The following is a 57671-nucleotide window of genomic DNA, read 5'->3' on the forward strand; positions in this document are numbered from 1 at the left end:
CGACGCGGTGCCCTACCCGGAGAACGCGTCCTCGCAGGTCGCCGCCCAGGTGCCCGGCATCGACGCGATCCTGGTCGGCCACACCCACGTCGAGCGCCCGCAGACGCTGGTCGTCAACGAGCAGACCGGCAGGACCGTGGTGCTCTCCGAGCCGCTGTACTGGGGCATGCGGCTGTCGGTCTTCGACATCGACCTGGCCTTCGAGCACGGCCGCTGGCAGGTCTCCTCGGTCAGGGCCGAGGTGCGCAACGCCAACACCGTCGCCGAGGACCCGCAGGTCGCCCAGCTGGTGCGGGACGAGCACCAGAAGGTCGTGGACTACGTCAACCAGGTCATCGGCACCTGCACGGCGGCGATGTCGGCGGCGCAGTCCACGTACAAGGACACGCCGATCATCGACTTCCTCAACCTGGTGCAGTCCGACACGGTGAAGGCGGCGCTGGCCGGCACCTCGTACGCGTCGCTCCCGGTGCTGTCCGAGGCGTCGCCCTTCTCACGGACCGCCGCGATCCCCGCCGGGCAGGTCTCGCTGCGCGACGTGGCCGGGCTCTACGTCTACGAGAACACCCTGCAGGCCAAGGTCCTCACCGGCGCCCAGGTCAAGGACTACCTGGAGTGGTCGGCGGCCTACTTCGTGCAGACCGCCCCGGACGCCCCGGTCGACGTCACGAAGCTCACCAACGCCAAAAACACCCCCGACTACAGCTACGACGTGCTCAGTGGCGTCTCGTACGACATCGACATCTCCCAGCCGGTCGGCTCGCGGATCGTCGACCTCACCGCGGGCGGCGCCCCGATCGACCCGGCCGCGCAGTTCGTGCTCGCGGTGAACAACTACCGCGCCGGCGGCGGCAGCAACTACCCGCACGTGGCCGCCGCCCCGCAGGTGTGGTCCAGCTCCGACGAGATCCGCAACACGATCATCGCCTGGGTGCAGGCCCACGGCACGATCGACCCGACGACCTTCGGCGGCGACCAGTGGCGGCTCACCCGCGCCGGAGTGCCGCTGTTCTCGTAGGCACGTCGCAGGCGCCCACGCCGTCGAGTCCGAAGGTGGTGAAGGCTGTTCTGGCCGGCAGCGGATAGTGCTCCGCGCCGGTCAGCAGCCCGGTCAGGTCGTTGAGGATCACCGCGGACCGCCAGGCGGCAAGGCCCAGGTCCGGGGCGCCGACGCCATGGGTGTGGCGTTCGGCGTTCTGGACGTAGATCCGGCCGGTGATCCGCCGGTCGAGTTCGAGCCGGTGCCGTGCGCCGATCCGCGGGCGGCCCGCGGAGTCCCGCAGCACGTACGGGTGCAGCGGCCCGAGCAGCTGGTCGAGGGGGCGCTCACGGTAACCGGTGGCGAGCACCACCGCGCTGGTCACCAGCCGGGTGCGGGTGCCCTGGTCGGCGTGCTCCAGGTGCAGCTCGATGCCGGTGATGCCGATCCGGCCGGCGGTGCGCACGCTCACCCCGGGGGTCAGCACCGCGTCCGGCCAGCCGCCGTCCAGGGTGCGGCGGTAGAGCTCGTCGTGGATCGCGGTGATGGTCTCGGTGTCGATGCCCTTGTGCAGCTGCCACTGCTGCGGCACCAGCCGGTCCCTCACCTGCTCGGGCAGGCCGTGGAAGTAGCGGGTGTAGTCGGGCGTGAAGTGCTCCAGGCCGAGCCGGCTGTACTCCATCGGCGCGAAGGCCGGGGTGCGCGCCAGCCAGGTGACTGCCTCCCGGCCCGCGGGACGGGACCGCAGCAGGTCGAGGAAGACCTCGGCTCCGGACTGCCCGGAGCCGACCACCGTGATGTGCTCGGCGGCCAGCAGCCGCTCCCGCTGCGGCAGGTAGTCCGCGGAATGCACCACGGGTACGGTGGGCGCCTCGGCGAGCGGCCGCAGCGGCTCCGGTACGTAGGGAGCCGTGCCGACGCCCAGCACCAGGTGCCTGGCGTACGTACGGCCCAGGGCCTCGGCCTCGCCGTGCGCGTCGAGCTGGGTGTGGTCCACCTCGAAGTGGCCGGCCGCCGCGTCCCAGCGGACGGTGTCGACCTGCTGCCCGAAGTGCGTGGACGGCAGCGCGTCCGCGACCCAGCGGCAGTAGGCGTCGTACTCGGCCCGGTGCACGTGGAAGCGCTCGGCGAAGTAGAACGGGAAGAGCCGCTCGCGGGTCTTGAGGAAGTTCAGGAACGACCAGCGGCTCGCCGGGTCGGCGAGGGTCACCAGGTCGGCGAGGAAGGGCACCTGCAAGGTGGCGCCGTCGATCAGCAGCCCGGGGTGCCAGTGGAAGTCCTGCCGCTGGTCGTAGAAGGCCGCGGTCAGCCCGGGTACGGCGTCGGCGAGCGCGGCCAGCGACAGGTTGAAGGGGCCGACGCCGACGCCCAGCAGGTCGAACGGCTCCTGCTGCTGCGGCCTCTCGGCCGCCGGGTCCGGTTCCTGTTCCTGCGCCTGCTCCGGTGCGGTCGGGGCGTTCATCGGTGCTTGGCCTCCCTTGTCGGTCACGGCGCCGCCCGGGTCTGCCTGGCCTGCGCGTCGGTCACCAGCCTGAGCAGGGCGTCGAGGTCCTGCGGGCGGATGTGCGGGTTGAGCAGCGTCGCCTTGAGCCACAGCCGGCCGTCCGCCGACGCGCGCCCGAGCACCGCCCGCCCCTCGAACATCAGGTCCCGCCGCAGCGCCGCCACCTGCTCGTCGTCGGCGCCGGCGGGGCGGAACAGCACGGTGCTGATCTTCGGCGGCGCGTGCAGGACGAGCGCCGGGTTCCGGTCGACCGCGGCGGCCAGCTGGTGCGCGTGGCCGCACACCGTGTCCACCAGCGCGCCCAGGCCCTCGCGGCCCAGCGCCCGCAGGGTGACGGCGATCTTCAGCACGTCGGGCCTGCGGGTGGTGCGCAGCGAGCGGCCCAGCAGGTCGGGCAGCCCGGCCTCGGTGTCGTCGGTGGCGTTGAGGTAGTCCGCCTGGTGCCCCAGCGGGCGCAGCGCGGCGCCGTCGGGTACGGCCAGCAGGCCGGCCGCGACCGGCTGCCAGCCGAGCTTGTGCAGGTCGAGGGTGACGGACACGGCCGACTGCACGCCGTCGAGCTTGCCTGCCTCGTGCCGGCTGAACAGCAGCGGGCCGCCGTAGGCCGCGTCCACGTGCAGTTCGGCGCCGTGCCGGGCGGCGGCCTGCGCCAGCTGCGGCAGCGGGTCGATCGCCCCGGTGTCCGTGGTACCCGCGGTCGCCACGAGCAGGGCGCGGCCGGGGAGTTCGTCCAGGGCGGCGTCCGCGCGGGCCGGGTCGAGCACGCCGGCGGGGGTGTCCACGACGACCGGGCGCGGCAGGCCGAGCAGCCACGCGGCGCGCTGCACGCTGTGGTGCGCGTTCGCCCCGCACACCACCTGCACGCGCGGCCCGCCGGCCGCTCTCTCCCTGGCCAGCAGCAGGGCGAGCTGGTTGGACTCCGTCCCGCCGGTCGTCATCAGCGCGTCGGGGGCCGGCAGGTCCGGGTAGACCACCGCGGCCAGCGCGGCGGCGACCCGCACCTCGATCTCGGTGGCGGCGGGTGCCTGGTCCCAGGAGTCCAGCGACGGGTTGAGCGAGGCCGCGGCCAGTTCCGCCGCCGCGGCCAGGGCCAGCGGCGGGCAGTGCAGATGGGCCGCGCAGTACGGGTCCGCCGGGTCCGCGGCGCCCCGCGCCAGCTCCCGCACGAGGGTGTGCAGCGCCTCGTGGCCGCCGGTCCCCTGGCTCGGCAGCGGCCTGCCCAGCGCCCCTGCGACGCGCCGGGCGGTCTCCTTGGGCCCGCCCGCCGGCAACGGCCCCCCGCGGGCGACGGCGCCCTCCTCCAGGGCGCTCAGCACCGTCTCGACCAGGGGCCGCAGTTCCGCCGGCCCTTGCCGGCCGCCCGCCAGGCCGGGCATCTCCTTCAACCGTCCTCCACGTTTCCGTTGCTCCCCCCAGCACAACGACCCACTCCGCGTAGCGGTACGCCCTTTTCCCCCGGGGCGGGGGACGCCTGCCGGGACAGCCTCACCGGGCTGCCCCGGGGGCAGGGTCAGGCGGAGCGGATGCGCAGGTGGCGGGAGAGGTCGTCGAGGCGGTCGGCCAGGCCGCGTCCCAGCGCGGGGGTCACCGTCGGGCCGGCAAGGCACTCGCGGCCCAGGTGGAGGGTCTCCGGGGCGACGGCCGTGGAGGGGAAGGCCGTGCGTCCGGCGACTTCGGCGATCGCGGTGCCGCGGCGGGCGGCGAGCTGCACCACGTCGGAGAAGTACCGGGGCACGTAGGGCGCGGTGAGCGCCGCGTGCTCCGGGTGCCAGAAGCCCTGCGCGTTGGCCGTGAAGAGGTAGTTCGACTGCGAGTCGTCGTGGAACATCGCCTCCCACGCGGCCGCCTTGGCCGCGGCGTCGGGCAGCGAGGCCCGGCACCTGGCCGCGCCCTCCCGCCCGACGGCGCTCGGGTCGCGCTCCAGCTCCGCGTCGATGTCGGCGGCGGTGGCGGCCCCGAGCACCGCCAGCCGCAGCAGCGTCCGCCAGCGCAGGTCGGCGTCCAGGGGCGCGCCGCCGGGGATCTCCCCCCGGTCGTACCAGCCGCGCAGCGCCGCCGTGTCGGAGGCGGAGAGCGCCGCCTCGACCAGCGCGCGGGTGGCGCTGAGCCGGGTGGAGTCGAGACCGGCGGCGAGCAGCGCGCGTGCGGTGTCGGCGAGGGTGCCCAGCGCGCCCGGACGCAGCGCCGGGGCGAGGAAGTGGTCGGCGAGCTGGCCGCGCCAGAAGGTCAGGACGGCATCGACGATACCGGGCTCGGTCTCCCCCGGCAGGTGCGCGGCGGCCAGCTCCAGGTATTCGGCGGGCGCGATGCCGCCGTCGCGTACGAGGTCGCGTGCCGCGTTCCAGACGACCGCACGGCCGAGCGGGTCCGGCAGCCCGCCGAGGGCCTCGCGCAGGGTCGCCCAGGACTGCGGGTCGAAGTGGACCTTGGCGAAGGTCAGGTCGCCGTCGTTGAGCAGGATCACGTCGGGCCGCGGGCCGCCCAGCTCGTACTGTTCGGTGACCGAGCCCGCGGCGATGTCGACGGTGAGCCGGTCGCGCGGCACCAGCGCGCCGGGGGCGGCGACGGCCCGGTCGTAGAGGCCGACCTCGATCCGGTGCGGGCGGTTGCCGCGGTGGCCGATCTCCAGCCGCCAGCCGCCCTCGGCGCCGCCGGGCGCCACCGCGGGGGTGAGGGTGTCGGGTCCCGAGGTGCGCAGCCAGGCCGCCGCCCAGGCGTGGACGTCGCGGTCGGTGGCGGTGCCCAGGGAGTCCAGGAAGTCGGCGAGCGCCGCATTGCCGAAGCGGTGCCGGGCGAAGTGCGTGTTGAGGCCGGCGGTGAAGGCCTTGGGACCGAGCCAGGCGACGAGCTGGCGCAGCGCGGAGGCGCCCTTGGCGTAGGAGATCCCGTCGAAGTTGTTCATCGCGGACGCGGTGTCGGGCACCGCCGCCTGGTCGGGGGCGACGGGGTGGGTGGAGGGGCGCTGGTCGGCGTCGTAGCCCCAGGCCTTGCGGGCGACCGCGAAGTCCGTCCACGTACCGGTGAACCCGGTGGCCTCGGACAGCACCTGGAAGCCCATGTACTCGGCGAAGGACTCGTTCAGCCAGATGTCGTCCCACCAGCGCAGCGTGACGAGGTTGCCGAACCACATGTGGGCCATCTCGTGGGCGATGACCACCCCGCGGAACTGCGCCTCACCGGGGGTGACCGCCGACCGGTGGACGAACTCCTCGCGGAAGGTGACCAGTCCGGGGTTCTCCATCGCGCCGGCGTTGAACTCGGGCACGAAGGCCTGGTCGTAGGAGTCGTACGGGTACGGCTCGGCGAACAGCTCGTGGTAGCGGTCGAAGCAGCGCCGGGTGATGTCCAGGATCGCGCCGGCGTCCCGGTCCAGGTGCTCCGCGAGCGAGCGGCGGCAGTGCAGGCCGAACGGCAGCCCGGCGTGCTCGGTGCGCACCGAGTGCCAGGGCCCGGCGGCCACCGCGACGAAGTAGGTGGCCAGCGGCGGGGTGGTGGACAGCTGCCAGCGGCCGGGGGCGGTCCTGGTGGCGATGCCGTTGCCGAGGACGGTCCACCGCGGCGGCGCGCTGACCGTGACGTCGAAGACCGCCTTGAGGTCGGGCTGGTCGAAGGACGCGGCCACGCGCTGCATGTCGTTCATGAACAGCTGGCTGTAGACGTACGCCTCGCCGTCCTCCGGGTCGGTGAAGCGGTGCATGCCCTCGCCGGTGCGCGAGTACGCCATGTCCGCCTCGACCCGCAGCTCGTGGTCGCCCGCGGCCAGGCCGGCCAGCGGGAGCCGGTTGCCGGCGAGCAGGCCGGGGTCGAGGTCGCGGCCGTCGAGGACGACGCGGCGCAGGGTGGCGGGCCGGATCTCGGCGAAGGTGTCGCAGTCGCGCAGGGCCCGGAACCGGATCACGGTGGTCGAGCCGAACTCCTCGTCACCCCCGGTCAGGTCGAGGTCGAGCGCGTAGTGGTGGACGGTCAGGTCGCGGGCACGGGTCTCGGCCTCGGCGTGGGTCAGAACAGCCATGCGCCACATGCTGCCGCAAGCCGTGCCGCCGGGGACAGGCGGACCGCGCGGCGCGTAGGCTCCGCGGGGGGAGGTGGTCATGGCCGAGTACGCGGAGCCGGGGGCGTCGACCGCGGGGGGCGGGGCCATCGTGCACGGCTTCCCGCACCTCGACACCGTACGGGCGGCGCTGACGGCGCTCTACCGGCGGCTCTCCGGGGACGGTGTGCAGCGCTTCCCCAGCAGCGTGCACCCCGCGCTGGTGGACTTCCCCGACGACGAGGACCCGTACCTGGGCGCCCAGCGGGTGGCCCGGGTGATGGTGCAGCACTTCCGGCTGCCGGACGCCCGTATGGTGATCGGTTTCCGCGACATGGTCCACGCGGGGAATGTGGAACTGGCGGCGGGCCCTGAGTACTTCATCGAGCTGCACTCCCGCTTCAGGACCGACCGGCGCGATGTGGGGGCGGCGCTGGCCCACGAGGTCATGCACGTCTACCTGCACCGCCTCGGCCTGGAATTCCCCGGCACCCGCGACAACGAGATCCTCACCGACACGGCGACGACGTATCTGGGCGCGGGCTGGCTGCTGCTCGACGCCTACCGCGAGGAGGCCGCGATCCGCGGCGAGCGGCTGATGATGTCGGCGTACAAGCTGGGTTACCTGACGCCGGAGGAGTTCGGGTACGTCCTCGCCAAGCGCGCGGCCGCCTTCGGCGAGGACGTCGAGCCGTGGTTCCGGTCCGCGCAGGCCCGCGACGCCTACCGCGCGGGCCTGGCCCGCGCGGAGCAGGACCTCCGGCAGGCGCCGCTCGCCGCCGCCGGCTGGGCCGCCCGGCGCCGCTACGCCAAGGACCGCAGGTCCCTGACCGCCGGCCCCGGCTACTCCTTCGAGTCCGCCGGCCCGGCCGTCCGGGTCGCCTTCCCCTGCCCCACCTGCTTCCAGCGCATCCGGCTGCCCTGCAGGGGGCGCCTGCGGGCACGTTGCGCCCTGTGCCACACGGAGTTGGACGCGGAGACCTGAGCCGCTGGGGAAAGGACACAGCGCCCGCCTCCTTGGTCGGGGAGTGGCGGGCGCTGCTGGTGTTACTGCGTTCCGCACGCCATTGTGCGGGACATTCGGGGGACCGTCAGACGGTCAGGGGCCGGTCCGTGGGCCGGATCGGCGCGTGCAGGGCGGACGGCACCCCGGTGAGGTACGCGTCGACGGCCTTGGCCGCCGAGCGGCCCTCGGCGATGGCCCACACGATGAGCGACTGGCCGCGGCCGGCGTCGCCGGCGACGAAGACGCCGTCGACGTTCGTGGCGTAGGAGCCGTCGCGGGCGATGTTACCGCGGGCGTCCAGCTCCAGGCCGAGTTGGTCGACCAGGCCGTTGGACCGGTCGGTGCCGGTGAAGCCCATCGCGAGGGTGACGAGCTGCGCCGGGATGACCCGCTCGGTGCCCTCCTGCGGGACGAAGCGGCCGTCTTCGAAGACGACCTCGACCAGGTGCAGTTCGCTGACGTTGCCGTCCGCGTCGCCGGTGAACTTCATGGTGTTGACGGCGTAGACCCGCTCGCCGCCCTCCTCGTGCGCCGAGGTGACCTTGTAGAGGGCCGGCATCGTCGGCCAGGGCTGGCCGGCGGGGCGCTCGTCGGCGGGGCGCGGCATGATCTCCAGCTGCGTCACCGACAGCGCGCCCTGGCGGTGGGCGGTGCCCACGCAGTCCGCGCCGGTGTCGCCGCCGCCGATGACGACGACGTGCTTGCCCTCCGCGGTGATGGGGGGCGCGACGAAGTCGCCCTCCTGCACCTTGTTGGCCAGCGGCAGGTAGTCCATGGCGACGTGGATGCCCTTGAGCTCCCGGCCGGGGACCGGCAGGTCGCGGGAGATCGTCGCACCGGCCGCGATGACGACGGCGTCGTAGCGCTTGGCGAGCTTCCCGGCGTCCAGGTCGGTGCCGATCTGCACACCGGTACGGAACTTGGTGCCCTCCGCGCGCATCTGCTCGATGCGCCGGTTGATGTGCCGCTTCTCCATCTTGAACTCGGGGATGCCGTAGCGCAGCAGTCCGCCGATCCGGTCGGCCCGCTCGTAGACCGCCACGGTGTGGCCGGCCCGCGTGAGCTGCTGGGCGGCGGCCAGGCCCGCGGGGCCCGAGCCGATCACGGCGACGGTCTTGCCGGACAGCCGCTCGGGCGGCTGCGGGGTCACGTCGCCGGCGTCCCAGGCCTTGTCGATGATGGTGACTTCGACGTTCTTGATGGTGACCGGGAGCTGGTTGATGCCCAGCACGCACGCGGACTCGCAGGGCGCCGGGCACAGCCGCCCGGTGAACTCCGGGAAGTTGTTCGTGGCGTGCAGCCGCTCGGAGGCGGCCTGCCAGTCCTCGCGGTAGGCGTAGTCGTTCCACTCGGGGATCAGGTTCCCCAGCGGACAGCCGTTGTGGCAGAACGGGATGCCGCAGTCCATGCAGCGCCCGGCCTGCTTGCTGATGATCGGCAGCAGCCCGCCGGGGACGTAGACCTCGTTCCAGTCCTGCCTGCGCTCCTCGACCGGGCGCGTCGGGGCGGTCTCGCGGCCGGTGGTGAGGAAGCCCTTGGGGTCAGCCATTTGCCGCCTCCATCATCTTCGCGGTGGTCTCGGACTCGGAGAGTCCGGCCTGCTCGGCGGCGTTCTTGGCGGCGAGCACTGCCTTGTAGTCCCTCGGCATGACCTTGCCGAAGCGGGTGAGGGCGGCGCCCCAGTCGGCGAGCAGCCGCTCGGCGACGGTGGAGCCGGTCTCCTCGGCGTGGCGGCGCACCACATCGTGCAGCCACGTGATGTCGCCGGCGTCCAGCGACTCGATCTCGACCATGCCGGGGTTGACCGCGGCCGGGTCCAGGTCGAGGACGTAGGCGATGCCGCCGGACATGCCGGCCGCGAAGTTGCGGCCGGTGGCGCCGAGGACGACGGCACGGCCGCCGGTCATGTACTCGCAGCCGTGGTCGCCGACGCCTTCGGAGACGACGGTGGCACCGGAGTTGCGGACGCAGAAGCGCTCGCCGGTCCTGCCGCGCAGGAACAGCTCGCCGCCGGTGGCGCCGTAGGCGATGGTGTTGCCCGCGATGGTGCTGTACTCGGCGAGGTGGTCGGCGGCGCGGTCGGGGCGGACCACGACCCGGCCGCCGGACAGGCCCTTGCCGACGTAGTCGTTGGCGTCGCCTTCGAGCCGCAGGGTGATGCCCTTGGGCAGGAAAGCGCCGAAGGACTGGCCCGCGGAGCCGGTGAAGGTGATGTCGATGGTGCCCTCGGGCAGGCCCGCACCGCCGTACTTCTTGGTCACCTCGTGGCCGAGCATGGTGCCGACCGTGCGGTTGACGTTGCGGATCGGCACCTGGGCGCGGACCGGGGCGCCGTTGTCCAGGGCGTCGGCGGCGAGCTTGATCAGCTCGTTGTCCAGCGCCTTGGCCAGGCCGTGGTCCTGCTCGGTGGTGCGGTGCAGCGCGGCGCCCTCGGGCAGCGCGGGCACGTGCAGCAGCGGGGCGAGGTCCAGGCCCTGCGCCTTCCAGTGGGTGACCGCGCGGCCGGCGTCGATCAGCTCGGCGTGGCCGACGGCCTCCTCGATGGTGCGGAAGCCCAGCTCGGCCAGGATCTCCCTGACCTCCTCGGCGATGAACTCGAAGAAGTTCACCACGAACTCGGGCTTGCCGGTGAAGCGGTCGCGCAGCACCGGGTTCTGGGTGGCGACGCCGACCGGGCAGGTGTCCAGGTGGCAGACCCGCATCATGATGCAGCCGGAGACCACCAGCGGAGCGGTGGCGAAGCCGAACTCCTCGGCGCCGAGCAGCGCGGCGATGACCACGTCGCGGCCGGTCTTGAGCTGGCCGTCGGTCTGCACGACGATACGGTCGCGCAGCCCGTTGAGCAGCAGGGTCTGCTGGGTCTCGGCCAGCCCCAGCTCCCAGGGGCCGCCGGCGTGCTTGAGCGAGGTCAGCGGGGAGGCGCCGGTGCCGCCGTCGTGCCCGGAGATCAGGACGACGTCGGCGTGCGCCTTGCTGACGCCCGCGGCGACGGTGCCGACACCGACCTCGGAGACCAGCTTGACGTGGACCCGCGCCTTGGGGTTGGCGTTCTTCAGGTCGTGGATCAGCTGGGCGAGGTCCTCGATGGAGTAGATGTCGTGGTGCGGCGGCGGGGAGATCAGGCCGACGCCCGCGGTGGAGTGCCGGGTGCCGGCGATCCACGGGTAGACCTTGTGGCCGGGCAGCTGGCCGCCCTCGCCGGGCTTGGCGCCCTGGGCCATCTTGATCTGGATGTCGTCCGCGTTGACCAGGTACTCCGAGGTCACGCCGAAGCGTCCCGAGGCGACCTGCTTGATGGCGCTGCGCCGGGCCGGGTCGTACAGCCGCTCCGGGTCCTCGCCGCCCTCGCCGGTGTTGGACTTGCCACCGAGCTGGTTCATGGCGATGGCCAGCGTCTCGTGCGCCTCGCGGGAGATCGAGCCGTACGACATGGCGCCGGTGGAGAACCGCCGGACGATCTCGGAGACCGGCTCGACCTCGTCGACCGGGATCGGCTCGCGGTCGGACTTCAAACCGAACAGGCCGCGCAGCGTCATCAGCCGCTCGGACTGCTCGTTCACCCGCTGGGTGTACTGCTTGAAGATGTCGTAGCGGCGGGTGCGGGTGGCGTGCTGGAGCCGGAAGACGGTGTCCGGGTCGAACAGGTGCGGCTCGCCCTCGCGGCGCCACTGGTACTCGCCGCCGATCTCCAGCCGGCGGTGCGCGGCCGGGATGCCGGAGACCGGGTAGGCCTTGGCGTGCCGGGCGGCGACCTCGGCGGCGATGACGTCGATGCCCGCCCCGCCGATCTTGGTGTCGGTGAGGTGGAAGTAGGTGTCCACGAAGTCGGCGTCGAGGCCGATGGCCTCGAAGACCTGGGCGCCGCGGTAGGAGGCCACGGTGGAGATGCCCATCTTGGACATGACCTTGAGCACGCCCTTGCCGAGTGCCTTGATCAGGTTGCGCAGCGCGGCCTCGGGCTCGATGTCGTCCAGGAAGGTGCCGGCCGCGACCAGGTCCTCGACGGACTCCATGGCCAGGTAGGGGTTGACGGCGGCGGCGCCGTAGCCGATGAGCAGCGCCACGTGGTGGACCTCGCGGACGTCGCCGGCCTCGACCAGCAGCCCGACCTGGGTGCGCTGCTTGGTGCGGATGAGGTGGTGGTGCACGGCGGAGGTGAGCAGCAGCGAGGGGATCGGGGCGTGCTCGGCGTCGGAGTGCCGGTCGGACAGCACGATCAGCCGGGCGCCGTCCTCTATGGCGGCGTCGGCCTCGGCGCAGATCTCGGCGAGCCGGCCGGCCAGTGCCTCGCCGCCGCCGGTGACTCGGTAGAGGCCCGACAGGGTGGCGGCCTTCAGGCCCGGCATGTCGCCGTCGGCGTTGACGTGGATGAGCTTGGCCAGCTCGTCGTTGTCGATCACCGGGAAGGGCAGGGTGAGGTTGCGACAGGACGCGGGGCTGGGCTCCAGCAGGTTGCCCGAGGGGCCGATGGTGGAGATCAGCGAGGTGACCAGCTCTTCGCGGATCGCGTCCAGCGGCGGGTTGGTGACCTGGGCGAACAGCTGGGTGAAGTAGTCGAACAGCAGCCGGGGGCGTTCGGAGAGCGCCGCGATGGGCGAGTCCGTGCCCATCGAGCCGAGCGGCTCGCCGCCGGTCCTGGCCATCGGGGCGAGCAGGACCCGCAGCTCCTCCTCGGTGTAGCCGAAGGTCTGCTGGCGCCGGGTGACCGAGGCGTGGGTGTGCACGATGTGCTCGCGCTCGGGCAGGTCGGCGAGGTCGATCAGGCCCGCTTCGAGCCAGTCGGCGTACGGGTTCTCGGCCGCGATGGCAGCCTTGATCTCGTCGTCCTCGACGATCCGGTGCGAGACGGTGTCGACCAGGAACATCCGGCCGGGCTGCAGGCGGCCCTTGCGGACCACCTTCTGCGGGGCGATGTCCAGCACGCCGGACTCGGAGGCCAGCACGACCAGGCCGTCGTCGGTGACCCAGTAGCGGCCGGGGCGCAGACCGTTGCGGTCCAGGACCGCGCCGACGACCGAGCCGTCGGAGAAGGTGACGCACGCCGGGCCGTCCCAGGGCTCCATCAGCGTGGAGTGGTACTGGTAGAACGCCCGCCGCGCGGGGTCCATCGAGTCGTGGTTCTCCCACGCCTCGGGGATCATCATCAGCACGCTGTGCGGCAGCGAGCGCCCGCCGAGGTGCAGCAGTTCCAGGACCTCGTCGAAGGACGCGGTGTCGGACGCCTCGGGGGTGCAGACCGGGTAGATCCGCTCCAGGTCGCCGGAGAACAGGTCGCTGGCCAGCTGCGACTCGCGGGCCCGCATCCAGTTGCGGTTGCCCTTGACCGTGTTGATCTCGCCGTTGTGCGCGACGAAGCGGTACGGGTGGGCGAGCGGCCAGCTCGGGAAGGTGTTGGTGGAGAAGCGCGAGTGGACCAGCGCGATGGCGGTGGCGAACCGGCGGTCCGACAGGTCGGGGAAGAACGGCTCCAGCTGCCCGGTGGTGAGCATGCCCTTGTAGACCAGGGTGCGGGAGGACAGCGAGGGGAAGTAGACGTCGGCCTCGCGCTCGGCGCGCTTGCGCAGCACGAAGGCGGGCCGGTCCAGCTCGATGCCGGAGAGGAACTCGCCGGCGGCGTCCGCGACGAAGAGCTGGGAGAAGTACGGCATGGTCGAGCGGGCGGTCGCGCCGAGCAGCTCGGGGGCGACCGGGACCTCGCGCCAGCCGAGGACGGTCAGGCCCTCTTCGCCGGCGATGCGCTCGATGGCGTCGACGGCCTTGGCGCGGTCCTCGTTCTCGACGGGCAGGAAGGCCACGCCGACCGCGTACCGCCCGGCGGCGGGCAGCTCGAAGTCGACGGCGTCACGCAGGAAGGCGTCGGGGACCTGGAGCAGCATGCCCGCGCCGTCGCCCGAGTCGGGTTCGGCGCCGGTGGCTCCGCGGTGTTCCAGGTTGCGCAGGACGGTGAGCGCCTGCTCCACGAGAGCATGGCTCGCCTCGCCGGTGAGGGTGGCCACGAAGCCGACACCACAGGCGTCGTGCTCGTTGCGGGGGTCGTACATCCCCTGCGGGGCGGGGCGCCCGTCCATGAACGCGGAACGCGAACGCATGGCTCTCCCGTCGTCGTCATTGGCTTGTATGCATTGCCTGTTTCCAGGCATGCGCAACAGGGACGACGTTGGCCCTCTGCGATTTCGTGCAGGTTACATGATGGCCGAGTGTTCGAGAAGCGGATACTCAATTCCAGCATGTGGACGTTCCACGGGGGTGGAGCAGCCCTATCGGGCCAGCGTCTGACCGGGGTTCGACCGACGAATCCGACGCGTGCCCTGGCGGCTCTGCCGGTGCGTTACCGGGTGATGCCCCGTGTGGTGGCGGCTGAAACGACAGGGAAACACGAGGCTTGTGGCCGACGGCCTCCCGGTGGGCGCCGGCTCAGCCGACGGCGGTGCCGATGAGAGCGCCCAGTACGAAGGTAACTCCGCCGGCCGCGGCACCCAAGGCCAGCTGTCGCAGACCGCCGTACCACCAGGCCCTGGCGGTGACCCGCGCCACAGCGGCGCCGCAGCCGAAGAGCCCGGCCAGGGCGAGCAGCACCGCGGGCCACAGCACGTCGGCGCCCAGCAGGTAGGGCAGCACCGGCAGCAGCGCGCCCAGCGCGAAGGACACGAAGGACGAGCCGGCGGCGAGCAGCGGCGAGGGCAGGTCGTTCGGATCCACGCCCAGCTCCTCGCGGGCGTGGATCTCCAGCGCCTGCTCGGGGTCGACGGACAGCTGCCTGGCCACCTCGTGCGCCAGCGCCGGCTCCACCCCGCGCGCCACGTAGAGGGCGGCCAGCTCGCGCAGCTCGTCCTCGGGGTGCCGGTCCAGCTCGATCCGCTCGACGGCCAGCTCGGCCTCGACCAGCTCGCGCTGGGAGGCCACCGAGGTGTACTCGCCCGCGGCCATGGAGAAGGCGCCGGCCGCCAGGCCCGCGAGGCCGGTGACGACCAGGGTGCGGGAGTTCACCTCACCGCCGGCCACTCCGGTCATCAGTGCGAGGTTGGACACCAGGCCGTCCATCGCCCCGAAGACCGCGGGCCGCAGCCACCCGCCGGTCACGTCCCTGTGCACATGGTGGGGGACGTGGTACGGCGTGGCGGCGGCCTTCTCGACGGCGGCGCTGGTCATACGGTTCACCCTCCCCCGCGCGGCCGTGCGGCCGCGTCCACTGTGAAAACGGATTCGACCGTACCTGCGAACGCGGGGTGTCCGCCAGCAAGGAAAGGCTGACCTGACCTGCGGAAACTACGGGGTGACCGGTCCGCCGGCCCCTCCGGCGGCGGCCTTGGGCTGCTCGTCACCGGCCTGCTCGGCGTCCTGCGACGGCTCCCGCGTGCCACCGGCCGCGTCCACCGCGGGATCGGCGGCGGACTCTTTCACCAGGTCGGTCGCGGTCCCGTCGGCCTCGGCCGCGGTGTCCTCGGTCCCGCCCGCGGCCACGGCCGCGTCCCCGGCGGGGACCGGCTCCACGGTCTCCTCGCGGCCCGGACGCATCCGGGCGGAGAGCACCAGGTAGACGACGGCGCCGGCGAAGACCACGATCGCCGTCCAGTCGTTGAGACGCATGCCCAGGATGTGGTGCGCGTAGTCGACCCGCATGTGCTCGATCCACGCCCGGCCCACCGTGTAGGCGGCGACGTAGAGCGCGAAGGCGCGGCCGTGCCCGAGCTTGAAGCGCCGGTCGGCCCAGATCACCAGCAGCGCGACCCCGACGCACCACAGCGACTCGTACAGGAACGTCGGGTGGTACGTGACCAGGTCCGGCGTGTTGTCGGGCCGGTGCGCGGCGTCGATCTTCAGGCCCCACGGCAGGGTGGTCGGCCCGCCGTACAGCTCCTGGTTGAACCAGTTGCCCCAGCGGCCGATGGCCTGCGCGAAGGCGATGCCCGGCGCGATGGCGTCGGCGTACACCGGCAGCGCGATGCCGCGGCGGCGGCAGCCGATCCAGGCGCCCAGCGCGCCGAAGGCGATGGCACCCCAGATGCCCAGCCCGCCCTGCCACACCTTGAAGGCGTCGACCCAGTCCTTGCCGTCGGTGAAGTACAGCTCGTAGTCGGTGATCACGTGGTAGAGCCGGCCACCGATCAGGCCGAACGGCACCGCCCACACGGCGATGTCGGCGACCGTGCCAGCCGATCCGCCGCGGGCGAGCCAGCGCTTGTTGCCGTACCAGACGGCAACGAAGACGCCGACGATGATGCAGAACGCGTAGCCGCGCAGCGGGATCGGTCCGAGATGGACGACGCCGTGCGCGGGGCTGGGGATGAATGCGAGTTCCATGGCAATGTCCGACGCTACCCTGCCGGACGGGTGGGCGGCATCCCGCCCGGCTACGTCTGGATAACGGCGGGCGCACGGTGCCGTGTCCCGCGGGGCGCGGGAAGCCGGTTCAGGACGGGGTGGCGGTGACCTTCGCCGGCTGCTTTCCCTTGTTCGCGGTGGCCACCATCTGCTTGAGGCTGTCCGGGGTGAGCGCGGAATTCTGCCCGTAGATGCTCTTGCCGTTCAGCAGGATCGTCGGCGTGGCGTCGAAGCCCGAATTGCCGAAGGCCGCGTTGGACTGCTTCACCCACGAATCGTGCGTGCCCTGATGCACGCAGTCGGTGAAGGTGGTGGTCTTCAGCCCGGGGACCTGGTCGGCGAGGTCCAGCAGGGTGCTCGTGTGGCCGAACTTGTCGTCCTGCTCGTCGGGCTGGTTGGCGTAGAGGACGTCGTGGTAGGCGCGGAATTTGCCGGCGTCCTGGGCGCAGGCCGCCGCATTGGCGGCGTTCAGCGAGCCGGTGCCGCCGAGGTTGCCGTCGATCAGGGTGACCAGGTGGTATTCGGTCCTGATCTGCCCGCTGTCCTCCAGGCTGTGGATGGTGGGCGTGAACTGCTTCTCGAACGCGTCGCAGGCCGGGCAGCGGAAGTCCTCGTAGATGGTGAGGGTCGAGGGCGCCTCGGGGGCTCCCACCGGGATCACCAGGCTGTCCGTCCCGGTGGCCCCGGTGGGGGCCGCGGCCGCGGTGCCGGCCCGGGCGGCGGTGTCCGAGTGGCGGTTGGAGGCCACCACCCCGATCACCGCGGCGATGGCGAGGACGGCCACCAACCCGCTCGCCACCACCACGGTCCGCCTGACCTTGGCGCGGGACGCTTCCCTGGCGCGCTGTTCCTGCAGGGCCTCGCGGGCGCTGCGCTTTCCGTCACTGTTGCGTTGGCTCACGCCCAGCGCAACGGTGGGGGGAGGCGCTCAGCGCCTCCCCCCACCGTTTTTCGCTCGCGGGAGTGACAAAACCCGCTCCCACGGGTGATCGTCAGGCCCGCTTGCGCACGCCTTCGGCCAGTTCGGCGGCCAGCGCGCGGACCGCGGCGAGCCCGGCCGCCTCGTCGCCGCCGGCGTCCAGGATGCGCTTGACGAAGGCCGAGCCGACGATCACGCCGTCGGCGAAGGCGGCGACCTCGGCGGCCTGGACGGCGTCGGAGACGCCGAGGCCGACGCAGACCGGCAGATCGGTGGTGGCCCGGGTGCGCCGGACCAGGCCCGCCGCCTGCTCGCCGACGCTCGCGCGGGTGCCGGTGACGCCCATCAGCGAGGCCGCGTAGACGAAACCGGACCCGGCCGCGGTGATCTTGGCCAGCCGCTCGTCCCTGCTGGAGGGCGCGACGACGAAGACCGTGGCCAGGCCGTGCCGCTCGGCGGCCGCGCGCCACCCGGCGGACTCCTCGACCGGCAGGTCGGGCAGGATGCAGCCGGCGCCGCCGGCCTCGGCCAGCTCGGCGGCGAAGCGCTCGACGCCGTAGCGGTCGACCGGGTTCCAGTACGTCATCACCAGCAGCGGCTTGCCGGTGGCTTCGTACGCCTCGCGGACGGTGCGCAGCACGTCGGCGATGCGGACGCCGTTCTTGAGCGCGATGTCGTCGGCGGTCTGGATGACCGGTCCGTCCAGCACCGGGTCGCTGTGCGGCAGCCCGACCTCGACGATGTCGGCGCCGCCGTCGAAGACCGCCTTGACGGCGGCGATGCCGCCGTCAACGGTCGGGAAGCCGGCCGGCAGGTAGGCGATGAGGGCGGCGCGGTTCTCGGCCTTCGCCGTCGCGAGGGCCTCACGGAGCAGTTCGACGGTCCCGCTCACTTGGCGTCCCTCTCGATCTCGGCGATGTCGGCGGCGTCGGCGGCGACCTCCGTGTCGGAGTCGTACAGCCGGAAGTAGCGGGCCGCGGTGTCCATGTCCTTGTCGCCGCGTCCCGAGAGGTTCACCAGCAGCAGCGCGTCGGGGCCCAGCTCGCGGCCCAGGTCCAGGGCGCCGGCCAGCGCGTGGGCGCTCTCGATGGCGGGGATGATGCCCTCGGTGCGGGACAGCAGCCGCAGCGCCTGCATGGCCGCGTCGTCGGTCACGGCGCGGTATTCGGCGCGGCCGCTGTCCTTGAGGTAGGCGTGCTCCGGCCCGACACCCGGGTAGTCCAGGCCCGCGGAGATCGAGTAGGGCTCGGTGATCTGGCCCTCGTCGTCCTGCAGGACGTACGAGCGCGAGCCGTGCAGGATGCCGGGCTCGCCCGCGGTCAGGGTCGCCGCGTGCTCGCCGGTCTCCACGCCGTGGCCGGCCGGCTCGCAGCCGACCAGCCGGACGCCCGCGTCCGGCAGGAAGGCGTGGAAGAGGCCCATGGCGTTGGAGCCGCCGCCGACGCAGGCCACGGCCGCGTCGGGCAGCCGCCCGGTCCGCTCCAGCAGCTGCCGCCGCGCCTCGACGCCGATGACCCGGTGGAAGTCGCGCACCAGCGCCGGGAAGGGGTGCGGCCCCGCGACGGTGCCGAACAGGTAGTGCGTGCGGTCGACGTTCGCGACCCAGTCGCGGAAGGCCTCGTTGATCGCGTCCTTCAGGGTGCGGCTGCCGGAGGTCACCGAGACGACCTCGGCGCCCAGCATGCGCATCCGCGCCACGTTCAGGGCCTGCCGCTTGGTGTCGACCTCGCCCATGTAGATCGTGCACTCCAGGCCGAACAGCGCGCACGCGGTGGCCGTGGCGACCCCGTGCTGGCCCGCGCCGGTCTCGGCGATGACCCGGGTCTTGCCCATCCGCCGGGTCAGCAGCGCCTGGCCCAGCACATTGTTGATCTTGTGCGAGCCGGTGTGGTTCAGGTCCTCCCGCTTCAGGAAGACCCTGGCCCCGCCCGCCTGCTCGGCGAACCGCGGCACCTCGGTCAGGGCGCTGGGCCGCCCGGTGTAGTTGGCCATCAGCTCGTTCAGCTCGGCCGCGAAGGCCGGGTCGGCCTTCGCCTTCTCGTATTCCGCGGCGACCTCGTCCACGGCGGCGACCAGCGCCTCCGGGATGAACTTCCCGCCGAAGGCGCCGAAGTAGCCCTCAGGGCTGGGGCTGAGGCCTTCCGGGTCGGGAAGGAAGAAGTCAGGTTTTTCTGGCATGGGTGTCCCCTGGTCATGGTTTCTGGGGCAGTACGGCACCGCGGGCCGTACCTACGGCTGTACGCGGACTGGTGCGCGGCTCAGCCGCGGCGCCATCGCCTGCCGTTCACCTGGCCGGGCTCGCACCCGATCACGTACCGCACCCGGCGGCCCAGCACGCGGCGCGCGGGGGCGCGGCAGCCGCGGGGGCGGCAGCCGGGGGCGAGGCGCGATTCCAGGGACACGCCACGCACTCTACTGGTCGCGGCCGGGGCGCAGTGCCGGGTGGGCCCCCGCGGCGACCAGATCGGCCACCGCCGTGCGGGGGTCGCGCCCGGTGACCAGCGACTCGCCGACGAGCACCGCGTCGGCGCCGTCGTTCGCGTACGCGATCAGGTCGTGCGGGCCGCGGACACCGGACTCGGCGATCTTCACGATGTGGTCGGGGATCTCGGGGGCGATCCGCGCGAAGTTGCCCCGGTCGACCTCCAGGGTCTTCAGGTCGCGCGCGTTCACACCGATGATGCGCGCGCCCGCGTCCACCGCCCGGCCGGCCTCCTCCTCGTCGTGGACCTCGACGATCGGGGTGAGCCCGATGGACTCGGCCCGCTCGATGAGCGAGACCAGCGCGGGCTGGTCGAGCGCGGAGACGATCAGCAGCGCGAGGTCGGCGCCGTAGGCGCGGGCCTCCCACAGCTGGTAGGCGGTGACGATGAAGTCCTTGCGGAGCACCGGGATGTCGACCTTGGCACGTACGGCTTCGAGGTCGGCCAGCGAGCCGCCGAAGCGGCGCTGCTCGGTGAGGACGCTGATGACGGCGGCGCCGCCCGCCTCGTAGTCGGCGGCCAGGCCCGCGGGGTCGGCGATCGCGGCGAGCGCGCCCTTGGACGGGCTGGACCGCTTGACCTCGCAGATGACCTTGACGGCCTCGCCGCGCAGGGCGGCGACCCCGTCCTTGGCGTCCCGCGCCCTGGCGGCGCGCTCCTTGAGTTCGTCGAGGGAGACCCGTGCCTGCCGTTCGGCGAGGTCTGCGCGGACTCCGTCGATGATCTCGTCGAGCACACTCACGCGAGGCTCCCTTTCCGGCCGGCCGTGCTGCGAAATGTTCGGCCGGTGGCGGAAACCTCCGGCACTGCGATGGTATCGGGCGGCGACCCGCCATCCCTCATCCGGTGATCGGCGGTCCCATCCCCTGGACAATCTTGCCCCGCCCGGTGGACCGGTCAGGGGACGAGCGCGGCACCGAACGGCAGGTTCCTGACCACGGTGAAGGCCAGCAGCAGCCCGCATAGCGCGTAGAGCGCGCCCGGGGACAGTGCCGGGTCGAAGCGCCTGCCGCGCAGGGTGCGGCTGAACCAGAGCGTCCACACGACGGCGAAGACCGCGTATCCGGCGACGGCCGCGGCATTGCAGCCGATCGCGGTGCCGAGGTGGCCGTGGGCCAGCGCGTGGGCGCCGCGCAGGCCGCCGCAGCCGGGGCAGTAGACGCCCGTGTAGTACAGCAGCGGGCAGGCCGGGTAGTGGCCGGGCTGCCCGGGGTCGACGGCGGCGACGTAGCAGAAGCCCGCGGCGACGGCGCCGAGCACGCCGAGCGGTACGGCGACCGCCCGCAGCGTGCCGTGCCGGCCGGTGGTGGCCGCCGCGGCCCGGAGAGTGGTCACGGCGACGATTCTGCCCCCGGACACGCGAAGGCGCAGCGGACCGCTGCGCCAGGTGGCGGGACGGGCGGGGTCAGGCGCCGGCGTGCGCGGCGGCCTGCTCCTGCGGCTGCTCCTCGGTGCGCACGGCCTCGCTGTGCGCGTACGGCTCCACCTTGCGGCCGAGACCCATCATCTTCATGATCCCGCCGACCAGCGGGCCCAGCAGTATCACGCCCATGCTGCCCCAGAAGGGGACCGGCTGTGCGGCGACCATGAACGCCCCGCCGGCGCAGAAGCCGACGAAGGAGATGATCGATCCGGTCCACGCGGCCGGGGTGTGTCCGTGGTCGTAGTGGGCCGCCATGAATACTCCCTGATGCTCCCGGTGGGAGGCGACCGTCGCCTTCCACGTCGTCCCCCATTGTTGCGCGTATCGGCAGCGAACCTCGCACGGGGGTCGGGCGCGCCGTCCGCGCGGGTCCCGCGTGCGCCGACCCGGGCTACGCCTGGGTCGGGTCCTCGCCGCGGTCGAGGGCCTTCCACAGGTCCTCGGCCCGGTCCGGGTCGACGGCGGCCGGGCGGCCCGCCGCGGCGGCGGAGGCGGCGGCCCTGGCGCGGACCGGGCGGCGGGTGCCGGGGCGGTCGTAGCGGCTGGACATCGCGGGCCAGGCCGGTCCGTAGCGCAGCGCGAGCAGGCCGGCCAGCAGCAGCAGGGCGCCGCCGGCGGCGGAGACCAGCGGCCAGGCGGTGGTGGAGGTGTGCTCGGCGGTGGTGCGGGCGATGCCGGCGGCCGTACCGGCGGCGCTGTTGATCGCCGCGTGGTCGCCGCGCCTGGACAGCGCCGTGACGACGACGCCGAGCCCGCTGAGGGCGAGCAGCGCGGCGACGGCGTAGCGGCCGGCCCTGCGGACGGCGAAGACGGCGACCAGCGAGGCCAGCCCGACCAGGGCGAGCGCGCCGGGCAGCGCGGTGGTGTCGGTGCCGGTGGCGTGCACCGGCAGCCGGGTGGCGCCGAGGGCGGCGGCACCGCGCGACCAGGTCTTGCCCGCCGCGACCAGCACCAGGCTCGCCCCGACCGCGCCTGCGGGCAGCGCGACGGCCAGCGTCCGCGTCCCGGCACGCCGGGGCGCGGTGTCCGGCTCGGTGGTGGGCGCGGGGTCCGGGGCTGGGCGGGACTGCTGCGGGACGGAGGTCACCGGTCCACTATCCCCTGCCGGCAGCCGGACGCCTCGACCGGGGTCCGGGGCGGGGCGGTGTGGCGGCCGCCCCCCGCAGGTCAACGGCGGGGCGTCAGTGGTTCATCACGTTGGCCGTCGCGACCGCCCGCAGCACCGCGGCGGCCTTGTTGCGGCATTCGGTGTCCTCGGCGTCCGGGTCGGAGTCCGCGACGATGCCCGCGCCCGCCTGGACGTAGGCCACGCCGTCGCGCAGCACCGCGGTACGGATCGCGATGGCCGTGTCGGAGTCGCCGGCGAAGTCCAGGTAGCCGACGCAGCCGCCGTAGACCCCGCGCCTGGTCGGCTCCAGCTCCTCGATGATCTGCATCGCGCGCGGCTTGGGCGCGCCGGACAGGGTGCCGGCCGGGAAGCACGCGGTGAGCACGTCGAAGGCGGTCTTCCCCGGGGCGACCCGCCCGGTGACGGTCGAGACGATGTGCATCACGTGCGAGTACCGCTCGACCGACATGAAGTCGACCACCTCGACGCTGCCCGGCTCGCACACCCGGCCCAGGTCGTTGCGCCCGAGGTCGACCAGCATCAGGTGCTCGGCCCGCTCCTTGGGGTCGGCGAGCAGCTCCTCGGCGAGCGCCGCGTCGGCCTGCGGGGTCGCCCCGCGCGGCCTGGTGCCCGCGATCGGGTGCACCATCGCCCGGCCGTCCGCGACCTTCACCAGCGCCTCGGGGCTGGAGCCGACCACGTCGAAGCCGTCGAAGCGCAGCAGGTACATGTACGGCGACGGGTTGGTCGTCCGCAGCACCCGGTAGACGTCCAGGGCACTGGCGGTGCACTCGGTCGTCATCTCCTGCGACAGGACGACCTGGAAGGCCTCGCCGGCGTGGATGCGCTCCTTGATGTCCTTGACCGCGTCCGTGTAGCGCGGGCCGCCGAAGCTCCAGCCGACGCCGAACTCGATCGACGCGGGAAGCGCCGTCGGCCGCTGCGGCACGGCGCGGCCCAGGTCCGCCTCCATCGCGTCGAGGCGGGCGACGGCGTCGGCGTAGGCCTCGTCGACGCCGGTGTCCTGGTCGTTGTGGTTGATCGCGTTGGCGATCAGCAGCACCGTGCCGTCCCAGTGGTCGAGCACCGCGAGATCGGAGGTCAGCAGCATCGTCAGTTCCGGCAGCCGCAGCGAGTCGTGCGTGCTGTCGCCGATGCGCTCCAGGCGGCGCACGATGTCGTAGCCGAGATAGCCGACCATGCCGCCGGTGAAGGGCGGCATGCCCGCGGTCAGGTCGCGCGGGGTGTGCAGCGCCTCGACGGTGGCGCGCAGCGCGGCCAGCGGGTCGCCGTCGACCGGGACGCCGACCGGCGGGGTGCCCAGCCAGCGCGCCTGCCCGTCGACGGCGGTCAGCGCCGCGGCGGAGCGCACGCCCACGAAGGAGTAGCGCGACCAGGAACCGCCGCCCGCGCCGCTGGTGTCGGCCGACTCCAGCAGGAAGGTGCCGACGCGCTCCGCCGCGAGCTTGCGGTACAGCCCGACCGGCGTGTCGCCGTCCGCGAGGAGCCGCCGGCTGACCGGGATGACGCGGCGGTCCACCGCCAGCTTGCGGAACGTATCGAGGTCCATGGCCGCAGACCTTACTAGGGCCTGTGACGGCCTGACGGACGGGACTTGTCAGCCCGCGCCGAGGCCCGGCGCGGGCAGCAGCACGCCCGAGTCGAAGCATGTGCGGTCCCCCGTGTGGCAGGCCGGGCCGACCTGGTCGACCTTCACCAGCACGGTGTCGCCGTCGCAGTCCAGCGCGACCGACTTCACGTGCTGCACGTGCCCCGAGGTGTCGCCCTTGACCCAGTACTCGCCGCGGCTGCGGCTCCAGTACGTGCAGCGGCCGGTGGTCAGCGTGCGGTGCAGCGCCTCGTCGTCCATCCAGCCCAGCATCAGCACCTCACCGGTGTCGTACTGCTGGGCGACGGCGGGCACCAGACCGTCGGAGGTGCGCTTGAGGCGGGCGGCGATGGCGGGATCGAGCGAGGTCGCGGACATGCCCCCATGATGCCGCCGGACGCGCCCGCGGCCGAAACCGCGTCCGGCCGGCGGTCCCGCGGCACGGCCCGCCGCCTCCCCTCCCGGCCGAGCCCGATGCGCCGTCCGGCTGAGAAAGATGTCGACAACCGGCAAAAAGGGTAAGCACATTGAGCCGTCACCCACCTGTCGCGGGGTTGTTACCCGCCGACGTCACCCGTATGGGGCATCCTTCCACCATGGGTTTTCCACCGCCGCCGCACAATGGACCGCCGCCGCCTCCCGAGCAGGGCGGTGGGTTCGGCCCGCCGCCGCAGGGTTTCGGCCCGCCGCCGCCCGCCGACGGCTACGGCCCGCCGCCCGCCGACGGCTACGGCTACCCGCCGCAGGGCGGTGGCTACGGGCCGCCCGGACCGCCCGGACCGCCGGTCCCGCCCGCCGGTTACGGCTATCCCGGCGGCGGTTACCCCGGCGGCTACCCGCCGCCGCAGCCGCCGCGCAAGCACACCAAGCGCAACGTGTGGATCGCGGTCGGCGCGGTCGCCGTGGTCGGCGCGGTCGTCGGCGGCATCGCCGCGTCCGGCGGCGGCAGCGACAAGCCCAGCGCCAAGGACACCCCCAAGGCGTCCACGCTCACCACGCTGCCGACGATTCCGACCGTGCCGATGCCCACCTTCACGCTGCCCTCGGACTTCCCGAGCCTGGACCTGCCGACCGACTTCCCGTCGAGCAGCGACGAGCCCCGGCCGTCGGCGACCAGCGGGGAGGAGATGCCGTACGTGGTGGTCGACCCCGGCAAGTGCTTCGACGCGCCCTCGATGACGCCCGGCATCTCCACCGTCCGGACGGTGTCCTGCTCCTCGGCGCACGACGCGCAGGCCATCGCCAACAAGACGCTGTCCGGCACCTTCGCGACCGAGGACGCCATCGAGAAGAAGGCGTTCGCGCTGTGCGAGGCCGACGCCACCAAGCACGCGCCGGCCGGCGGCGACTACTACTCCTACGTGCTGTTCCCGCAGCTGATCACCTATCAGCTGCAGGGCCGCAACACCGTCACCTGCTCCCTCACCCTCAACGACGGGACCAACGGCAAGAAGCTGCACAGCAAGCTGAGCTGACCGGCGGTGGCGCGGGAAGCGGGCGCCGGCGCCCGCCGGTCGTTAACCTGGCGGCATGACGACCCATGCGCAGCGTGAACGTCTGCTTCTCGCCGACCTGCTGGAGAGCGCGGGGCCCGAAGCGCCGACCCTCTGCGAGGGTTGGACCGCCCGGGACCTCGCCGCGCACGTCGTGGTGCGCGAGCGCCGCGGGGACGCCGCCGCCGGGCTCATCGTCCCGCAGCTCGCGGCCCGGCTCGAACGCGTGCGCGGCGAGTATGCGCGGCGGCCGTACGAGGAGCTGATCCAGCTGATCAGGACCGGGCCGCCGCGGCTGTCGCCGTTCGCGCTCAAGCAGCTCGACGAGGCGTCCAACACGGTGGAGTTCTACGTCCACGCCGAGGACGTGCGTCGGGCGCAACCCGACTGGGCGCCGCGCGAGATCGACCCGGTCTTCGCCGACGCGCTGTGGTCCCGGCTCGAACGCGTCGCGCGCGTCACGGGCCGGCGCTCGCCTGTCGGCCTCGTGCTGCGCCGGCCCGACGGCCAGACGGTGGTGGCCCACCGCGGCTCCCCCGTCGTGACGGTCACCGGCTCCCCCGCCGAGCTCACCCTCTTCGCCTTCGGCCGCCAGGACGCCGCCGACGTCGTCGCCGAAGGCGACAAGGCGGCCGTGGGCGCAGCCCACGCCGCCAAGCTCGGGCTGTAAGCCGCCCGTTCCCCCTTCCCGCCTGCCGCGGGGGCCCGTTCTGTTGCGTGCACAGTGCCGGTGCGGTGTGGCTGGGGCGCAGTTCTCCCCCAGAGCAACGCCTGGGGGTACCCCCACGCGCCCCTGAGGTGGCAGCCCCGGTCTGTCGCCGGCACAGTGCCGGTCCGTCGTGGCTAAGGGCTGTCCCGTAATCCGCGGCGGGCGCGCGACGACAGCTACGGCACCTCGCTGCGTTGTCGGGCTCGTCCGAATACGACCCGGTATGAGGGCGACCCTTCGCCTTGCGATGCACCGCATCTGACGCCGCGCGCTGGTCCACCGCGGATTACGGGACAGCCCTTAGGAGGGGAGTTCCGCGGAGCGGAGGTGGGGGAGGAAGGCGGTGAAGGTGCCGCCCAGGGCGGCGAGGGTGGCGCTGGTGAGGAAGACGTGGGGGGCGCCGAAGGTGCCGGTCGCGGCGGCGAAGAGGGGGTAGGCCAGGGGGGCCAGGCCGAAGCTGGTGAGGCTCATGACGGAGGTGACGCGGCCGAGGTACGCGGCGTCCGTGGCCGTCTGGATGAGGGCCGCGGCCAGCCCGCCGCAGATGCCGCAGACCAGGCCGGCCACGAAGGCGACGGCGACCGCGGCGGTCAGGACGGGGGCGACGCCGATGGTGCCGACGGCCGCGGCCCCCACGAAGACCGCGGCTATCTGCACGGCGCCGGCCCGGCGCACCCGGCCGCGTACGGCGAGCAGCAGCGCGCTGGCCGCGGCCCCGGCGCCGAACGCCGCGATGATCCAGCCATATCCCGCGGCGCCCCATCCGCGTTCCTGCGCGAGGAGCACCATGCCGACGTTGAGCGGCCCGACGAGGCCGAGTTCGCAGAGCGCGCCGGACAGGACCAGGGGGCCGACCACCCGGTGGCGGCGGATGTAGCGCAGCCCGTCGCGCAGCTCCCGGGCGGCCGGCGCCCGGGTGCCCGGCGCGGTGGTGGGCAGCGGGGTGATGCGGGTGCCGAGCAGCAGCGGGACGGACGTGGCGAAGAGCAGGCCGGCGACCGCGAAGGCGGCGGACGCCCCGCCGAGGCCCATCGCGAGGCCGCCGACCGGGGGCCCCACGACCGTGCCGAGCCGTACGGTCAGCGCGCGCAGGCCCTGCAGGCGTGCCAGTTGGTCGGGTGTGGTGATCCGGGGCGGCAGCGCCCCGACCGCGGGCATGAACAGCGCGTCGACGGCGCCGAAGACCAGCGCGACGGCGACCAGCAGCCACAGTCCGGGCGTCGCCAGCGCGAGCGCCGCGGCGGCGGCGACGATCAGGGCGCAGCGGACGGCGTCGCTGCCGATGACGACCAGGCGCGGGCCGAAGCGGTCGGCGATCACTCCTCCGCCGAGCATGAGGACGGCCCTCGGCACCGCGCCCGCGGCCATGACGAGGCCGACCTGCGCGGGCGCCGCGACCTTGGCGGCGGCGAAGCCGAGGGCGACGAAGTAGACGGAGTCGCCGAGGAGGGACGCGGTGTAGGCGGTGAGCCAGCGCAGGACGTTGCCGTCGCGGTACGCGGGCCGTGCGGTGGAGCCGGTGGCGGTTGTCACGGTCGCCGTCATGAGCGGTCCTCAGGTCAGGGGCGGTAGGGGAAGCCGTACATCTGGACGGCCACGTGCTCGCGGCCCTCGGTGTCGCCCGCGTCCTCCGCGTCCCGGCCGCGGTCGGTCCAGCGCTGCATCAGCTCGCCGATCTCTTCGGCCATCTGCTGCAGTTCGGCCGCGGTGAGCAGCGGCATGAACTCGGAGGAGAAGGACGCGTTGGTCCATTCGCGGGGCCAGGCGGACTGCTGGTCCAGGTACTGCTCGTAGCGCTCGGCGCGGGTGGCGAGCAGCTGCCTGGTGACCTGGGCGAGCACGGCCGCGCCTTCCGGCCGGTCGTCGAAGTCGGCGCTGCGGAAGGAGAACCCGCGCTCGGCGGAGACCTTCCACCAGCGCTCGCGGCCGTCCGTGCCGTGCTCGGGGGCCTCGACGATGAAGCCGTGCGCGGCCATCTTCCGCAGGTGGTAGCTGACCAGTGAGACCGCCTCGTCGACCTGGTCGGCGAGGTGGGAGGCGGTCGCGGTGCGGGCCGTGAACAGCGCCCGGTAGAGGCGGATGCGCAGCGGGTGGGTGAAGACCTTGAGGGCGTCGAGGTCGGTGATGCGCTGGGAGCGTTCCTGTTCGGTCACGCCGCCAGGCTAGGTGTGCAAGTAAATTTGCGCAATGGAAGTTGCGCAATATTTCTTTCTCACCTGATCGCGCCCGTCCGCCCCTGCCGCCCCGGCAGGATGACCGCCATGTCTCTCGACGGCACCCGTGCGCATCTCAGCGGCCCCGGTGATCTGCCGCCCCTGGTGGAGCGCGCCGCCCTCACCGCGACCCGGCTGGACTTCCCCTACTCCTGCCGGCCCGAGCAGGGCCGGCTGCTGCGCGCGCTCGCCGCGGGCGCGGAACGCATCGGCGAGACCGGCACCGGCTGCGGGGTCGGCCTGGCCTGGCTGGTCTCCGGCATGCGGGGCGGCGCCTCGGCGGTCAGCGTCGAGCAGGACGCCGCCCGGGCCGGGGCCGCGGCGGACCTCTTCGGCGCCCTCGCGCCCTGGGTCACCGTGCGGCACGCCGACTGGACGGCGATCGCCGAGCACGGCCCCTTCGACCTGCTGGTCCTGGACGGCGGCGGCCAGGGCAAGGGGGACGGCCCGGCGGCCGACCCGGCCGCGCTGCTGCGGCCGGGCGGCGTGCTGGTCATCGACGACTTCACCCCGTCGCGGGGCGGGCCCCCGGTCCACGACGGCCGCCCCGACACCGCCCGCCTGCACTGGCTCGACCACCCGGCACTGCGTACGGTCGAGGTCCCGCTGGCCCCCGACCTGGCGGTGCTGGTCGGGACGCGGCGCTGACCGGCCTCAGCGCACCGGGTGCCCGGCTTCGCGCAGCGCGGACTTGACCTCGGGGATGCGCAGGTCGCCGAAGTGGAAGACGGACGCGGCCAGTACGGCGTCCGCGCCCGCGGCGACGGCCGGCGGGAAGTCGGCCAGCCGTCCCGCGCCGCCGGAGGCGATCACCGGGACGGACACCCGGGAGCGCACCGCCGCGATCATCTCGGTGTCGTAGCCGTCCTTCGTGCCGTCCGCGTCCATCGAGTTGAGCAGGATCTCGCCGGCGCCCAACTCGGCCGCCCGCTCGGCCCATTCGACGGCGTCCATGCCGGTGCCGCGGCGACCGCCGTGCGTGGTGACCTCGAAGCCGGCGCCGGAGGCGGCCCGCCGCGCGTCCACCGACAGCACGAGCACCTGCCGCCCGAAGCGCTCCGCGATCTCCCGGATCAGCTCGGGCCGGGCGATGGCCGCGGTGTTGACGCCGACCTTGTCGGCGCCGGCCCGCAGCAGCTTGTCGACGTCCTCGGCGCTGCGCACCCCGCCGCCGACGGTGAGCGGGATGAAGACCTGCTCCGCGGTGCGGCGCACCACGTCGTAGGTGGTCTGGCGGTCGCCGGAGGACGCGGTGATGTCCAGGAAGGTCAACTCGTCGGCGCCCTGGGCGTCGTAGAGCCTGGCCATCTCGACCGGGTCGCCCGCGTCCCGCAGGTTCTGGAAGTTGACGCCCTTGACGACCCGGCCGCCGTCCACGTCGAGGCAGGGGATGACGCGCACCGCGAGGGTCATTCGGTGTCTCCTCGGAAAGCTTCGATCTCGACTTCCACCAGCACCCGGGAGTCCATGAAGCCGGCCACCAGGACCATCGTGGTGACCGGGCGGACGTCACCGAACAGCTCGCGGTGGGCGCGGCCCGCGTCGTCGGCGTCCCGGGCGTGGCTCAGGTACATCCGGGTGCGGATGACGCTGTCCGGCCCCAGGCCGAACGGTTCCAGTGCCGCCAGCGCGTTGCCGAAGGCCAGCAGCGTCTGCTCGTACGGGCTGCCCTCGCCTCTGACCGCGCCGTCGACGAGCGGCATGGTGCCGGCGACCAGCACCGTGTCCCCCGCGGCGACGGCACGGGCGAAGCCGATCGTCTCCTCCAGCGGACTGTCGGACTGCTCGCGCCGTACTGCGGGGGTTCCGGTCATCGTGACACTGCCTCCAAGGCCTCTTCGAGCGTGAACGCCTTCGCGTAGAGCGCCTTTCCGACGATCGCGCCCTCCACGCCCTGCGGAACAAGAGACGCGATGGCCCGCAGATCGTCAAGGCTGGACACGCCGCCGGACGCGACGACCGGGCGGTCGGTGGCCGCGCACACACCGGTGAGCAGCTCCAGGTTCGGGCCCTGGAGGGTGCCGTCCTTGGCGATGTCGGTGACGACGTAGCGGGCGCAGCCCTCGGAGTCCAGCCGGGCCAGCGTCTCGTAGAGGTCGCCGCCGTCGCGGGTCCAGCCGCGGCCGCGCAGGGTGGTGCCGCGCACGTCCAGGCCGACCGCGATCTTGTCGCCGTGCTCGGCGATGACCTTGGCGACCCACTCCGGGGTCTCCAGCGCGGCGGTGCCCAGGTTGACCCGGGTGCAGCCGGTGGCGAGCGCCGCGGCGAGCGTGTCGTCGTCGCGGATGCCGCCGGACAGCTCGACCTTGATGTCCATGGTGCGGGCCACCTCGGCGATACGCGCCCGGTTGTCGCCGGTGCCGAAGGCCGCGTCGAGGTCCACCAGATGCAGCCACTCCGCGCCCGCGCCCTGCCAGGCGAGCGCCGCGGCGAGCGGGTCGCCGTACGACGTCTCGGAGCCGGACTCGCCGTGCACGAGGCGTACGGCCTGGCCGTCGCGTACGTCGACGGCGGGGAGCAGTTCGAGCTTGGTCATCGGGGTGCGTCCTCGCGGGTGGGGTCGGGTCGGGTCGGTGGGCTAGAGGGTGTCGAGCCAGTTGGCGAGCAGGAGGGCGCCGGCCTCACCGGACTTCTCCGGGTGGAACTGGGTGGCCCACAGCGGGCCGTTCTCCACCGCGGCCACGAAGGGCTCGCCGTGGGTGGTCCAGCTGACCTTCGGGCTGCTGATGCGCTCGCTGCGCGCCTCCAGCTCCCAGCTGCGGACCGCGTAGGAGTGCACGAAGTAGAAGCGGGCGTCGTCGTCGGTGCCCGCGAACAGCCGGGAGCCCTCGGCGGCCTTGACCGTGTTCCAGCCCATGTGCGGGACGACGGGGGCCTGCAGCGGCTCGACGGTGCCGGGCCACTCGTCCAGGCCCTCGGTCTCGACGCCGTGCTCGATACCGCGGGCGAAGAGGATCTGCATGCCGACGCAGATGCCCATCACCGGCCGCCCGCCGGCCAGCCGGCGTCCGACGATCCACTCGCCGCGTACGCCCCTGAGCCCGGCCATGCACGCCTCGAAGGCGCCGACGCCGGGCACCAGCAGGCCGTCGGCCCGCATCGCCTTGTCGAAGTCGGCGGTGATCTCGACGTCGGCGCCGGCGTGCGCGAGGGCGCGCTCGGCCGAGCGGACGTTGCCGAATCCGTAGTCGAGGACGACGACGCTCTTGCTCATCCCTGCCCCCTAGAGCTGTAGCAGGCCGGTGACGAGTGCCGTCACCGAGCCGATGGCGACCAGCGCGATCAGGCTCTTGGACATCTTCTGCTGCCAGAACGAGTACACCCCGCCGGCCAGGAACAGCCCCAGCAGGATGAAGAGGGTCGATCCCTTGTTCACTGTGTTTGTCCGTTCGCTTCTCCGCCCGCGCGGCGACAGCTCGCGCGGCGTCCTGACTGCGGCTGAGTGGCCTTGCGCGCGTCGCTCACAGCGCGCCCTTCGTCGACGGCAGGATCCCGGCGGCGCGCGGGTCGCGCTCGCTGGCGTAACGCAGGGCCCTGGCAAGGGCCTTGAACTGGCACTCCACGATGTGGTGCGCGTTGCGCCCGTAGGGCACGTGCACGTGCAGGGCGATCTGGGCCTGGGCGACGAAGGACTCCAGGATGTGCCGGGTCATCGTGGTGTCGTACGAACCGATCATCGGCGCCATGGTCTCCGGCTCGGTGTGCACCAGGTAGGGGCGGCCCGAGAGGTCCACGGTGACCTGGGCGAGCGACTCGTCCAGCGGGACCGTGCAGTTGCCGAAGCGGTAGATGCCGACCTTGTCGCCGAGGGCCTGCTTGAAGGCGGCGCCGAGCGCGAGCGCGGTGTCCTCGATGGTGTGGTGGGTGTCGATGTGCAGGTCGCCCTCGGTCTTCACCGACAGGTCGAACAGCCCGTGCCTGCCGAGCTGGTCCAGCATGTGGTCGTAGAAGCCGACGCCGGTGGACACGGCGACCTGCCCGGTGCCGTCGAGGTCGATCTCGACGACCACCGACGTCTCCTTGGTGGTGCGCTCGACGCGGCCCACGCGGGTCATACCTGCTCCTCAGTAGTGCGGTGTTCCTTGGTGCTGTGCTCCTTGGTGCTGTGCTCCTTGAAGACGGCTCGCGCCGCGTCCAGGAACGCGTCGTTCTCGGCGGGCGTGCCGACCGAGACCCGCAGCCAGCCGGGCACGCCGTTGTCCCGTACCAGCACGCCGTGGGCGAGCACCGCCTCCCACGCGGTGTGGCTGTCGGCGAACCGGCCGAACTGCACGAAATTCGCGTCGGAGTCGACCACCTCGTAGCCGGTGGCGCGCAACTCGCGGACCACCCGGTCGCGTTCGTCCTTCAGCTGGTTCACGTAGCCGAGCAGCGTGTCGGTGTACTCCAGCGCGGCCAGCGCGGTCGCCTGGGTGACCGCGGACAGGTGGTAGGGCAGCCGGACGATCTGCACCGCATCGACCACGGCGGGGTCGGCGGCCAGGTAGCCCAACCGCAGCCCGGCGGCGCCGAAGGCCTTGGACATGGTGCGGGTCAGCACCAGGTGGGGCCGGCCCTCGATGAGCGGCAGCAGCGACGGCCGGTGCGAGAACTCGCCGTAGGCCTCGTCCACCACGACCAGGCAGGGGCGGGCGGCCTGCGCCGCCTCGTACAGCTCCACCACCGTCTCCGCGGCGACCGCGGTGCCGGTCGGGTTGTTGGGCGAGCAGACGAAGACGACCTCGGGGCGGCGCTCGGCGATCTCCCGCACGGCCGCGGCCACGTCGATGGTGAAGTCGGCCCTGCGCGGCCCGGAGATCCAGCCGGTACCGGTGCCGCGGGAGATCAGCGCGTGCATCGAGTACGACGGCTCGAAGCCGATCGCCCGGCGGCCGGGGCCGCCGAAGGTCTGCAGCAGCTGCTGGATGATCTCGTTGGACCCGTTCGCCGCCCAGACCTGGGCCAGGCCGACCCGGTGGCCGGCGGTCCTGCTGAGATACGCCGCGAGCGCGGTGCGCAGCTCGACCGCGTCCCGGTCCGGGTAGCGGTTCAGGCCGCGCGCGGCCTCCGCGACCCGCTCGGCGATCCTGGCGACCAGGGCCTCGGGCAGCGGGTACGGGTTCTCGTTGGTGTTCAGCCGCACGGCGACATCCAGCTGCGGGGCCCCGTAAGGGGACTGGCCGCGCAGCTCGTCCCGGATGGGCAGGTCCTCGATGCGCGTCACGCGGCGTCCCCTCCGCCGAACCGCACCCGTACCGCCTCGCCGTGCGCGGGTAGGTCCTCGGCGTTCGCGAGCGTCACCACGTGGGCGGCGACCTCGGCCAGCGCGTCGCGCGAGTAGTCCACCACGTGGATGCCGCGCAGGAAGGACTGCACGGACAGGCCCGAGGAGTGGCAGGCGCAACCGCCGGTGGGCAGCACGTGGTTGGACCCGGCGCAGTAGTCGCCGAGCGAGACCGGGGCGTGCGGGCCGACGAAGACCGCGCCGGCGTTGCGCACCCGGGCGGCGGTCGCTGCGGCGTCCCTGGTCTGGATCTCCAGGTGCTCGGCCGCGTAGGCGTCCACCACCGCGAGGCCCTGGTCGAGCGTGTCGACCAGCACGGTCGCGGACTGGCGGCCGGACAGCGCGGCGGTGATCCGCTCGCGGTGCCTGGCCGCGGCGACCTGCACGTCCAGCTGCTTGTCGACCGCGTCGGCCAGCTCGGGCGAGGTGGTGACCAGCACCGCGGCGGCCAGCGGGTCGTGCTCGGCCTGGCTGATCAGGTCGGCGGCGACGAAGGCGGGGTCGGCGGAGTCGTCGGCGAGGACCGCGATCTCGGTGGGCCCGGCCTCGGCGTCGATGCCGACGCGGCCCTTGAGCAGCCGCTTGGCGGCGGCCACGTAGATGTTGCCGGGGCCTGTGACCAGATTCACCGGGCGGCAGTCCTCGGTGCCGTAGGCGAACATCGCGATCGCCTGCGCGCCGCCGGTCGCGTAGACCTCGGTCACACCGAGCAGGGCGCAGGCGGCCAGGATGGTGGGGTGGGGCAGGCCGCCGAAGGCCTTCTGCGGGGGCGAGGCCACCGCGATGCCCTCGACGCCGGCCTCTTGGGCGGGCACCACGTTCATCACCACGGAGGACGGGTAGACCGCCAGGCCGCCGGGCACGTACAGCCCGACCCGCTCGACCGGCACCCACCGCTCGGTGACCGTGCCGCCGGGCACCACCTGGGTGGTGACGTCGGTGCGGCGCTGCTCGCGGTGCACGATCCTGGTCCGCCGCACCGACTCCTCCAGCGCGGCCCTGACGGCCGGGTCGAGGTCGGCCAGCGAGCTCTCCAGCGCCGCCGCGGGCACCCGCAGCGAGGCGGGGCGCACCCCGTCGAAGCGCTCCCCGTGGTCGAGCACCGCCGCCGAGCCCCGACGGCGCACGTCCTCGCAGATCGGCCGCACTGCCTCCAGCGCGGCCTCCACGTCGAAGTCGGCACGGGGCAGCAGGTCGCGGTCGATGCCGCCCTCGGGGAAGGCGGCGCCGCGCAGGTCGATTCGGGAGATCACCCTGCCAAGTGTAGAGACCCAGGTCTGCGGGCCGGTCGCAGGTTCCACTCCGTGATACGCCGCTGTCGCCCCGACCCGCTACGGTGTGCGGCGCGACGACGGGGAGGGGAATCGGATGGCAGGGGCGGCCGGCGGGGCACCGCCGGATGACTGGACGCCGGTGGAACGCCGCATGTGGCAGGCCTTCCGCGAGGGCCGCACCTGCGACCTGCGCACCGGGCGCGCCGCCCCGGACGACCCTCCCCCGTGGCTGGGCCCGGGGGCACCCCAGGACGACCCCGGCTGGGGCGTCGGCCGTACCGTGCGCGCCCAGGCTGTCGCGGAGCTGCTGCTCGACGGGCCGCCCGCGGTGCCGGGGCGGGTGGCGGCGCTGAAACTCGCCGGGATGCGGATCAGCGGGCGGCTGATGCTCTCCGGCGGCACGGTGACGCCGTACGTCCAGCTCGACGACTGCCGCTTCGACGACCCGCTGATGCTCCAGGAGTGCCGGGTCGGCAGCATGCGCATGGTGCGCTGCCGGATGCCCAGGATCGAAGCGGCCAGGATCCAGGTCGGCGGCGACCTGCACCTGCCGCAGTGCCTGGTCACCGGGGGTATCCGGATGGCCGACGCGCAGATAGGCACCGACCTGCTGCTCAACCAGCTCACCGTGCGGCGCGGCCGGGCCGCCCAGGCGTTCGCCGCGGACGGGCTGACCGTCGGCCAGGACGTCGACGCCGAACTCATCGACGTCACCGGGGAGTTCAGCCTGCGCAGCGCCCGCATCGGCGGTCGGCTCAGCCTGCGCGGCGCGACCCTGCGCAATCCCGACGGCCGGCAGGCACTCAACGCCGCCCGTATCGCCGTCGAGCACACGCTGTACCTGTCCGGCGGGTGGAACGCCAGGAGCGCCGGCGGCTCGTCCGCGCCGCCGCCGGAAGGCGTCACCGTGCGGGACTTCACCTGCCACGGCGGGCTCCGCCTCGACGACGGGCGGTTCGGCAACGCGATGATCATCAGCCGGGCGCGCTTCTCGCTGACCGGCGACCAGCAGGTCTCGCTGCGGCGCATCCAGACGCCCGAGCTGTGCTTCACGCTGCCGCGGGCGCCGGAGGGCCCCGTCGTGCTGTCCGGCTCGAAGATCGGCAAGCTCAACGACGCCGTGGGTGCGTGGCCCGCGCCCGGGCGGCTGCGGATGACCGGCTTCAGCTACGACACCCTCACCCCGCTCGCCGAATTCCCGCTCCGCGAACGGCTCGCCTGGCTCCGGGCGGCGACCCCGGAGTTCCGGCCCGAGCCGTACGAGCGGCTGGCCGCGGCGCTGCGGGCCGCGGGCGAGGACGCGGAGGCCCGCGAGGTGCTGCTCGCCCGGCAGCGCCGCCGCCGCGACACGCTGCCGGTCGCCGGCCGCGTCTGGGGCTGGCTCCAGGACATCACCGTCGGCTACGGCTACCGCCCGGGCCGCGCCGCGGTCTGGATGGGGGTGCTCTGGGCGCTGGGCGCGCTCTACTTCGCCCTCCACCACGCTCCCCCGGCGGCGGACGCGGGCGGTTACCGGCCGCACTGGAGTCCGGCCCTCTACGCCCTGGACCTGCTCCTGCCGGTCATCGACCTGGGCCAGGACAACGCGTGGCGCGAGTCCGGGTCCGCGCAATGGGTCGCCTCCCTCCTCACCCTCCTCGGCTGGATGCTCGCCACCACCGCCGCGGCCGGCGCTACCCGCCTCCTGCGCCGGTCCTCCTGATCCCGGGTGCCCCCGCCCCGCCCTCCCCCCGGCCGCCGGGGACGGGGCCGGCCCCCTGGGGGAGAGGGAAAGGGGCGTACTGGCCCGCGGAAGAGGCCGTACGCTGGCTCACTGTGACCGATCGGATTCCGCTCTTCCCCCTGGGTACCGCACTGTTCCCCGGCCTCGTGCTCCCGCTGAACGTCTTCGAGGAGCGCTACCGCGCCCTGGTGGCGGATCTGCTGGCCCTCCCGGAGGACGCCCCGCGGCGATTCGGCGTGGTCGCGATCAAGAACGGCCAGGAGGTGGCCCCCACGGGGCAGGAGGGCAGGGCCGCGGGCCCGGCCGCGGGCCTCGGCGAGGACCCGCTCGCCGCCCTGCACGGCATCGGGTGCATCGCGGACGCGACGGGTATCGCCGAGCGCGACGACGGCGGCTACGAGCTGGTCGCCACCGGCCTGCTCCGCTTCAAGCTGCTCTCGCTGGACGCCAGCGGCCCGTTTCTGACCGCGGAGATCGAGGAGATCCCGGAGGACCCGGGCGGGGGCGCGGGTGCGCTGGCCGCGGAGGTGACGCGGGTGTTCGGCGCGTACCAGAAGCGGCTGGCGGGCGCGCGGGAGCGCACCCTGGCGCCGGGCCAGGACTTCCCCGACGACCCGACCGTGCTGTCGTACCTGGTCGCGGCCGCGCTGATCGCGGAGACGCCGACGAAGCAGGCGCTGCTCGAACAGCCGAGCAGTGCGGCCCGGCTGGCCGCGGAGCTGCGGCTGCTGCGCCGCGAGACCGCGGTCATGGAGAAGCTTCCGTCGCTGCCCGCGGTCGATCTGACCAGCCAGCCGATCAGTGCGAACTGACGTGGGCGGGAAGAGGGGCGGCTCCGCCGGGGGGACTCCCGCGACGGTCGCGCTGGAGAAGGCCGGCGTGGCCTTCACCCTGCACGCCTACGAGCACGACGGCTCGTCCGGACTGTCCTACGGCGACGAGGCCGCAGCCGCCCTCGGGACAAGCCCCGAGCGGGTGTTCAAGACGCTGATCGCGGAGGTCGACGGCGTCCTGACCGTCGCGGTCGTCCCGGTCGCCGGCTCACTCGACCTCAAGGCACTGGCCACGGCGGCCGGCGGCAAGCGGGCCGCGATGGCGGACCCGGCAGTGGCCGAACGCACCACCGGCTACGTCCTGGGCGGCATCTCCCCCCTGGGCCAGCGCAAGCGCCTCCCCACGGTCCTGGACGCCTCGGCCCTCCCCTTCCCGACGATCTTCGTCTCCGCGGGCAAGCGCGGCCGCGAAGTCGAGCTGGCGCCCGCCGACCTCCAAGCCCTGACGTCCGCGACGTCCGCCCCCATCGGCCGCCCCTTAGCCCCTGCGCGTCGGGGGGCCGCCCCCCAGGGGCGCGTGGGGGCCTGCGCGACCAGCCGTCAACCGGCGCACGGGTCGCCACCGACCCGAAGGGGCTGCTCGGTCCGCGTCGGACCACCGCCCGGTGATGGGCTGGGCGCGCAGTTCCCCGCGCCCCTGACGTGGTGGCCGCCCGTCACCACACAACGGCCCCGACCTAGGAGCCCCCTCCGCCCTGGAGGGCAACCCCCCCAGGGGAGCGGGGAACGGCGCGACCAGCCGTCGACCGACTGCACGTCGCCACCGGCCCGAAGGGGCTGCTCGGTCCGTACCGGACCACCGCCCGGTGACGGGCCGGGCGCGCAGTTCCCCGCGCCCCTGAGGCGGTGGCCGCCCGTCGCCGCACAACGGCACCGGCCGGCTGGGCACGCAGATTCGGCACCCCGCAGGGGGTGGGCCCCCGGGCTATTCGTCCTGGGCCGGAGGGGGCGGCGGCGGTGGGGGCCACTGCGGGGTCTGGGAGTCGGCGAAGTCCGTATCGTGCGGCTCACGCGGGCCGAAGGCGGAGGTCAGCGCCAGGTGGACGATCATCGCCGCGACGGACCATGCGACGAGCGCGGACTTGGCCCGCAGTTCGAGGGGCGCGTCGAAGACGACCTTCGGGCCGACCGCCGTGGCGTGAGCCACGATGTCGGTGTCGGGACCGAGCCAGACGCCGAGGCGCCAGCCGACGACGGAGGCCAGGATGCCGCCGGCGGCGAGGCCGAGGACGACGCCGACCCCGCCGCGGCGGTAGCGCCAGAAGACCGCCGCGGCGGTGAGCACGCCGAGCCCGGCGGCGATGAGCGCGAAGGCGCCGTCGCCGCCGATCGCCTCCTCGCCCTCGGTGTCCTTGAGGTAGACCGCCTTGCCGTCGGAGACCAGCGGGACGCGGGGCGACAGCCACAGCCAGAGCAGGCCGAGCGCGATTCCGCACACCGTGACCAGCAGCGCGACGAGCGCGCCTCTGCCGACCTCGGAGAGCACCGCCTTCCTGCGGTCCCCGCCCTTGCCGGGGCCGGACCCGGGGCCCGGATCGGGCGGCAGGTGCGGCGAGTGGTCGTGGGGAGTCAGGGGAGCGGTCACCTGCCCATCGTGCCAGGTACGGATGTGGGACGCCTCATCGGCAGGCGGCCCTGCGGTAGGCCCGGGTGGCGACCGCCAGCGAGGCGACGCCGACGGCGGCGCACACCGACAGGTCGCCGAGTACCGCCGCCCAGTCGGTGCCGGCGCTGCCGCCCAGCGTACGGGCGAACGCCTCGACGCCGTAGGTGGACGGCAGCAGGTCGCGCACCCAGCCGATGGGCGCGGGAAGGTGCGAGGCGGGCAGTACGCCGAGCAGCAGGGCCGCGGACATGCCCAGCTGGCCGAAGAGCGTGGCGATCTCCTGGCGGGGCGCCAGCAGCCCGAGGGCGGCCCCGAGGCCGGACAGGGCGGCGCCGGCCAGCGGGATGACCACGGCGAGCACCCACAAGGTGGTGAGCGTCAGGTGGAAGAGCACGCACCCGACGATCGCGGTGAGCAGCGTGCCGGGCACGGTGAAGGACGCGTAGGCGCCGGCCGCGCCCAGGACGACGGCGGCGGGCGGCACCGGCAGGGTGGCGTAGTGGTCGAGGCCGCCGGAGGCCCGCAGCTGCCCGAAGTACTGCGCCAGCAGGTTGAGGGCGACGAAGGCCACGACGAGGACGCTGGAGCCGGCGACGACGGCCCGTGCGGCCTCGCCGTCGCCCGCGTCGACGACGCCGCGCATCATGACCATGATCCCGACGGACTGGAAGGTGGCCACGAACAACAGCGGGATCCGCGCCACCCGGGCGCGGGAGAGCTGCGCCCGGTAGACGGCCGCGAAGGCGGACCAGAACCGCGCGCGGGGCGCGAGCGGCGCGGCCTCCCCGGCGTTCACGGTGCCGACGGCGGCCCCGCCCCGCCCGGGCCCGGTCTGTGCGATGACGGTCATCTGCGGCCTCCCGGCCTGGGAGCCGGGCCGGCCGGGACCGGTGCGCCCGTGCGGCGGCGAACCGTGTTCACGATTTCACCAGGCCCTTCGAGCGGCCGCCCAGGGCCAGGTAGACGTCTTCCAGGCTGGGGGTGGCCAGCGTGAAGTCGTCCAGGGAGGCGTAGGCGGGGCCGGCGGTGAGCTGGGCGACGGTGGTGCGGGCGTGGTCGTGGGGCAGGCGCAGGGTCCAGCGGCGGCCTGCGATGTCGGCCAGCGGGTGGAGCGCGGCGATCTCCGGGAGGTCGAGCGGCGGGTCGGTGCGCCAGACGAGGTCGAGGCGTACCTCGTCGGCGACCAGGGCGCGCAGGCCCGCGGGGGTGTCGCAGGCGATGACCCGGCCGTGGTCGAGCACGGCGACCCGGTCCAGCACGGTCTCGGCCTCGATGACGTTGTGCGTGACCAGCAGCACGGTGGCGCCGTTCTCCGTCCTGCGGCGGCCGAGCGCGGCCCACACCGCCCGGCGGGCGACCGGGTCCATGCCGGTGGTGGGCTCGTCGAGGACCAGGACGGGCCGCTCCCCCACCAGGGCCGCGGCGAAGCAGGCCAGCCGGCGCTGGCCGCCGGAGAGGCGCTTGATCGGGCGGGACGCGATCGTGCCGAGTTCGAGCTCGTCGAGCACGGCGTCCCTGGCGGCGCGGGCGGCGGCCGCGCCCAGGCCGCGCAGCCGCCCGGTGGTCTCGGCGGCCAGCGACACGGTCAGCTCGTCCAGCGCGATGGACTCCTGGCCGAGGTAGCCGATCAGCCGGGCGGCCCGGTCGGGGTGGCGTACGAGGTCGTGGCCGAGCAGGTCGATGCTGCCCGCGTCCGGCCGCAGCAGGCCGGTGAGCTGGCGTACGAGCGTGGTCTTGCCGGCCCCGTTGGGACCGAGGATGCCGAACAGCTCGCCGCGCCGCACGTCGAGGTCGATGCCGTCGCTGGCCCGTACGAGGGCGGGCTCGGCGGCGGGGCCGCGACGGCGCAGCCCGCGGCGGCGCGCGCCGGAGCCGGCCGGGTACGTCCTGATCAGTCCGCGCACGGTACACACCGTGTCGCGGGCCGCGGCGACCGCCGGGGGCGCCTTGTCCTCCGTGCCCGTGTTCACGAGGATCGAGACTACGCGGCGCGGACGGCTTGTGGGGCAACGGGGGTTGTACGCAGGGACCCGCACCGCGGGTCAGTCGCCGCCCTGGCCGTGCTCGACGCCGGTACGGGTGTCGATCTCGCGCCAGAATCCGGCCCTGATCGCGTACCGGTCGTGCTCGTCGATCTGGTCGTCCTTGTGGGCGAGCAGGCCGAAGCGGGCGGCGTATCGCAGCAGCTCGCCGTCGATGCGGTGTGGGACCCGGGGGTAGTGGGTGGACAGCTGCTGGAGCTGGCCGGTGTCGGTGAGGCGGGCGATCCAGCGGCGGGCGAAGACCTGGCCCACCTCGTAGGGGTCGCCGCTGACAGCGGTGATGTCGGCCTCCCGGTCGGCCCAGCGCTGCTCGGCGGTGGTCAGCTGGGCCAGGGTGGGCAGGCCGCTGGTGTCGGGCAGGTCGGGGCCGCCGGCGCGGTCGGTCCAGCCCTTGTCGGACGACCAGCGCAGGGTGGCGTTGGGGGCGGGGTGCGGGGCGGCCGGCGGGGCGGCGTGCTGCTTGCCGAGGCCGGCCAGGTCCTTGGGGGTGGGTACGCCCCTGCTGCCGGATCCGGCCGGCTCCGCGGGTTCGGCGGTCGGCACGGTGCCGTTGTCCGCGGGATGCGGGTGTGGGTGCGGGTGCGGGTGCGGGTGCGGGGGGTGGGGTGGATGGGCCGGGTGGTCGAGGTGGTCGAGGTGCGGCTCCTGCGGGGGCGCCCCGGCGGACTCGGGCAGCGGCGCGGACAGGATCGCGGCGATCTCCGGGCCGATGTCGGGCCGCGTACCGCCCACCGGGGGGCAGATCCCGTCCCTCGCCCTGATCGCGGCGGTGATCCACTCCCGGTCGAGGACCCGGCGCTCGTCGGCTTCGGCGACCAGGTCCTCCGACTGGTTGTAGTCGCCGTCGGCGGCCTGGACGGCCCACAGGTGGACGGCGACGCCGTGCTCCTTGGCGGACATCATGCCGGGCAGCAGGTCGCCGTCGCCGGTGACCAGGACGATGTCGGAGCAGGCCCGGTTGCGGGCCAGCTCCGACAGCTCGGCGTGCATGGCGGCGTCGACGCCCTTCTGCGCCCACCGGCCGTCCGTCCGGGTGAGTGCGCCGAGCCGTACGGTCACCCGCGGCATCACCCGCAGCCGGCGGTGCTCGGGTTGCGGAACGCGGTCGGGTGCGCCGTCGAACCAGTAGATCCGCAGCAGCGGCTGCCCCGTCTCGCGTTCGGCCCTTTCCCGCAGGCCAGCGACGACGCCGGCATGATCCACGACGATCCGGGAACGGGACGGTTCACCGGCCAGAAGGCTTGCTGCTGCGCCCAGTAGATATCCGGCGTCCACCAGGACGACGCAGCGGTCCATATCGCACCTCTTCCGGTCGCCCCCCTCGGCCCTGAATCCCCCCAGGTCCTCACGAGTCTGCCCGAATGCCGGGGCGTTATGAGCTGGAACACGATCTTCGGCGTGGCGCTCATGCCGTTTCCGCCACATCCGCGTCGCCAACTGCCCGAAATGCGCGCTTCGTACTCCCGTGCAAATCTGATGTCGGCCGCTCGGCCACGAGCCCCACCGGGGCGTAGAGCCCGCTGGGCGTCAAGCCCGCAGTGGGGGCAGGCCGATGGGCCGACATCCCCTCATCAGGAAGGCACGAAAGTGGCTAAGAACCGGAACCAGAACCCGAACCGCCGGCCCGAGCAGCACCAGGACCAGCAGCGCAACTCCGGCATGGAGCCGCAGGAGCAGGAGCGCGGCCACCAGGCCGAGGAGCGCATGATGCCCACCGCCGGCCAGGCGCCGCGCGGCAAGCAGCAGAAGCGGTTCGGCCACAACTGAACGTGCCGCCCCTGCCGTTGGGCATGAGGCAATGAGGCACGCAGCATGAGCGGGGGTGTCCCTTCCGGGGCACCCCCGCGCGCGTCGTGCGGCGGTCAGCCCGCCTGCTGGCCGGCGCCCAGGCAGGCCGGCCCCAGCAGCGCCTTGAGGTCGCCGAACAGCGACGGGTCGGCGGTCACCCGGTGCCGGTCCAGCCGCAGCACGGTGGTGGACCGCGCCCCCTGCAACCGCACCCGCACCTCGGTGTTGCCCTTGTGGCTGGCCAGCACCTCGCCGAGCCTGGCGACCAGCGGCGGGGTGACCTTGACCGTCGGGATGGAGATGCTCACCGGCGCGTTGGTGCCCATGTCGGTCAGGTCGGGGACCATCAGCTCCATGGCGACCAGCCGCGGGATGTCCTCGCGCTTGTCGAGCCGGCCCTTGACGAAGACCACCGAGTCCTCCATCAGTTGGGTGGACACCAGCTGGTAGGTCGCGGGGAAGAACATGCAGTCCACCGAGCCCGCCAGGTCCTCGACGGTGGCGATCGCCCAGGCGTTGCCCTGCTTGGTCATCTTGCGCTGCAGCCCGGAGATGATGCCGCCGATGGTGACGATGGCGCCGTCCTGGTAGTCGCCGGCGAGCGCGGCGATGGCGGCGTCGGTCTTGTCGCCGAGGATGTGCTCGATGCCGAACAGCGGATGGTCGGACACGTACAGGCCGAGCATCTCCCTTTCCTGGGCGAGCAGATAGGCCTTGTCCCATTCGATGTCGGAGAAGACCACGTCCATGCCGAAGGCGGGCCCGTCGTCCGCGTCGCCCTCGCCCATGCCGCCGAAGAGGTCGAACTGCCCCTCGGCCTCCTTGCGCTTGACCTGCACCACGTTGTCGATCATCGACTCGAAGTGCTCGGTCAGGCCGCGCCTGGTGTGCCCCATGGTGTCGAAGGCGCCGGCCTTGATCAGCGACTCGACCGTCCGCTTGTTGCAGACCACGACCTCGACCTTGTCGAGGAAGTCCGGGAAGCTCGCGTAGCGGCCCTTGGACTTGCGGCACCTGACGACCGAATCCACCACGTTCCCCCCGACGTTGCGGACGGCGGTGAGGCCGAAGACGATCGTGTCGTCGCCGCGCGGGGTGAAGTTGGCGTTGGACTCGTTCACATCCGGGGGCAGCACCTTGATGCCCATCCGGCGGCACTCGTTGAGATAGAGCGCCATCTTGTCCTTGTCGTCCTTCACGGACGTCAGCAGGCCCGCCATGTACTCGGCCGGATAGTTCGCCTTGAGATACGCCGTCCAGTACGACACCAGGCCGTACGCGGCGGAGTGCGCCTTGTTGAAGGCGTATCCCGCGAAGGGCACCAGCACGTCCCAGACCGCCTGGATGGCCTGGTCGGAATAGCCGCGCTCGCGCATGCCGGCCTGGAAGGGGATGAACTCCTTGTCCAGGACCTCTTTCTTCTTCTTGCCCATCGCCCGGCGCAGCAGGTCGGCCTGGCCGAGCGTGTAGCCGGCCAGCACCTGGGCGGCCTTCTGCACCTGCTCCTGGTAGACGATCAGGCCGTAGGTGACTTCGAGGACCTCGCGGAGCGGTTCTTCCAGCTCCTTGTGGATCGGGGTGATCTCCTGCTGCTTGTTCTTGCGCAGGGCGTAGTTGATGTGCGAGTTCATGCCCATCGGGCCCGGCCGGTAGAGGGCCGAGACGGCGGAGATGTCCTCGAAGTTGTCGGGCTTCATCATCCGCAGCAGCGCCCTCATAGGCCCGCCGTCGAACTGGAAGACGCCCAGGGTGTCACCGCGGCCCAGCAGGGCGTACGTGTTGGGGTCGTCGAGCGGCAGCGACAGCAGGTCGATGTCGACGCCCTTGTTGGCCTTGATCGACTTGACCGCGTCATCCATGATCGTCAGGTTGCGCAGGCCAAGGAAGTCCATCTTGAGCAGGCCGAGCGACTCGCAGCTCGGGTAGTCCCACTGCGTCACGACGGCGCCGTCGTTCTTCGGCGAGAAGATCGGCACATGGTCGATCAGCGGCTCGGCGGACATGATCACGCCGGCGGCGTGCACGCCCATCTGCCGGACCAGGCCCTCGATGCCCTTCGCCGAGTTGATCACCTTGGTGACGTCCGGCTCGTTCTCGTACATCGCCCGGACCTCGCCCGCCTCGCTGTAGCGGGGGTGGTCCTTGTCGGTGATGCCGGACAGCGGGATGCCCTTGCCGAGCACGTCGGCGGGCATCGCCTTGGTGATCCGGTCGCCCATCGAGAACGGGTAGCCCAGCACCCGGGCCGAGTCCTTGATCGCGGCCTTGGCCTTGATGGTGCCGTAGGTCGCGATCTGGGCGACCTTGTCGGAGCCGTACTTCTCGGTCACGTAGCGGATGACCTCGCCGCGCCTGCGCTCGTCGAAGTCGATGTCGACGTCGGGCATGGAGACGCGCTCGGGGTTCAGGAACCGCTCGAAGATCAGCCCGTGCGGGACCGGGTCGAGGTCGGTGATGCCCATCGCGTAGGCGACGATCGAGCCGGCCGCGGAACCGCGGCCGGGGCCGACCGCGATGCCGTTGTTCTTCGCCCACATGATGAAGTCGGCGACCACCAGGAAGTACCCGGGGAAGCCCATCTGGACGATGGTGTCCATCTCGTAGTCCGCGAGCTTCTGCCGGTCCTCGGGAATGCCGCCGGGGAAGCGCCTGGCCATGCCGCGGGCGACCTCCTCGCGGAACCAGGTGACCTCGGTGTAGCCCTCGGGCACGTCGAACTTGGGCATCAGGTTCCTGAACTGGAACATGCCCTCGGTCTCGACCCGGTCGGCGATCAGCAGCTGGCTGTTGCGGCAGCCCTCCTGCCAGGCGTCGGAGGAGTCGATCGCGTACATCTCGGCGGCGGACTTGAGGTAGTAGCCGGAGCCGTCGAACTTGAAGCGGTCCGGGTCCGACATGTTGGAGCCGGTCTGGATGCACAGCAGGGTGTCGTGCGCGGACGACTCCTCGGCATAGGTGTAGTGCGAGTCGTTGGTGACCACGAACGGCGCCTGGAGCTTCCTGGCGATCTCCTCCAGGCCCTGGCGGGCCCGGCGGTCGATGTCGATGTTGTGGTCCATGATCTCGACGAAGAAATTCTCCTTGCCGAAGATGTCCTGGTACTCGCCGGCGGCCTTGATCGCCTCGTCCATCTGCCCCAGCCGGATCCGGGTGGAGATCTCGCCGGACGGGCAGCCGGTGGTGGCCATCAGGCCCTCGGAATACTGGGCGAGCAGCTCGCGGTCCATCCGGGGCTTGCGGAAGTAGCCCTCGAAGGACGCCCGGGACTGTGCGCGGAAGAGATTGTGCAGCCCGACGCTGTTGCGCGCCCAGATCGTCATGTGGGTGTACGCGCCCGCGCCGGAGACGTCGTCGCCCTTCTGATGCGGTGCGCCCCATTTGACCGGTTTGTTGTACCGCCGCGACTCGGGCGCCAGATACGCCTCGATACCCATCACCGGGGTCACACCGGCGGCCTTGGCCTGGTGGAAGAAGTCGTAGGCCCCGTGCAGATTGCCGTGATCGGTGATGGCCACATGGCTCATCCCCATCTCGTTGCACGCCTTGAACATGTCCTTCAGTCTCGCCGCTCCGTCCAGCAGCGAATACTGGGTGTGGACGTGCAGGTGAGTGAAGGGCTGATCGGTCAAGGCGGCGACACCTCCGGCGAGAACGGGCCATCGGAACGGGTTGTCTGGCGGCGTCGGTGAGTCTACGACCCGGGTACGACAGAGCGGGCCGCAACCCGGCGACGGCGCCCGGCCCGCCGCCGGCGCGGGCTTCAAACGCACAGGCACCCGTGGCACACTCTGTCGCCATGGAGGCGATACGACCGCGGCTGAGGGCACTGCGTGCCGCCCTCTTCGCCGCGCTGTGCCTCACGCTCTCCTCGACCTCGCACGTCCTGATGGCCAAGGCCCCGCTGCCGCTGCCCGCGGTGGCCGTGGCCTTCGCCGCGGTCTTCGCGCTGGTCTACCTGGCCACCGCCCGCCCCGAGTGCGGCTTCTGGACGCTGGCCGGCCTGATGGTGCCGCTCGAACTGGCCGTCGACACCGTGCTGACCACCGGGCAGCAGGCCTGCTACGGCGCTTTCGGCGGCCCGGTGACCGGTCCGTGGCGGTCCTTCAACGAGGCCTTCCTGTGCCACACCGGCCATGTCGGCCCGACCCCTGCCACCCCGCTCGCCGCGGTGCCGGGAGGCGCCCAGGCGGCCGCCCAGATGCAGTCCAGCGCCCTGCCCTGGCTGCTGCTGGCCGTGCACGTCTGCGTGGGCCTGCTGGCCGCCTGGTGGCTGCGGAGGGGCGAGGCGGCCCTGCACCAGACCGTACGGGCCGTCGCGCTGGCCGCCTTCCGCCCGCTGCTGTTCGCCGCTGCCGCCATCCGCAGCGTGCTCACCGCGGTGCCGCACCGGGTGCGACCGGCCGCCCGCACCCGCGGGGCGGGCGGCCCGACCGCCCGCCGGCTGCACCACGCCGTCGTACGCCGTGGTCCGCCCGTCCCGGCCACCGCCTGACCGCGGGACCGGCACGGCACCACCCCCCACTCACCACGCGTACTCACGGAGATCCGTCATGAGCAACCGCAACAGCAAGGCCAGCAAGGAAGCCGCCCGCGAGCGGCTGCGCGCCCAGCGCGAGAAGGAGGCCAAGCAGGCCAAGGTCCGCCGCCAGCTGGCCGTCGGCGGCGGCGTCGTGGCCCTGCTGGCGATAGCCGGCGGCGTCGCCTTCGCCGTCAACGAGATGAACAAGCCGAGCTACTGGTCGGCGGCCGCCAAGAACACCCTGGTCAAGCCGGCCAACACCTCGGGCACCGACGGCACCACGATCGTCATCGGCGACGCGGGCAACAAGAACGTCGTCCACGAGTACGAGGACCCCCGCTGCCCGTACTGCGCCGCCTACGAGCAGACCGCGGGCGACGCGGTGCTGCAGGGCGCCAAGGACGGCAAGTACCAGATCAACTACACGTTCGGCACTTTCATCGACGACAAGGACAACGGCTCCGGCTCGAAGAAGGCGCTCAGCGCCATGGGCGCCGCGCTGAACGTGTCCGTGGACGCCTTCGAGCAGTACCACAAGGCTCTGTACTCCAAGGCCAACCACCCGGACGAGACCTCGGACTCCTACAAGAGCGCCGACAAGCTGATCTCCATCGCCCAGCAGGTCCCGGCGCTCAAGAACAACGCCAAGTTCTCCGACGCGGTCAAGAAGGGCACCTTCGACAAGTGGGCGCTGGTCATGACCGCCGCCTACAACAAGGACCCCGCGTCCGCGAAGGGCACCCCCTACGTCCTGGTCAACGGCACCGCCGTCGAGGTCAACGGCGTGGCCTCCGACCAGGTCGTGGCGGGCATCGCGGCCCAGCTGAAGAAGTAGCCCCCGCGTGCGGCTTCCTCCGGCGGGCTACAGCTCCCGGAGGAAGTCCAGCGCGACCGCCCAGGTGCGCGCCGCGGCCTCCTCGTCGTAGTCGGGCAGGCCGGGGTCGGTGTAGAGGTGGCCGGCGCCGCGGTAGCGGTGGACCTCCACGTCGGCGCCCGCCTTGCCCATCCGCAGATACCAGGCGTTCAGCCAGTCGTCCGGCTCGAACGGGTCGGGGTCGGCGACGTGCAGCTGCACCGGGATGTCGGTGGCCGCGTCGTCGGCGATGTCCGAGGTGCCGTGCAGGAGCAGCAGCCCGCGGGCCCGCTCGTCGCCGAGCGCCAGGTTCTGCGCGACCGAGCCGCCCAGCGAGAACCCGGCGTACACCAGGCCCTGGTCGGACAGCGGCGCCGCCGCGGCGACCGCCCGGCGCAGCAGCTCGTCCTTGCCGATCTCGTCCTTGATCCGCATCCCCTCCTCCGCGTCGGTGGTCGTCCTGCCGTCGTAGAGGTCGGGCACCAGCACCTCGTGCCCGGCTGCCCGCAACCGGTCGGCGGCGCTGTGCACGGCCGGCCGCAGGCCGTACATGGAGTGGAACAGGACGATCGTCACAGGGTTTCCTCCGGCTGGTCGGGTACGCGTCCATGGTGCCATTGGGACGTCGGACCTGAGAGGTGACCATGGAAGGCGCGTTGCGGCCGGTACTGGTGGTGGGCGTGGCACTCGCGCTCTCCCTGGCCGTGGGGTGGGCCGTGGACAGATCGCTGTCCAAGGCGGACGCGCGGCACCCGGAGACCCCGCTGTGGCACCTGCTGCGGCGCTGCGGGCTGCCACTCCAGGTGGCACTGTGCACGGCCATCCTGCGCGGCGCCTACCGGGCCGCCCACATCGGCAAGGCGCACAACGCGGCCGTCGGACGGGGCCTCACCCTGGTGCTGATCGGCGCCACCGCCTGGCTGCTGGTCAGGGTCGCGACCGCCGTCACCGACTCCTCCTACGCGCGCTACGCGGCGGTCTCCAGGGACGTCGCGAAGATCCGCCGGCTGCGGACCCAGTCCACGCTGATCCAGCGGGTCTTCACCGCGATCGTCGGGGTGATCGCCGTCGCCTCGATGCTCTTCAGCTTCCCCGAGATGCGCACCGTCGGGGCCTCGATGCTGGCGTCGGCCGGCATCATCGGCATCGTCGCCGGTGTCGCGGCCCAGGCCACGCTGGGGAACCTCTTCGCCGGGCTGCAGATCGCCTTCGGCGACATGGTGCGGATCGGCGACACCGTGGTGGTGGACGGCGAGTGGGGCACGGTCGAGGAGATCACGCTGACGTATCTGAGCGTCCGCACCTGGGACGAGCGGCGGATCACCATGCCGGTGTCGTACTTCACCAGCAAGCCGTTCGAGAACTGGTCCCGGGGCGACGCCCGGATGACCGGCACGGTCTACTTCCACCTCGACCACGCGGTGCCGGTCGACGCGATGCGCAAGCAGCTCTACGAGGTGCTGGAGCAGAGCAGGGAATGGGACCGCAGGGCGTGGAATCTCGTGGTGATCGACACCACACCCACCACCGTCCAGGTCAGGGCCCTGGTCACCGCCAAGGACGCCGACGACATCTTCAACCTGCGCTGCGCGGTGCGCGAGCAGCTGATCGACTGGCTGCGCCGCGAGCACCCCTACGCGCTGCCGCGGGTGAGCACCACCCCCGCGCCCGGCGCCTCCTGACCGCCTGACCGCCTGACCTCCTGACCGCCTGACCTCCTGACCGCCTGACCGCCTGACCTCGGGAGGGACGCTCAGCCGCGCATCGAGCGGATGTCCAGGTGCCGCAGCACCCGGTCCACCACCTCCGGGTCGTTGCCCGGCTCGCTGCGGGCCGCCAGCACCTCGTGGCGGGCGGCGGACATCATGTCGTCCTGGATGCGGCGCAGCGCCTTGACCCGCTTGACCCGGCGGGCGTGCGACTCGCGGCGCTCCTCGTCCACGATGTCGGGCGAGATGCGGGCGCCCATGTCGAAGGCCCTGCGGTGCAGCATGTCGGACAGGTCGTCGTCGATGGGCTCGCTCCGCTCGATCTCCTTGAGCCGGGCCCTGGCGGCGGCCATCGCCCTCACCGCGAGGTCGTGCTCCAGGGCGTGCTCGGCGTCGATGTCGCTGCTCACCCCGAGCCGCCTGACCAGCCAGGGCAGGGTGAGGCCCTGGACGACCAGGGTGGCGAGCACCACGGCGAAGGCGATGAAGAGCAGTTCCGCGCGGGCCGGAAAGGGCCCGTCGTGGTCGGTGTTCAGCGGGATGGCCAGCGCCAGCGCGACCGAGGCGACCCCGCGCATGCCCGACCACCATATGATCACGGTCTCCCGCCAGGTCATCGGGATGTCCTCGTCGGTGTCCCGCAGCCCGTGCAGCTTCCTGGCGATCCAGGCGGCGGGCAGCAGGTAGAGCAGCCGGACGCCGACCACCACGACCACGACCAGTGCCGCGTGCCGCGTCATCGGCCCCCAGTTGCCCGAGCCGACGCTGAAGACGTGGTGCAGTTCCAGGCCGATCAGGCCGAAGGCGATCCCCGTGATCAGCGTCTCGATGATCTCCCAGAAGGTGGTCCCGGCCAGCCGCGCGGTCACGTCGTCGGCGGCGAAGGCGTACTCGGCCAGGAAGAGGGCGCTGGTGAGGACCGCGAGGACACCGGACCCGGAGAATCCCTCGGCGAGGGCGTAGGACGCGTAGGGCACCAGCAGCGACAGGCTGATCTGCAGCGTGGGGTCACCGACCGCCCCCATCAGCTTGTTGGCGCCCCAGCCGAGCACCAGGCCGACGACGACCGCGACGACCGCGGACAGCACCAGTTCGAGCGCCGCGTGCGGCAGTGAGAAGTGGCCGGAGACCACCGCCGCCACGGCCACGTGGTAGAGCACGATCGCGGTGACGTCGTTGAACAGCCCCTCGCCCTCCAGGATGGAGATCATCCGGCGCGGCAGCCCCAGCGCGCCGGCCACCGCGGTCGCCGCCACCGGGTCGGGCGGCGCCACCAGGGCGCCGAGGGTGAAGGCCGCGGCCAGGGTGATGCCGGGCACCACCGCGTCCGCCACCGCGGCGACGGCCGCGGTGGTGATGAAGACCAGCGCCACCGCGAGCAGGAAGATCGCCCGCCGGTTGGCCGCGAACTGCCGCCAGGAGGTGCGCTGCACCGCCGCGTACAGCAGCGGCGGCAGTACCAGCGGCAGGATCAGGTCGGGGTCGATCTGGACGTTCGGGACCTGCGGGATCAGCGCGAGCACCCCGCCGATCAGCGTCATCAGCACCGGCGACGGCAGGCCCGTACGATCCCCGAGCGGCACCACCACGACGGCCGCGAGCATGAGCGAGAAGAACAGGGCGAGCTGATCCACGCCCGTCAGCGTGCCATGCGGCGCCGCCGCGGTCCCCGGGCCGCGCCGCACCGGCCGTCGCTACGGCCGCCAGGTGCGCCGCATGGCGCGGTGGGCGATGCCGGCGTCCTGGAATCCCGGGCCGAAGGCGTCGTAGCCGAGCTTGCGGTAGAAGCCGATGGCGTGGACTTGGGCCTCCAGGTAGACGCCCGCGAGGCCGAGCCCGGCGGCCTCGTCCTCCAGGGCGCGCACCAGCAGGGCGCCCAGGCCCGTACCGCGGGCGGATCGCAGCACGGCGAGCCGGCCCAGCACCGCGAGGTCCGGGTCGCCGCCGTTCTTGGCGGCCGCGTCCGCGCCCAGCAGCAGCCGGCCCGTGCCGGCGCCGGGGGCCAGCGCGTGCACGGCCCTGCCGTCCTTGCCGTCCCACTCCAGCTCGGCCGGCACGCTCTGCTCCACCACGAAGACCTCGTGCCGGATCGCGCGCACCGCGGCCATGGCGTCGGCGTCGTCCGCGGCGACCACCCGTATCGCGGGCGCCGCGCGCCGCACGGCGGTCATCGGCTGTCCGCCCGCACGGTCTCCAGCGCGTTCCTGAGGTCGTCCGGGTAGTCGCTCTCGAACTCGACCCACTCGCCGTCCGCCGGGTGCTCGAAGCCCAGCCGCTTGGCGTGCAGCCACTGCCGGGTCAGGCCGAGCCGCTTGGCCATCACCGGGTCGGCGCCGTAGGTGAGGTCGCCGACGCAGGGGTGGCGGTGCGCGGACATGTGCACCCGGATCTGGTGCGTGCGGCCGGTCTCCAGCTTGATGTCCAGCAGGCTCGCGGAGCGGAAGGCCTCGATGAGGTCGTAGTGCGTCACCGAGGGCTTGCCGTCGGCGGTGACGGCCCACTTGTAGTCGTGGGTGGGGTGCCGGCCGACGGGGGCGTCGATCGTGCCGCTCATCGGGTCCGGGTGCCCCTGGACCAGGGCGTGGTAGCGCTTGTCCACGACCCGGTCGCGGAACTGCTGCTTGAGCCGGGTGTAGGCGCGCTCGGACTTGGCGACCACCATCAGGCCGGACGTGCCCACGTCGAGCCGGTGGACGATGCCCTGGCGCTCCGCGGCACCTGAGGTGGAGATACGGTAGCCCGCCGCGGCCAGGCCGCCGATCACGGTGGTGCCGGTCCAGCCGGGGCTGGGGTGGGCGGCCACGCCGACCGGCTTCATGACGACCACGACGTCGTCGTCGTCGTGCACGATCTCCATGCCCTCGACGGGCTCGGCGACGATCCGCACCGGGGCCGCGGCCGCCGGCATCTCGACCTCCAGCCACGCCCCGCCGTGGACCCGCTCGGACTTGCCCGCGACCGACCCGTCGACGGACACCTTCCCGCCGGCCGCCAACTCGGCGGCCTTCGTTCGGGAGAAGCCGAACATACGGGCGATGGCGGCGTCGACCCGCTCGCCTTCGAGGCCGTCGGGCACGGGCAGGGAGCGGACTTCCGGAACGGTACTCACCACACGAGTATGCCGGACCTGCAGGGCGTCCCGGCCCGCTGCCCTCGCCAGGGGGCTGCCTCCCGCCGGACAGGTGCTAGTCGCGGTGGCGGGTGCCGTCCGGGTCGATGCCGCGGAAGGACAGCAGCACGATCAGCACGCCGCCGCAGGTGATGGCGGAGTCGGCGAGGTTGAAGACGGCGAAGTGGGCCGGGGCGATGAAGTCCACCACCCGGCCCTGGAAGCCGCCGGGGGCGCGGAAGACCCGGTCGGTGAGGTTGCCGAAGGCGCCGCCGAGCAGCAGGCCGAGCGCGATGGCCCACGGCACGCTGTAGAGCCGCCGGGACAGCCGGGCGATCACCACGATCACGCCGGCCGCGATCAGCGTGAAGACGATGGTCATGCCCTGGCCGAGGCCGAAGGCCGCCCCGGCGTTCCTGATCGCGTCCAGCCGCAGGTAGTGGCCGAAGACGCTGACCGGGGCGTGGTTCTCCAGGCTGGTGACCACCCATATCTTCGACAGCAGGTCGAGAAGGTACGCGAAGGCCGCGACGCCGGTCAGCACCAGGACGCGGCGCCGGCGCTTGGCCGCGAGGTCGGCGGTGCCGGCGCCGGAAGCGGTGGCGGACGGCCCGGGGTCGCCGGGCGCGGACTGCGCGGCCCCGCCCGTGGTCTCGCCGTCCGGCGTGGTGATGATGCGCTCCGCTTCCGTCACGTGGTCCCTCAGCCCTCAGCCCGTGTGTGCTCCGACGCTCGCCTGCAGACGAGGGTACGGCACACCCCGCGAGCCGGTCATCGGCGCTCCTGGCGCTGCTTGTCGTCCAGGCACAGGGTCGCCCGGGGGAAGGCCTGCATCCTGGCCTTGCCGATCGGGTTGCCGCACACCTCGCACAGTCCGTAGGTGCCCTCCTCCAGCCGCTGGAGCGCGTGCTCGGCCTGCACGAGCATGTCGCGGGTGTTCGCGGCGAGCGCCAACTCGGACTCCCGGCTGATGTTCTTCGCGCCGGTGTCTACCTCGTCACCGCCGCTGTCGGCGGAGTCGCGGAGCATGCCCGCGACCGCCGCCTCCGAGGACGCGATCTCGGCATTGAGCCGCTCCACCTCGGAGACCAGCTCGGATCTCGCCTCCTCGGCCTCGTCCGCGGTCCAGGGGTCCTCCCCCGGCAGCACGGCGAGCGCCCCGGCCGCGGCCGCCCCGCGCGCCGCGGGCACGCCGCTCGCGGCCGTACCGGCCGCAGTCTTCTCCACACCCACAGTGCCAGCTCCCGTCTCGGACCCATCCATGCCAACGCTCTTCCCGCCACCGGCCGCCGCGGCGCCCGCGGCCCGCCCGCCCGCGCTCCCGGCCGCGGCTGCCTTCGCGGCCGCCTTCCCCGCGGGCGCCGCCTTCCTGGCGGCTGCCTTCCTGCCCGCAGCCTTCTTCGGGACCGCCTTCTCGGCGGCCGACTTCTTCACGACCATGGGCGCGACCCTTCACGTCTGGGATCCCTTGCGCGGATGGCGCCGGCGACGGCGGTCCGCCCCGGACCTGCAGCGACGGGGCACTGCCTGGCGGACCCGGCCGACCCGGCGGGCAGGCGGACAGGTCTGCATCCGTTGTGCCCAGCTCGCCGCCAGGTATTCCGGTACCTCCGTAACGATGCGTGACGGACGCCTGCCCGGCGCGCGGAGCAGGCCATTCGGGTCAGCCCGGCCACCCGGTGCGGCCGCGCTTATCGCGGCGACGCCGCACCCCGCGCCCCCGTACACTGGCGGCAGCGAACCGCGTGGATGGGACGAGTAGCGCCGCACGCAGCCATGAGCGACCCGGGGACGGTGGAAGCCCGGGGGTGTGCGCGGGGTGAAGATCAGCCCGGAGCCGCCGGAAGAAAGCCCGCAGGGCGAGTAGAACCGGCATCGCTGACCCCAATGAGGGGGCGGTGGGAAGTCCTCCACCGCCAAGAAGGGTGGTACCGCGGGAGCGCATACGCGCCCTCGTCCCTTCGACGGAGTCTGTCCCAGTGTCCGCCGGAGGAAGTCCCCGATGAGCCCGAACAGCCAGCCGCAGTATCGCCAGGTGCCCGCGCAGGTCGACCTGCCCGCCCTCGAACACGAGGTGCTGGCGCTGTGGGACGAGCGCAAGACCTTCGCCCGCTCGGTCGAGCAGACCCGAGGACTGCCCGACTGGGTGTTCTACGAGGGCCCGCCCACCGCGAACGGCATGCCCGGCGCCCACCACATCGAGGCCCGGGTCTTCAAGGACGTCTTCCCGCGCTTCAAGACGATGCGGGGCCACCACGTGACCCGCAAGGCCGGCTGGGACTGCCACGGCCTGCCGGTGGAGCTGGCCGTGGAGAAGGAGCTGGGCTTCACCGGCAAGCAGGACATCGAGCAGTACGGCATCGCGGCATTCAACGCCAAGTGCCGCGAGTCGGTGACCCGGCACACCGACGCCTTCGCCGAGCTGACCACCCGGATGGGCTACTGGGTGGACCTGGACAACGCCTACCGCACCATGGACCCGGAATACGTCGAGTCGGTGTGGTGGTCGCTCCAGCAGATCTTCGACAAGGGCCTGCTCATCCAGGACTACCGGGTCGCCCCCTGGTGCCCGAAGGACCAGACGGGACTGTCCGACCACGAGCTGGCGCAGGGCTACGAGACGGTCGTCGACCCCTCGGTCTACGTCCGCTTCCCGCTGACCAGCGGCCCGCTGGCCGGCCGTGCCTCGCTGCTGGTGTGGACGACGACCCCCTGGACGCTGGTGTCCAACACCGCGGTCGCCGCGCACCCGGACGTCACGTACGTGGTGGCCACCGACGGCACCGAGCAGCTCGTGGTGGCGGAGCCGCTGCTCGGCAAGGCGCTCGGCGGCGACGGGCCGCTGGGCCAGGGTGGAGGCTGGGAGCCGACCGGGGAGACGTTCACCGGCCGCGAGATGGAGCGCTGGACGTACGACCGGCCCTTCGACCTGGTCGACATCCCGGACGCGCACTTCGTGCTGAACGCCGACTACGTCACCACCGAGGACGGCACCGGCCTGGTGCACCAGTCCCCCGCCTTCGGCGAGGACGACCTCAAGGCGTGCCGCGCCTACGGCCTGCCGGTGGTCAACCCGGTGCGCAGGGACGGCACCTTCGAACCCGACGTGCCGCTGGTCGGCGGGGTGTTCTTCAAGAAGGCCGACGAGGCGCTGGTCGCCGAGCTGCAGGCGAGCGGCCGGCTCTTCCGGCACGTGCCGTACGAGCACAGCTACCCGCACTGCTGGCGCTGCCACACCGCGCTGCTCTACTACGCCCAGCCGTCCTGGTACATCAGGACCACCGCGGTCAAGGACGCGATGCTGCGGGAGAACGAGCGGACCAACTGGTACCCGGAGTCGGTCAAGCACGGCCGCTTCGGCGACTGGCTGCACAACAACGTGGACTGGGCGCTGTCCCGCAGCCGCTACTGGGGCACCCCGCTGCCGATCTGGCGCTGCGAGGAGGACCACCTGACCTGCGTCGGCTCGCTGGCCCAGCTGACCGAGCTGACCGGCACCGACCAGTCCGGCCTCGACCCGCACCGGCCGTACGTCGACGCGGTGACCTTCCCCTGCCCCACCTGCGGCGGCACCGCGACCCGGGTGCCCGAGGTCATCGACGCCTGGTACGACTCGGGGTCGATGCCGTTCGCACAGTGGGGCTACCCGTACCACAACAAGGAAGTCTTCGAACGCACGTACCCGGCGCAGTTCATCTCCGAGGCGATCGACCAGACCCGCGGCTGGTTCTACACGCTGATGGCGGTCGGCACCCTGGTCTTCGACCGGTCCGCGTACGAGAACGTGGTGTGCCTGGGCCACATCCTGGCCGAGGACGGCCGCAAGATGTCCAAGCACCTGGGCAACACCCTGGACCCGATCCCGCTGATGGACCAGCACGGCGCCGACGCGGTGCGCTGGTTCATGGCGGCCGGCGGCTCCCCGTGGGCGGCCCGCAGGGTCGGGCACGGCACGATCCAGGAGGTGGTGCGCAAGACGCTGCTCACCTACTGGAACACGGTGGCCTTCCAGGCGCTGTACGCCCGCACCTCCGGCTGGGCGCCCTCCGCGGCCGACCCGGCGGTCGAGGACCGGCCGCTGACCGACCGCTGGCTGGTCGGCGAGCTGAACGTACTGGTGCGCGACGTCACCGAGTCGCTGGAGTCGTACGACACCCAGCGGGCGGGCAAGCTGCTGTCGTCCTTCGTGGACGACCTGTCCAACTGGTACGTACGCCGGTCGCGACGCCGCTTCTGGCAGGGCGACGCGGCGGCGCTGCGCACCCTGCACGACGTGGTCGAGACGGTGACCCGGCTGATGGCGCCGCTGGTGCCGTTCATCACCGAACGCGTGTGGCAGGACCTGGTGGTGCCGGTGGTGCCCGGGGCGCCTGACTCGGTGCACCTGGCGACCTGGCCGGAGGCCGACGCGTCCCTGATCGACCCGGAGTTGTCGGCGCGGATGCTGCTGGTGCGGCGGCTGGTGGAGCTGGGCCGGGCGACCCGCGCGGAGTCCGGGGTCAAGACCAGGCAGCCGCTGTCGCGGGCGCTGGTCGCCGCCGCGGGCTTCGAGGACCTGTCGGCCGAGCTGCGCGGGCAGATCGCCGAGGAGCTGAACGTCTCCTCGCTCGCCGGGCTCTCCGAGGTCGGCGGCTCCCTGGTGGACGCCAGTGCGAAGGCCAACTTCCGGGTGCTGGGGCGGCGTTTCGGCAAGGGCGTCCAGGCGGTGGCCGCCGCGGTGGCCGCGGCCGACGCGGCGGCGCTCTCGGCGGATCTGCGGGAGCGCGGTGCCACGTCCGTGGTGGTCGACGGTGAGACCGTCACCCTCTCCCCGGACGAGGTCATCGTCACCGAGACCCCCCGCGAGGGCTGGTCGGTGGCCTCCGACTCGGGCGCCACGGTCGCCCTGGACCTGGAGATCACCCCGGAGCTGCGCCTCGCGGGCCTGGCCCGCGACGTGATCCGGCTGATCCAGGAGGCCCGCAAAAACAGCGGTTTGGATGTGGCCGACCGGATCGCGGTCCGCCACACCGCGGACGACCCGGAGGTCGCCACGGCCCTGCGGACCCACGCGGCCCTCATCGCCGAGGAGGTCCTGGCCGTCGGCTTCGACGAGGGCGCCCCCTCCGCGGACTTCGGCCCCGCCTTCACGGACGAAGCCCTGTCCCTGACCTT

Annotated in this window: 50 protein-coding genes and 1 pseudogene (2 of these 51 running past the window's edge); 13 read left to right on the forward strand and 38 right to left on the reverse strand. The window is 72.8% G+C overall.

The window, feature by feature from the left end; all coding sequences use genetic code 11:
• Positions 1–1018: the 3' portion of a bifunctional metallophosphatase/5'-nucleotidase gene (locus tag BUE44_RS12210; protein ID WP_073497171.1), read on the forward strand. Its footprint begins 809 nt before the window's first position; 1018 of the gene's 1827 nt are visible here — the last part of the coding sequence; the start codon falls outside the window, past its left edge; its stop codon occupies positions 1016–1018.
• Here the strand turns inward: BUE44_RS12210 and BUE44_RS12215 are convergent.
• The 3 genes from BUE44_RS12215 to pepN all read right to left on the reverse strand — a co-directional run bounded on the left by BUE44_RS12215 (position 987) and on the right by pepN (position 6495).
• Entirely contained in the window at positions 987–2441 is a 1455-nt protein-coding gene (locus BUE44_RS12215) for a lysine N(6)-hydroxylase/L-ornithine N(5)-oxygenase family protein (RefSeq protein ID WP_079189676.1), read from the reverse strand. The genes BUE44_RS12210 and BUE44_RS12215 overlap by 32 nt on opposite strands.
• Positions 2442–2464: 23 nt before the next feature.
• A complete protein-coding gene (locus tag BUE44_RS12220) occupies positions 2465–3859 on the reverse strand; it encodes a pyridoxal phosphate-dependent decarboxylase family protein (RefSeq protein WP_073497174.1) in 1395 nt (464 codons plus the stop codon).
• Positions 3860–3993: 134 nt separating this feature from the next.
• Positions 3994–6495, reverse strand: coding sequence for an aminopeptidase N (gene pepN, locus BUE44_RS12225; protein WP_073497176.1), 2502 nt, complete (start codon positions 6493–6495; stop codon positions 3994–3996).
• Positions 6496–6574: 79 nt separating this feature from the next.
• Here pepN and BUE44_RS12230 point away from each other — a divergent pair, with 79 nt between their 5' ends.
• Positions 6575–7498 carry a hypothetical protein gene (locus BUE44_RS12230; RefSeq protein ID WP_073497178.1) on the forward strand — a complete coding sequence of 308 codons (924 nt, stop codon included), beginning with the start codon at positions 6575–6577 and terminating at the stop codon, positions 7496–7498.
• 106 nt (positions 7499–7604) lie between these two features.
• Here the strand turns inward: BUE44_RS12230 and BUE44_RS12235 are convergent, their stop codons facing one another.
• From BUE44_RS12235 to hisI, 14 genes are all read right to left on the reverse strand, one after another.
• On the reverse strand, positions 7605–9068 hold the full coding sequence (locus BUE44_RS12235; protein WP_073497180.1) for a glutamate synthase subunit beta: 1464 nt from the start codon (positions 9066–9068) through the stop codon (positions 7605–7607).
• The gene (gene gltB / locus BUE44_RS12240) at positions 9061–13608 is read right to left on the reverse strand and encodes a glutamate synthase large subunit (protein ID WP_073497182.1); all 4548 of its coding nucleotides are present in this window, start codon (positions 13606–13608) and stop codon (positions 9061–9063) included. Before gltB ends, BUE44_RS12235 begins: the two co-directional genes overlap by 8 nt.
• Before the next feature lie 325 nt (positions 13609–13933).
• Positions 13934–14668, reverse strand: coding sequence for a VIT1/CCC1 transporter family protein (locus tag BUE44_RS12245; RefSeq protein WP_073497185.1), 735 nt, complete (start codon positions 14666–14668; stop codon positions 13934–13936).
• A gap of 117 nt (positions 14669–14785) precedes the next feature.
• Positions 14786–15820, reverse strand: coding sequence for a prolipoprotein diacylglyceryl transferase (gene lgt, locus BUE44_RS12250; RefSeq protein WP_073497187.1), 1035 nt, complete (start codon positions 15818–15820; stop codon positions 14786–14788).
• 109 nt (positions 15821–15929) lie between these two features.
• Positions 15930–16742 (reverse strand): DsbA family protein, encoded by an 813-nt coding sequence (locus tag BUE44_RS12255; RefSeq protein WP_073497189.1) that lies wholly within the window; start codon positions 16740–16742, stop codon positions 15930–15932.
• Positions 16743–16833: 91 nt separating this feature from the next.
• A complete protein-coding gene (gene trpA, locus BUE44_RS12260) occupies positions 16834–17652 on the reverse strand; it encodes a tryptophan synthase subunit alpha (protein WP_073497191.1) in 819 nt (272 codons plus the stop codon).
• Positions 17649–18938, reverse strand: a complete 1290-nt coding sequence (trpB, locus tag BUE44_RS12265; RefSeq protein ID WP_073497193.1) for a tryptophan synthase subunit beta — start codon at positions 18936–18938, stop codon at positions 17649–17651. Before trpB ends, trpA begins: the two co-directional genes overlap by 4 nt.
• 80 nt (positions 18939–19018) lie before the next feature.
• Complete coding sequence (trpM, locus tag BUE44_RS37845; RefSeq protein ID WP_200804402.1) at positions 19019–19162, reverse strand: tryptophan biosynthesis modulator TrpM; 144 nt, start codon at positions 19160–19162, stop codon at positions 19019–19021.
• A 10-nt stretch (positions 19163–19172) separates the two neighbouring features.
• On the reverse strand, positions 19173–19985 hold the full coding sequence (gene trpC / locus BUE44_RS12275) for an indole-3-glycerol phosphate synthase TrpC (RefSeq protein WP_073497198.1): 813 nt from the start codon (positions 19983–19985) through the stop codon (positions 19173–19175).
• Between the two features lie 155 nt (positions 19986–20140).
• A complete protein-coding gene (locus tag BUE44_RS12280) occupies positions 20141–20578 on the reverse strand; it encodes a DUF2752 domain-containing protein (RefSeq protein ID WP_073497200.1) in 438 nt (145 codons plus the stop codon).
• Between the two features lie 70 nt (positions 20579–20648).
• A complete protein-coding gene (locus BUE44_RS12285; RefSeq protein ID WP_079189677.1) occupies positions 20649–20921 on the reverse strand; it encodes an HGxxPAAW family protein in 273 nt (90 codons plus the stop codon).
• A 136-nt stretch (positions 20922–21057) separates the two neighbouring features.
• Complete coding sequence (locus tag BUE44_RS12290) at positions 21058–21753, reverse strand: TIGR02234 family membrane protein (RefSeq protein ID WP_073497202.1); 696 nt, start codon at positions 21751–21753, stop codon at positions 21058–21060.
• Positions 21754–21847: 94 nt separating this feature from the next.
• Positions 21848–23344 carry an anthranilate synthase component I gene (locus tag BUE44_RS12295; protein WP_073497204.1) on the reverse strand — a complete coding sequence of 499 codons (1497 nt, stop codon included), beginning with the start codon at positions 23342–23344 and terminating at the stop codon, positions 21848–21850.
• 48 nt (positions 23345–23392) lie between these two features.
• Positions 23393–23761: a phosphoribosyl-AMP cyclohydrolase gene (gene hisI, locus BUE44_RS12300; RefSeq protein ID WP_073497206.1), complete on the reverse strand. Its 369-nt coding sequence runs from the start codon at positions 23759–23761 to the stop codon at positions 23393–23395.
• A 218-nt stretch (positions 23762–23979) separates the two neighbouring features.
• Here hisI and BUE44_RS12305 point away from each other — a divergent pair, with 218 nt between their 5' ends.
• Positions 23980–24858 carry a hypothetical protein gene (locus BUE44_RS12305; RefSeq protein WP_073497209.1) on the forward strand — a complete coding sequence of 293 codons (879 nt, stop codon included), beginning with the start codon at positions 23980–23982 and terminating at the stop codon, positions 24856–24858.
• A 55-nt stretch (positions 24859–24913) separates the two neighbouring features.
• On the forward strand, positions 24914–25546 hold the full coding sequence (locus BUE44_RS12310) for a TIGR03085 family metal-binding protein (RefSeq protein ID WP_073497211.1): 633 nt from the start codon (positions 24914–24916) through the stop codon (positions 25544–25546).
• 339 nt (positions 25547–25885) lie between these two features.
• On the opposite strand, the gene BUE44_RS12315 is transcribed toward BUE44_RS12310, so the two are convergent.
• Entirely contained in the window at positions 25886–27130 is a 1245-nt protein-coding gene (locus BUE44_RS12315; protein ID WP_073497213.1) for an MFS transporter, read from the reverse strand.
• 14 nt (positions 27131–27144) lie between these two features.
• Positions 27145–27738, reverse strand: coding sequence for a winged helix-turn-helix domain-containing protein (locus BUE44_RS12320; protein ID WP_073497215.1), 594 nt, complete (start codon positions 27736–27738; stop codon positions 27145–27147).
• Between the two features lie 108 nt (positions 27739–27846).
• On the opposite strand from BUE44_RS12320, the gene BUE44_RS12325 reads away from it, so the two are divergent.
• Positions 27847–28446, forward strand: coding sequence for an O-methyltransferase (locus tag BUE44_RS12325; RefSeq protein WP_073497217.1), 600 nt, complete (start codon positions 27847–27849; stop codon positions 28444–28446).
• A 6-nt stretch (positions 28447–28452) separates the two neighbouring features.
• On the opposite strand, the gene hisF is transcribed toward BUE44_RS12325, so the two are convergent.
• From hisF to hisD, 8 genes are all read right to left on the reverse strand, one after another.
• Positions 28453–29211 (reverse strand): imidazole glycerol phosphate synthase subunit HisF, encoded by a 759-nt coding sequence (gene hisF, locus BUE44_RS12330; protein ID WP_073497219.1) that lies wholly within the window; start codon positions 29209–29211, stop codon positions 28453–28455.
• Positions 29208–29612, reverse strand: coding sequence for a Rid family hydrolase (locus BUE44_RS12335; RefSeq protein WP_073497221.1), 405 nt, complete (start codon positions 29610–29612; stop codon positions 29208–29210). The genes hisF and BUE44_RS12335 overlap by 4 nt, the downstream gene beginning before the upstream one ends.
• Positions 29609–30334 carry a bifunctional 1-(5-phosphoribosyl)-5-((5-phosphoribosylamino)methylideneamino)imidazole-4-carboxamide isomerase/phosphoribosylanthranilate isomerase PriA gene (gene priA, locus BUE44_RS12340; protein ID WP_073497223.1) on the reverse strand — a complete coding sequence of 242 codons (726 nt, stop codon included), beginning with the start codon at positions 30332–30334 and terminating at the stop codon, positions 29609–29611. Before priA ends, BUE44_RS12335 begins: the two co-directional genes overlap by 4 nt.
• 42 nt (positions 30335–30376) lie before the next feature.
• Positions 30377–31012, reverse strand: coding sequence for an imidazole glycerol phosphate synthase subunit HisH (gene hisH, locus BUE44_RS12345; RefSeq protein WP_073497225.1), 636 nt, complete (start codon positions 31010–31012; stop codon positions 30377–30379).
• A 9-nt stretch (positions 31013–31021) separates the two neighbouring features.
• Positions 31022–31174 carry a hypothetical protein gene (locus BUE44_RS37850; RefSeq protein ID WP_200804403.1) on the reverse strand — a complete coding sequence of 51 codons (153 nt, stop codon included), beginning with the start codon at positions 31172–31174 and terminating at the stop codon, positions 31022–31024.
• Between the two features lie 85 nt (positions 31175–31259).
• Positions 31260–31853 (reverse strand): imidazoleglycerol-phosphate dehydratase HisB, encoded by a 594-nt coding sequence (gene hisB, locus BUE44_RS12350; RefSeq protein ID WP_073497227.1) that lies wholly within the window; start codon positions 31851–31853, stop codon positions 31260–31262.
• Entirely contained in the window at positions 31850–33001 is a 1152-nt protein-coding gene (locus BUE44_RS12355; protein WP_073497229.1) for a histidinol-phosphate transaminase, read from the reverse strand. The genes hisB and BUE44_RS12355 overlap by 4 nt, the downstream gene beginning before the upstream one ends.
• Complete coding sequence (hisD, locus tag BUE44_RS12360) at positions 32998–34314, reverse strand: histidinol dehydrogenase (protein ID WP_073497231.1); 1317 nt, start codon at positions 34312–34314, stop codon at positions 32998–33000. Before hisD ends, BUE44_RS12355 begins: the two co-directional genes overlap by 4 nt.
• Before the next feature lie 115 nt (positions 34315–34429).
• On the opposite strand from hisD, the gene BUE44_RS12365 reads away from it, so the two are divergent.
• The 3 genes and pseudogenes from BUE44_RS12365 to ybaK all read left to right on the forward strand — a co-directional run.
• Positions 34430–36037, forward strand: a complete 1608-nt coding sequence (locus BUE44_RS12365) for an oxidoreductase (RefSeq protein WP_073497233.1) — start codon at positions 34430–34432, stop codon at positions 36035–36037.
• A gap of 113 nt (positions 36038–36150) precedes the next feature.
• Positions 36151–36870, forward strand: a complete 720-nt coding sequence (locus BUE44_RS12370) for an LON peptidase substrate-binding domain-containing protein (RefSeq protein WP_073497235.1) — start codon at positions 36151–36153, stop codon at positions 36868–36870.
• Between the two features lies 1 nt (position 36871).
• A pseudogene (gene ybaK, locus BUE44_RS12375) lies at positions 36872–37366 on the forward strand (Cys-tRNA(Pro) deacylase); the annotation flags it as partial.
• Between the two features lie 450 nt (positions 37367–37816).
• Here ybaK and BUE44_RS12380 read toward each other — a convergent pair.
• The 4 genes from BUE44_RS12380 to BUE44_RS12395 form a co-directional block, all read right to left on the reverse strand.
• The gene (locus tag BUE44_RS12380) at positions 37817–38476 is read right to left on the reverse strand and encodes a hypothetical protein (RefSeq protein WP_079189679.1); all 660 of its coding nucleotides are present in this window, start codon (positions 38474–38476) and stop codon (positions 37817–37819) included.
• A 34-nt stretch (positions 38477–38510) separates the two neighbouring features.
• Entirely contained in the window at positions 38511–39347 is an 837-nt protein-coding gene (locus BUE44_RS12385) for an ABC transporter permease (RefSeq protein WP_079189680.1), read from the reverse strand.
• Positions 39348–39414: 67 nt separating this feature from the next.
• Positions 39415–40467: an ABC transporter ATP-binding protein gene (locus BUE44_RS12390; protein WP_073497239.1), complete on the reverse strand. Its 1053-nt coding sequence runs from the start codon at positions 40465–40467 to the stop codon at positions 39415–39417.
• Positions 40468–40539: 72 nt separating this feature from the next.
• On the reverse strand, positions 40540–41835 hold the full coding sequence (locus BUE44_RS12395) for an NYN domain-containing protein (RefSeq protein WP_073497242.1): 1296 nt from the start codon (positions 41833–41835) through the stop codon (positions 40540–40542).
• 291 nt (positions 41836–42126) lie between these two features.
• Here BUE44_RS12395 and BUE44_RS12400 point away from each other — a divergent pair, with 291 nt between their 5' ends.
• The gene (locus BUE44_RS12400; protein WP_073497244.1) at positions 42127–42306 is read left to right on the forward strand and encodes a hypothetical protein; all 180 of its coding nucleotides are present in this window, start codon (positions 42127–42129) and stop codon (positions 42304–42306) included.
• A gap of 95 nt (positions 42307–42401) precedes the next feature.
• Here the strand turns inward: BUE44_RS12400 and dnaE are convergent, their stop codons facing one another.
• Positions 42402–45956: a DNA polymerase III subunit alpha gene (gene dnaE, locus BUE44_RS12405; protein WP_073497245.1), complete on the reverse strand. Its 3555-nt coding sequence runs from the start codon at positions 45954–45956 to the stop codon at positions 42402–42404.
• Positions 45957–46123: 167 nt separating this feature from the next.
• On the opposite strand from dnaE, the gene BUE44_RS12410 reads away from it, so the two are divergent.
• Positions 46124–46819 (forward strand): hypothetical protein, encoded by a 696-nt coding sequence (locus BUE44_RS12410; protein WP_073497247.1) that lies wholly within the window; start codon positions 46124–46126, stop codon positions 46817–46819.
• Positions 46820–46877: 58 nt separating this feature from the next.
• Positions 46878–47681: a thioredoxin domain-containing protein gene (locus tag BUE44_RS12415; RefSeq protein ID WP_073497249.1), complete on the forward strand. Its 804-nt coding sequence runs from the start codon at positions 46878–46880 to the stop codon at positions 47679–47681.
• 27 nt (positions 47682–47708) lie between these two features.
• Here the strand turns inward: BUE44_RS12415 and BUE44_RS12420 are convergent, their stop codons facing one another.
• A complete protein-coding gene (locus BUE44_RS12420) occupies positions 47709–48317 on the reverse strand; it encodes a dienelactone hydrolase family protein (RefSeq protein ID WP_073497251.1) in 609 nt (202 codons plus the stop codon).
• A gap of 26 nt (positions 48318–48343) precedes the next feature.
• On the opposite strand from BUE44_RS12420, the gene BUE44_RS12425 reads away from it, so the two are divergent.
• A complete protein-coding gene (locus tag BUE44_RS12425) occupies positions 48344–49381 on the forward strand; it encodes a mechanosensitive ion channel family protein (protein ID WP_073497253.1) in 1038 nt (345 codons plus the stop codon).
• Between the two features lie 71 nt (positions 49382–49452).
• On the opposite strand, the gene BUE44_RS12430 is transcribed toward BUE44_RS12425, so the two are convergent.
• The 5 genes from BUE44_RS12430 to BUE44_RS12450 form a co-directional block, all read right to left on the reverse strand.
• Positions 49453–51042, reverse strand: coding sequence for a Na+/H+ antiporter (locus BUE44_RS12430; protein ID WP_073497538.1), 1590 nt, complete (start codon positions 51040–51042; stop codon positions 49453–49455).
• 60 nt (positions 51043–51102) lie between these two features.
• Positions 51103–51579, reverse strand: a complete 477-nt coding sequence (locus tag BUE44_RS12435; protein ID WP_073497255.1) for a GNAT family N-acetyltransferase — start codon at positions 51577–51579, stop codon at positions 51103–51105.
• The gene (locus BUE44_RS12440) at positions 51576–52517 is read right to left on the reverse strand and encodes an RluA family pseudouridine synthase (RefSeq protein ID WP_073497540.1); all 942 of its coding nucleotides are present in this window, start codon (positions 52515–52517) and stop codon (positions 51576–51578) included. The genes BUE44_RS12435 and BUE44_RS12440 overlap by 4 nt, the downstream gene beginning before the upstream one ends.
• Positions 52518–52593: 76 nt before the next feature.
• Positions 52594–53211, reverse strand: a complete 618-nt coding sequence (gene lspA / locus BUE44_RS12445; RefSeq protein ID WP_073497257.1) for a signal peptidase II — start codon at positions 53209–53211, stop codon at positions 52594–52596.
• A 77-nt stretch (positions 53212–53288) separates the two neighbouring features.
• Entirely contained in the window at positions 53289–53744 is a 456-nt protein-coding gene (locus BUE44_RS12450; protein ID WP_322939978.1) for a TraR/DksA family transcriptional regulator, read from the reverse strand.
• Positions 53745–54519: 775 nt separating this feature from the next.
• On the opposite strand from BUE44_RS12450, the gene ileS reads away from it, so the two are divergent.
• Positions 54520–57671, forward strand: partial view of an isoleucine--tRNA ligase gene (ileS, locus tag BUE44_RS12455; protein ID WP_073497261.1) — the 5' portion only. It continues 19 nt past the right edge of the window; only the first 3152 of its 3171 coding nucleotides appear in the window; it begins with the start codon at positions 54520–54522; the stop codon falls past the right edge of the window.

The sequence above is a fragment of the Actinacidiphila paucisporea genome, assembly GCF_900142575.1.
In the GTDB taxonomy this organism is placed as follows: domain Bacteria; phylum Actinomycetota; class Actinomycetes; order Streptomycetales; family Streptomycetaceae; genus Actinacidiphila; species Actinacidiphila paucisporea.

What these genes read in the sequence shown, in the direction of transcription:
- BUE44_RS12385 (WP_079189680.1), bottom strand. Translation starts at nt 39,347, where the DNA reads ATGACCGTCATCGCACAGACCGGGCCCGGGCGGGGCGGGGCCGCCGTC.
- pepN (WP_073497176.1), bottom strand. Translation starts at nt 6,495, where the DNA reads ATGGCTGTTCTGACCCACGCCGAGGCCGAGACCCGTGCCCGCGACCTG.
- BUE44_RS12220 (WP_073497174.1), bottom strand. Translation starts at nt 3,859, where the DNA reads ATGCCCGGCCTGGCGGGCGGCCGGCAAGGGCCGGCGGAACTGCGGCCC.
- BUE44_RS12305 (WP_073497209.1), top strand. Translation starts at nt 23,980, where the DNA reads ATGGGTTTTCCACCGCCGCCGCACAATGGACCGCCGCCGCCTCCCGAG.
- BUE44_RS12420 (WP_073497251.1), bottom strand. Translation starts at nt 48,317, where the DNA reads ATGGCACCATGGACGCGTACCCGACCAGCCGGAGGAAACCCTGTGACG.
- BUE44_RS12415 (WP_073497249.1), top strand. Translation starts at nt 46,878, where the DNA reads ATGAGCAACCGCAACAGCAAGGCCAGCAAGGAAGCCGCCCGCGAGCGG.
- BUE44_RS12425 (WP_073497253.1), top strand. Translation starts at nt 48,344, where the DNA reads ATGGAAGGCGCGTTGCGGCCGGTACTGGTGGTGGGCGTGGCACTCGCG.
- lgt (WP_073497187.1), bottom strand. Translation starts at nt 15,820, where the DNA reads ATGGAACTCGCATTCATCCCCAGCCCCGCGCACGGCGTCGTCCATCTC.
- BUE44_RS12395 (WP_073497242.1), bottom strand. Translation starts at nt 41,835, where the DNA reads ATGGACCGCTGCGTCGTCCTGGTGGACGCCGGATATCTACTGGGCGCA.
- BUE44_RS12410 (WP_073497247.1), top strand. Translation starts at nt 46,124, where the DNA reads ATGGAGGCGATACGACCGCGGCTGAGGGCACTGCGTGCCGCCCTCTTC.
- BUE44_RS12295 (WP_073497204.1), bottom strand. Translation starts at nt 23,344, where the DNA reads ATGGACCTCGATACGTTCCGCAAGCTGGCGGTGGACCGCCGCGTCATC.
- BUE44_RS12215 (WP_079189676.1), bottom strand. Translation starts at nt 2,441, where the DNA reads ATGAACGCCCCGACCGCACCGGAGCAGGCGCAGGAACAGGAACCGGAC.
- priA (WP_073497223.1), bottom strand. Translation starts at nt 30,334, where the DNA reads ATGACCAAGCTCGAACTGCTCCCCGCCGTCGACGTACGCGACGGCCAG.
- BUE44_RS12325 (WP_073497217.1), top strand. Translation starts at nt 27,847, where the DNA reads ATGTCTCTCGACGGCACCCGTGCGCATCTCAGCGGCCCCGGTGATCTG.
- hisI (WP_073497206.1), bottom strand. Translation starts at nt 23,761, where the DNA reads ATGTCCGCGACCTCGCTCGATCCCGCCATCGCCGCCCGCCTCAAGCGC.
- BUE44_RS12365 (WP_073497233.1), top strand. Translation starts at nt 34,430, where the DNA reads ATGGCAGGGGCGGCCGGCGGGGCACCGCCGGATGACTGGACGCCGGTG.
- BUE44_RS12285 (WP_079189677.1), bottom strand. Translation starts at nt 20,921, where the DNA reads ATGGCGGCCCACTACGACCACGGACACACCCCGGCCGCGTGGACCGGA.
- hisF (WP_073497219.1), bottom strand. Translation starts at nt 29,211, where the DNA reads ATGACCCTCGCGGTGCGCGTCATCCCCTGCCTCGACGTGGACGGCGGC.
- BUE44_RS12315 (WP_073497213.1), bottom strand. Translation starts at nt 27,130, where the DNA reads ATGACGGCGACCGTGACAACCGCCACCGGCTCCACCGCACGGCCCGCG.
- BUE44_RS12245 (WP_073497185.1), bottom strand. Translation starts at nt 14,668, where the DNA reads ATGACCAGCGCCGCCGTCGAGAAGGCCGCCGCCACGCCGTACCACGTC.
- BUE44_RS12230 (WP_073497178.1), top strand. Translation starts at nt 6,575, where the DNA reads ATGGCCGAGTACGCGGAGCCGGGGGCGTCGACCGCGGGGGGCGGGGCC.
- hisB (WP_073497227.1), bottom strand. Translation starts at nt 31,853, where the DNA reads ATGACCCGCGTGGGCCGCGTCGAGCGCACCACCAAGGAGACGTCGGTG.
- BUE44_RS12435 (WP_073497255.1), bottom strand. Translation starts at nt 51,579, where the DNA reads ATGACCGCCGTGCGGCGCGCGGCGCCCGCGATACGGGTGGTCGCCGCG.
- BUE44_RS12235 (WP_073497180.1), bottom strand. Translation starts at nt 9,068, where the DNA reads ATGGCTGACCCCAAGGGCTTCCTCACCACCGGCCGCGAGACCGCCCCG.
- BUE44_RS12335 (WP_073497221.1), bottom strand. Translation starts at nt 29,612, where the DNA reads ATGACCGGAACCCCCGCAGTACGGCGCGAGCAGTCCGACAGTCCGCTG.
- gltB (WP_073497182.1), bottom strand. Translation starts at nt 13,608, where the DNA reads ATGCGTTCGCGTTCCGCGTTCATGGACGGGCGCCCCGCCCCGCAGGGG.
- BUE44_RS12310 (WP_073497211.1), top strand. Translation starts at nt 24,914, where the DNA reads ATGACGACCCATGCGCAGCGTGAACGTCTGCTTCTCGCCGACCTGCTG.
- hisH (WP_073497225.1), bottom strand. Translation starts at nt 31,012, where the DNA reads ATGAGCAAGAGCGTCGTCGTCCTCGACTACGGATTCGGCAACGTCCGC.
- trpB (WP_073497193.1), bottom strand. Translation starts at nt 18,938, where the DNA reads ATGCCAGAAAAACCTGACTTCTTCCTTCCCGACCCGGAAGGCCTCAGC.